We start from the raw sequence: 54498 nt of genomic DNA on the forward strand, positions 1-54498 counted from the left end.
CTGCCGCCACGTCGGAGGGCGTCCCGATGCCACCGGCGGCGACGAGCGGCAGGGCGACCGCGCCGCGGATCCGTGCCACCAGGTCGGGCAGGGCGACGGGGACGATCGGGCGGTCGGGAGTGAGCGTGGCCGAGTGGCCGCCGGCCGCGGGGCCCTGCACGACCAGCGCGTCCACACCGGCCTCCGCCGCCAAGCGGGCCTCCTCGACGGTGGTGACGCTCTGCAGGACCCGGGTGCCCGCTCGCCGCAGGGCCCGTACGACCGTGGAGTCCGGGATGCCGAACGTGAAGGACACCCAGGGCACCGGCGACTCGACGAGCAGGTCGATCTTGGCCGCCCAGTCGTCGTCGTCCTCCTGGGGCACGCTGTCGGTCAGGCTCAGGCCGTAATGGTCGGCCTCGGTCTGCACCGCACGGGCATAGCGCCGGTAGGCGTCGGCCGAGACGGGGACCGGATGGGGTGCGAACACGTTGACGCCGTACGGGACTCCCCGCTCCTGGACGGTTCGCATCTGCTCGGCAAGGAGTCCCGCCGACTTGTATCCGGCGGCCAGAAAGCCCAGGCTTCCGGCACGCGCGGCCGCCACCACCAGGTCGGGCGTGCTTCCCCCACCGGCCATGGGTGCGGCGAGGACCGGCAGTTCCACACCCAGGTCGGACAGCAGTCGGCTCATGGGTCAAAGCTCCTCTCCACTGGGGGTGGGCGGGCGATCTCGCCGCCCTCTCGGCTTCGGAGCGGCCTCACCGGCCCACGGACGCCGGGCCCACACCCACGCTGACAGCGTAGGACGCCGAGCACGCGGGATCGGGCCCGCGACGATGCCGATTACGCTGGGACTATGCATGACGGGCATCGATACGCGAGGGGCTGAGGGATGGAGGTCGAGATCCGTCACTTCCGGGCCTTCGCCGCGGTGGCGCGCCACCGTTCCTTCTCCCGTGCGGCCGACGAGCTGTCGATCACGCAGCCGGCCCTGAGCCGTACGGTCGCCCAGCTCGAGGCGACGCTGGGTGTGCGCCTCCTCGAGCGCACCTCACGACGCGTGGAACCGACCGATGCCGGCGCGGAGTTCCTGCGGGAGGCGGAACGAGTCCTCGCCTCCTTCGACCATGCCCTCACCGCGGCACGCCGGCTCGGTGTGCTGCGGCTCGGATTCAGCTGGCTTCTCCCGGCGCCCTGGGCGCAGCGGACCATCAGGGCCTTCGAGGGAAGCACCGGTGCCTCCGTGACCCTCACCCGCACCGACGATCCACTGGAGGCTCTGCGCCGGCGCACCGTCGACGTCGCCGTCGTGCGCGGCGACACAGCCGCCCCGGAGCCGCTGCGTACCGTCCGGCTGTACGACGAGCCACGCTTCGCCGTGTGCGCCCGGGAGAGTCCGCTCGCCGGACGCGACCACCTGGACTGGGACGACGTGCGGGAGTGGCGTCTGATCGTGAACAGCGTCAGCGGCACCACCGGGCCGTGGTCCTGGCCCGAGGAGTCCCGGCCGCGGGACATCGTCGAGACGGCGAACTACGACGAGTGGGTCGAGACGGTGGCCGCGAACCGCGGCATCGGGATCGTGCCCGAGACCGCCCGGCACCGGTCCCCCCATCCCGCCCTGCGTTTCGTCGCGCTCACCAACGCCCCGCCGGTCCCCGTCCGGCTGGTCCACCTCCCGGACGGCCCCCGCGTCCTCATCCGCCGCTTCGTCGACGCCTCCCTGGCGGCGGTCGCGGGGTGAGGACCGGGCCCGTTGCGATGACCGGGCGCACCTAGACTGTGCCCATGCCAGACGCGACGCCGGTCATCCCCCTCGCCCCGGACGAGGAAGCCTTCCTCCGCGCTCTCGGCACAGTGATGGCCCTGTTGCCGCGGGTGGTCGACGCGGACATGCTCGGCGAGCTTCCGATCTCCGGTGTCGAGTACACGGTCCTGATGCATCTCTCCGAAGTTCCGCACCATCAGCTGCGGATGAGCGAACTGGCCCACGCCTGCGGCCTGTCGCTGAGCGGGATGACGCGTGTGGTGAACCGTCTGGAGTCGCAGTCTCTCGTCACCCGGCAGAAGTGTCCCGAGGACGGCAGGGCGTGGCTCGTCGTGCTCACCGGCCCGGGACGGAAGATGCTGGAGCGGGCGTGGCCCACGAACCTCGCCAGCGTGCGCCGTCACGTCTTCTCCCGCTTGGACGGGTGCGACGTGGCGGCGGCAGCGGAGGTGCTGCGGCGCATAGCGGCACCCTGACCTAGAGCGTCTCGTTTGGATCAGGCCGGATCAGGGAGCGGGCACCGGACCGCTTCCGCCTGGGAGGAGCAGTGCTCCTCGGCTCCGATGGGCCGCCGGCTCCCTCACAGGCCCATGTCCAGGGCGAGGCAGGAGAACTGGTTCCAGGACCTCTCGGGGTTGTAGGCGTCGACCACCGCCCCGTCCGGCGTGGCCGGCTGGGACACGGTCATGTCCTCGACGCGTATGCGCTCCGGCAGCCGCCCGAATCGCTCGAGCCGGGCGGCCGCCGCGGCGTCCATCGCATCTTCAGCGCTCATGGTGTCTTCCTCTTCCGTCGTGCCCGTCGTGCCCGTTCGGGTTCGGGTCCACAGGGAATCGATGGTCAAATGTCGCACCCATCGCGTCACCAGTCAAGGGGGTGACGCGATGGGTGCGAGTGGCGACTGCGCGACGTCTGGCTTGGAGTTGCCCCAGTCGAGGCCCGTCAGGTGGCCGAGGAAGTGACGGCGCTCCCGGGCGGACGACCTCGCGGCGGTGTCAGGCGAAGGTGAGGACCATCCGGAAGCGCGCGGCGCCGGAGAGCATCCTCTGGTAGGCGGAGTCCGCCTCGCTCAGGGGCACGGTCTCCACCGTGGGGCGGATGCCGTGCAGGGCGGCGAACTCCATGGTGTCCTGCACGTCCTTCGCGGTACCGGAGGGGTGGCCCCGCACCACCTTGCCGGGCAGGATGAGCTGGAGCGGTGTGATGCCCAGAGGTTCGGGCGAGACTCCGATGACCACGAGTTCACCGCGGGACGTCAGCCCGTCGACGGTGGCCGTGATGGCTTCGGAGTTGCCGGCCGTCGCCAGCACCACCTTGGCTCCTCCGAGTGCCTGCAGCGCCTCCGCGACCGGGGTCGCCCCGGTGCTGTCGACGTAGTGGTGGGCCCCGAAGCGCTTGGCCAGCTCGGCCTTCTCCGAGCCGCGGGCGACGGCCACCGTCTCGAACCCCATGGACACGGCGAACTGGACGGCCAGATGCCCCAGACCACCCAGTCCCACCACGGCGACCCGGTCGCCCGGTTGTGCGGAGCTGCGGCGCAGTCCGTTGTACGTCGTGACGCCCGCGCAGGCCATGGGTCCGGCGTCCGCCGCCGACAGGGCATCCGGAATCCGCGCCAGCGCGTCGACCGGCGCGATCATGCTCTCCGCGAAGCCTCCGTCGTACGCATAGCCCGGGATCTTGAGGTTCTCGCACACGATGAAGTCACCCCGCCGGCAGGCGGCGCAGTGCCAGCAGCTGCCGCCGAACCAGCCGACCGTCACCCGGTCCCCCACCTTCCAGCCGAAGTCCTCGGCGCCCTCGCCCAGTTCCTCGATCCGCCCGGCGACCTCATGTCCGGGGACCAGGGGGAACCGCGTGTGGGGCATTGTGCCGGTCACGAAGAAGTCGTCGCTGTGGCAGATGCCGCATGCCTCGACGGCCAGGCGGACATGGCGGGGCCCCGGCCGGGGCACTTCGCGCTCGACGACCTCGAACCGCCCACTCGGACTCGTCACCTGAGCGACACGATAGGTATGCATGGGTGTCTCCGTCATCAGGAGGGCCGCCCTCGCGGCACGCCGACCGCACCGATCGACGGCGGGCCGGGGCATACCCCGAGGGCAGCCGGTGCGTCACGCCACGCGCGCCGGCACCAAGGACCCGGGTCCCTGGGCGGCTGAGTCGGTGGCGACCTTTCAACGGGCGGCGGTTGCGCTCACCGGTGGCCGGCCCGGCACCAGCGAGCACATCCATCCCACCACCACCCGGACGCCCCGGCAAAAGATGTGCCCCGGCACCGTCGTGTGCAGCCGCCCGGCCCTCCCCCACCCCGCCAGGACCGGCCGGTCGTCATCCAGCCGACGCAAGTCCGTTCGCGGAGCGGGCCTCGCTGACCGCACGCCCGCGCTCGGACACGGCAAAGCGGTCCGGCATGGCACGCAGTTCGCCCGCGCCGACGGTGGCCCCGAAGGGCTCGGTACCCGGCTGCAGACGCACTCCGTGAGCGAGCGGGCCCGCGTCCACCGGCTCAGAACCGAGGTCGTCGACCAGGTGCATCACGGTGGACAGGGCGTCCGCATCGTCCCCGGCGACGGCGATCGCGGCGATTCCGTCGGGGGCGCCGGAACCCGCGACGAGGACGCGGTACCCGGCGGCCACCGCCAGCCGGGCCAGGACGGTGCCCACCTTCCCGGCGCCCAGAATGCCGATCGTGCGCGTGTGCCGCATGGTCATCTTCGTCTCCGAACCCAAGTCGACCCGCGAGGATGTCGCGGACCATGGGGATCGCCTTCGTGCCGTAGGGCGACGACATCAGTCATGTGTGGCCTCCTTACGGAGGATCTCCCGGACCCGGGGGGCGACTTCGTGGCCCAGCAGCTCGATCGTGCGGGCGCGGGCCTGCCGCGGCAGGTGCATGACGTCGTACTTGAGGTCGAAGCGGCTCAGGCGCAGGTCCCGGGCGACGGTGGCGATCTTGCGAGCGACCGTCTCCGGGGAACCGACGAAGAGCGCGCCGTGCTCCAGCTCGGCCTCGTAGCGCTTGCGGTCCGGTTTGTAGAAGCCGCGCTCCTCGGCAAGTTGACGCACGACCGGCTCCCAGTACCGCCACCAGGTCTCGACCGCCTCCTCGTCGCTGTCGGCGACGAGCCCCAGGGAGTGCTGTCCGATCGGCTGCGGAGCGTGTCCGGCCTGCTGGAGCGCCCGGTGGTAGAGGTCCACGTGGCTGGCGAAGCGCTGGGGCCGGCCGCCGATGACGGCCAGCATGAGGGGCAGACCGTAACGGGCGGCGCGCAGGACGGAATGCGGGCTCCCGCCCACCCCGATCCAGGTGGGGATGCCGCCGGGGCGCATCCGGGGACGCAGTTCCTGCTCGACGAGCGGGGCGCGGGCCGCCCCGCTCCACGTCACCCTCTCCTCCCGCTGCAGGCGCATGAACAGCTCGAGCTTCTCCTCGAAGAGCTGCTCGTACTCGGTGAGGTCGTAGCCGAACAACGGGAAGGACTCGGTGGACGAGGCGCGTCCGAGAATCATCTGGGCGCGGCCGTTCGACACGGCGTCGAGCGTGGAGAACGCGTGATACAGCCGCACCGGGTCGTTGGTGCTCAGCACGGTCACCGAGGTGCCGAGGCGCAGGCGTTTGGTGGCGGTGGCGATGGCGGCGAGCAGGACCGGGACGGCGCTGTCGACGTGTCCCGGCCGGTAGTGCTCGCCGACACTGAAGACGTCCACCCCCGAGGACTCGGCGAGCCGGGCCTCCTCCACGAGGAGACGCACCACCTCGGCGTCGCCGAGCGTGCGGCCGCCGTCCGTGGCGATCTCGCCGAAAGAGTTCAGCCCGATCTCGAAAGCGTCGGCTCTCATGGCCGCTCCTTCCCGGTCCGCTCCCCCGGGGGCCTGTCGCCACGCAGGATGCATTACTTGACACGTCAAGCATGCCGCGACGTGCTTGACCTGTCAAGAAGTACTCAGGCGGCCCGACCCGGATCGTTCGGATGGGACTGCAAGGGCGTGATCACCACGGTCATCCAGGGCCACAGAGGGAGACTGCCGAGCACCTTCGCCCGCAGTTCGGCCTCGTCGTCGGCGAGCCAGACGCCGACGCTGCGCAGCTCCCCGACCGGGCGCCACAGCCGGAAAAGGTGCCCCTGGGCCGTCAGTTCCCTGGCTCGTACGGCTTCGGCGGCGCGACGCTCGTCGACCACCGCCTGATCGGTTCCCTCGGGAACGGTGGTCGTCAGTTCGACCAGGAACTCTTTCATGATCTTTTCCTTCTCGATGGGCGGAGCGGTGAGCGGGCCGGCACAGGGGTCCCGACCCGCTCACCGCGGTGACGGGGCGCCGCCGTCACGGGGGCGGCCTGGGTCAGGCAGCGGCCTTGATCGTGCCGGCGATCCTCACCACGCGTTCGGCCTGGATGCGGGCGGCGGTGCGCGTGGTGTCGTCGACGGGATTGGTGCCCTGACCGTCCGCGTGGGACGTGCCGTAGGGGTTGCCATCGGCGAACTTGGCCGGATCCGTGAAGCCCGGGCTGACGACGAGGCCGCCGAAGTGGTGGACCGAGTTGTACAGGGCGAGCAACGTCGACTCGTGGCCCGCGTGCGCCGTGGCGGTGGACACGAAGCCGCTGTACACCTTGTCGGCGAGCCTGCCCTCGGCCCACAGTCCGCCGAGCGTGTCGATGAACTGCTTGAGCTGCGAGGAGACGTTGCCGAAGCGGGTCGGGGTGCCGAAGATGACCGCGTCCGCCCACTCGATGTCCTGCGGTGTGGCCTCCGGAATGCTCGCGGTGGCCGCGTGGTTCGCGGCCCAGGCCGGGTTGGACTCGATCGCCGCCCGGGGAGCCAGCTCGGCGACCCTCAGCAGGCGGACGTCGGCCCCCGCCTTCACACCGGCGTCGTGGAGCTCCTTGGCGATCTCCGTGATGGTGCCGGTCGAGGAGTAGTAGACGATTGCGAGCTTGACGGGAGTGGACATGGAGAGCCTCCATCGAAAGGGCTGCGGGTGGTTTCCGGCGTCACTAGACGACCGGTCATTTAAACTAGACGACCGGTCGCCTATCGTCAAACGAGGGAGTTCACGCAGGCAGGGGCCCCCGACAGGGCTCAGGTGGCGTCACGCGAGGCGCCGCCCTGGTCGTGCACGCCGGTCAGGGGGGCGCGCAGGGTCACCGTCCTAGCGGAGAACTCGCTCGAAAACGGTCCGGAAGAACGCGTCCACGGGGGCGGCCGACTTGTCGACCCGCACCGCGATCAACGTTCCTTCCCAGGCGCTCAGGATGAAGAGGGCGGTCGCCTCGGTGTCCAGGGAACCGTCGAGGTCACCCGCCTCCTGGGCCTCGGCGAGCACCAGGCTGAGCCGGTGGGCCCAACCGTCGAAGCCCTGCTGGGCCGCGGACCGGATCTCCTCGCTGTGATCGGCGACCTCGGCACCGAGATTGCCCACCAGACAGCCGCGGACGAAACCGTTGTCCACCGTGTCCCTGCTGAGGTACTCGAAGTGCGCTCGCAGCCGGTCCAGCGGAGGGAGGTCCGGCGAGGTGAGCAGGTCGAAGCGCAAGGTGTCCGCGTACCTGCTGAGCGCCTCCAGGGCGCTCTCCTCCTTGCTGGCGAAGTGGTTGTAGAAGGAGCCCTTGGGGACTCCCGCCGCCTTCGTGATGTCGTTGATGCCGGTGGCGTTGAAGCCCCGCGCGTGGAACTGCCGGAAGGCCGCCTCGGCGATCTCCTCGCGCTTGGACGCTCGCCCCATGCCACTCGCCTCCTGTGACCTTGCTCGATTCGCCGGACCCCGCGGCGCCGCCGCCGGAGCGGAGAGGACCACGGCGTACGAGATGACCGACCACCTCATCGTATGCGCCTCCGCCGCAACCCTCGTGGGGACGTGGGTTACGCTCTTTGAGACGACCGGTCATTTTGCTGAGTCACGGCGGCGTGCAACCGCCTGCGCAGGCCATCCTGCGGACCTGCGGACCGGTACGTCGCTTCCCCTCCGAACGACATCCAGGAGCCACCATGTCCACCTACCGGGCCTTCGAGGCCACCGGCGTCCACAACCTGCGGTTGGTCGAACGCGAGCTGACCGATCCCGCCCCGGGACAGGTGCGTCTGCGCGTCGAGGCCTGCGGGATCTGCCACACCGACGTGCTGGCCGTGGAGGGCCTGCGGGCCGACCCCTCGGAACCCGTGGTGCCGGGCCACGAGGTCGTCGGCGTCATCGACGCGGTGGGAGCCGGCGTCACCACCTGGCAGATCGGCGACCGAGTGGGCGTCGGCTTCCTGAACGGACAGTGCGGGGAGTGCGAGCCCTGCCGCCGGGGCGACTTCGTCAACTGCCTCGACCAGGAGCAGACGGGTACGACGGTCGACGGCGGGTACGCCGAGGTGGTCCACGCCCGGGCGAGTGGGCTGGTGCGTATCCCGGAAGGCATCTCCGCGATCGACGCCGCTCCCCTGCTGTGCGCCGGCCTGACCACCTTCATCGCCCTCCAGCAGGGGCCCACCCGGGCGGGCGCCCTTGTCGCGGTGCAGGGCGTCGGCGGCCTGGGCCACCTGGCCCTGCAGTACGCGCGCGCCCTCGGCTACCGTGTGGCCGCCATCGCCCGCGGCCCGGAGAAGGAGGCGTACGCCCGGGAGTTGGGCGCCCACGTCTACATCGACAGCACCGGCACCGACCCCGGGGCCGAACTGGCCGCCCTGGGCGGGGCGTCGATCATCATCGCCACCGCCTCCAGCGGCGCGTCGATGAACCCGCTGGTCCGCGGGCTCGCTCCGAACGGCAAGCTGGTCGTGGTCGGGGCGGCGCCCGACCCGCTGACCATCGCCACCCCGGACCTCATCTTCGGCACCCGCTCGGTCGTGGGCAGCCTGACCGGGACCTCGATCGAGAACGAGGACAACCTGGCGTTCAGCCTGGCCAACGAGATCCGGCCCCGCGTCGAGGTCATGGGCTTCGACCGGGCGATGGAGGCCTACGAGCGGATGCTGTCGGGCCAGGCCCGCTTCCGCGTCGTCCTCGACGTCACGGCGGCCTGATACGGCCGACCTGCCGCGGTCCAGTGGGCCGCGGCAGGTGCAGGTCCCTATCGAGGGCGATACCGCTCGAAGATCTGCCGGCTGTCCGGGGTGAAGGTCCACTCCCGCAAGGCCCGCCGCAGTTCCGGCTCGGTCAGCCATCCGTGCCAGGCCACTTCCCGCGGATCGGGGACGACGGACTCCGGAAGCAGGACGGCATCGCACACGCCCAGCCAGTGAGGGCTGAGCCCGGCCCGGTTGAGGAACGTGAACCGGGAACACACGGTCGCCCGCACCCCCAACTCCTCGCACAGCTCCCGGGCGGCCGCCTGCGCATAGGACTCCCCGACCCCGGCGGCGCCTCCGACACCGAGTTCGTAATGTCCCGGGAAACGGGTCAGCCGCTCGGCGCGTCGATGGACGAGGAAGCGACCTCGCCCATCACGGCACACCACCACGCCGACTCGATGCAGCCAGCTGTTCCGGACCGCTTCCGACCGGCTGACCACTCCCAGCACCCGGTCGTGCGTGTCGACGCGCTCCACAAGTTCGTCCACGTCTCCTACGGTCCCAGGGGCCACTGACATCAGCCCCCGCGTGCTCTGTCCTCGCCCGGGACTCAGCCAGGCGTCCCGTCCGGCCACGCCCTGACGGTGATCCGCGCGTAGTCGTATCCGCCTGGCTGCGGTGAGGAGTTGTACGTGACCGTGAACGTGCGCCGTACGTCGCCGAAGTGGCCACCGAAAGCGCCGACTCTACTGGCCTTGGTGCGGCGGCGGTTGGGCGTGCGGATGGCTCTGCGGTGGTACCTGGTCCGCAGGTGGGCCGTACCCGGGCTGGCGGCCTAGTCCGCCCGTGCGCGAACAGGACAACGGCACTTGCAGATCGCCGGTCTCAGGCGGTGTCGTGCGGCAGCCCCGGTGAGCGGGCGATCTCCTGTTCGGCGGCTTCGATCAGGGTGTGTGCGGCGGTCGCGGCGGCTGTCGGGTCGTGGGCCTCGATGGCTTGCACGATGGCCCGGTGGCCCGGCAGCGAGGACTCCACCGCGCCCGGCGTCTGGGTGCTGATGACGAAGCTGTGTTCCAGCGCGATCTCGACGGCTCGGCCCAGGGAGCCGAGGAGGCGGTTGCCGCCGGCGTCGAGGAGTGCTCGGTGGAAGGCGATGTCGGCCTCGACGTAGCCGGTGCGGTCGGGGGACGCCGCCGCGGTCTCCATGGCGGTCAGGGCGTCGTGGAGGGCGCGTACGTGGTCGGGGTCGGCCCGTCGGGCGGCGAGGCGGGCCGCGGCGGGCTCGACGATGCGGCGCAGTTCGCTCGTGTCGCGCAGCAGGGCCGCCGCGTCCCCGGCCTGCTTCCAGCGCAGGACGTCGGGGTCCAGGTGGTTCCAGTGCTCCGGGGGCCGCACGCGCGTGCCGGTGCGTGGGCGTACGTGCAGCATCCCCTTGGCCACCAGCGACTTGACCGCCTCGCGCAGGGCTCCGCGGCTGACGCCGATCTCGCGTGCGAGGGCGTCCTCGACCGGCAGCGGGGCTCCGGGCTCCCACTCACCGTCCACGATGCGCTGCCCGAGCGTGTCGACCACGCGCTGGTGCGTGGTCGGGAAGTGGCCCATGGTCTGTGTTCGCCCCCTGGACGTCATTCATCGAATCATTTAATGATTGGGGCAGAAGGCTAGGCGCTGAGGGCCTCGGCCGCCAGTGCCGCCTCGCCGAGTGGGACGACGTCTGAGCCACGGGAGTGTGCACATGACCGACCGACAGAGGGCGGACCGCCGCAGCCAGGCGTGGTTCGGCGCGCAGGGGCGCAGCGGGATGCTGTACCGGTCCTGGATGCGCAACCAGGGTTTCGGGCACGAGGTGTTCGACGGACGTCCCGTCATCGGCATCGCGACCAGCGCCTCCGAACTCGCGCCGTGCAACGCCCATCTGACGCGGGTCGCCGAGGCCGTCAAGCGCGGGGTGTGGCAGGCGGGCGGCCTGCCGTTGCAGTTCCCCACCATGGCCACCGGCGAGACGCTGATGCGCCCGACCGCCATGCTGTACCGCAACCTCATGGCCATGGAGGTCGAGGAGCTGATCCGGGCCAATCCGCTCGACGGCGTCGTCCTGCTGTCCGGCTGCGACAAGACCACCCCCGCCATGCTCATGGGCGCCGCCAGCGTCGATCTGCCCGCTGTCATGGTCACCGGCGGGCCGATGCTCAACGGCAAGTTCCGTGGGCAGGACGTGGGTTCCGGCACCCACGTGTGGAAGTTCGAGGAGGATCTGAAGACCGGCCGGATGAGCGAGGAGGAGTGCTTCTTCGCCGAAGGCTGCATGGCCCGCTCCAACGGCCACTGCATGACCATGGGCACCGCCTCGACCATGGCCTGCCTGGCGGAGGCCCTCGGCATGCAGCTGCCGGGTTCGGCGGCCTGGCCCGCCGTCGACTCCCAGCGCATGGAGACCGCCCAGGCGGCGGGGCAGCGCATCGTGGCGATGGTGGAGGAGGAGCTGCGGCCCTCGCGGATTCTGACCCGCGAGGCGTTCGAGAACGCCGTCCGCGTCAACGCGGCCATCGGTGGGTCCACGAACGCGGTCATCCATCTGACCGCCCTCGCCGGACGCGTCGGCGTCGAGCTGGGTCTGCGGGACTTCGACGAGCTGGTCCGTTCGGTCCCGACGCTGGTCAATCTGATGCCCAGCGGCAAGTACCTGATGGAGGACTTCTGTTACGCGGGTGGGCTGCCCGCCGTCATGGCCGAGATGCTCGACGGTGGACTGCTGCACGGCGGCCCGGTCACCGTCACGGGACGTACCGTCGCCGAGAACGTGGAGAACGCCGAACGCTATGACACCGACGTCATCACCCCGCTCGACGCCCCCTTCCAGCCCGCCGGCACCGGCATCGCCGTCCTGAGCGGCAACCTCTGCCCGGACGGCGCCGTCATCAAGCAGTCCGCCGCCTCACCGCACCTGCTGACCCACCGCGGTCCCGCCCGGGTCTTCGACTCCCCCGAGGCGTATCACGAGGTCGCCGACGACCCGGCCCTCGACATCGACGAGAACACCGTGATCGTCATCCGCAACGCCGGCCCCAAGGGCTACCCCGGCATGCCGGAGGTCTCCAACGTGCCGCTTCCCGCGAAGCTGCTGAAGGCCGGTGTCACCGACATGGTGCGCATCTGCGACGGACGGATGAGCGGCACCGGCTACGGGACCGTGGTGCTGCACGTGGCGCCCGAGGCCGCCGTCGGCGGACCCCTCGCCCTGGTCCGCGACGGGGACCCCATCGTCCTCGACGTCCCCCACCGCACCCTGCGCCTGGACGTCGACGACGCCGAACTCGCGCGGCGCCGTCAGGAGTGGACGCCGCCCGCCGAGCAGTACTCCAGCGGCTACACCTGGCTCTACACCCAGCACGTCGAACAGGCCGACCGCGGTGCCGACTTCACCTTCTTGCGCGGCAGCCGCGGACACACGGTCCCCCGCGACTCCCACTGAGCCCCCTGAGTCCATCAGCCCTTACACGTCCCCAGTCAGGAGAGCACCCCTCGTGGAATCGGCAGCAGCGCGCCCCCGTCCGGTTCTCGACCTCGACCCCGGCTCCGTCCTGCCGGACGACTCCGATCGGGCCGCCCTCGTCGCCCGCGTCCACGATCCCGAGGCGGGCGGGCCGTGCGTGGCCGCCGTGCGGGGCGAGGAGGTCGTCGACCTCACGGCCCTCTCCCCCACCGTCTCCGACCTCCTGGAGCGCGACGACGCGGCGGCCCTCGTCCGCGAAGCCGACGGCGGACGCGTCTGGCCTCTGGACGAACTGCTGCAGGCACCGCCGGGCCGCCCCGGCGTGCCGCATCTGCTCGCGCCCATCGACCTCCAGGTGATCAAGGCGGCGGGTGTCACCTTCGCCCGCAGCCTGCTGGAACGGGTCATCGAGGAGCGCACCGGCGGCGATCCGGCGCAGGCCGCGAAGGTGCGGGCCAGGGTCGTGCAAGCCGTGGGTGGTCGCCTCGACGGCATCCGGCCGGGCTCGCCCGAGGCGGTCAAGGCCAAGGAGGCGCTCGTCGCCGAAGGGCTCTGGTCGCAGTACCTGGAGGTCGGGATCGGGCCCGACCCGGAGGTGTTCACCAAGGCCCCCGTGCTGTCCGCCGTCGGCACCGGCGCCGACATCGGCGTACTCGCCGCCTCCGTGTGGAACAACCCCGAGCCGGAGGCCGTCCTCGTCGTGGACTCGCGCGGGCGGGTGCGTGGGGCGACGCTCGGCAACGACGTCAATCTCCGGGACATCGAGGGGCGCAGTGCCCTGCTGCTGTCCCGCGCCAAGGACAACAACGCCTCCTGTGCGATCGGCCCGTTCGTCCGGCTGCTCGACGACGAGTTCGGCGTCGAGGACGTGCGCGGCCTCGACGTCGACCTGCGGGTCGACGGTCCGGACGGTCACGTCCTGCGGGGCAGCAGCTCTCTCCGCGAGATCAGCCGCGACATCCTCGATCTGGTGGCGGCCACGCACGGCGCACACCATCAATACCCGGACGGCTTCGTGCTGTTCACGGGCACGTTGTTCGCGCCGACGGAGGACCGGCACGCGCCCGGCGCCGGGTTCACCCATGAGTACGGCGACGTCGTCACCATCTCCAGTCCGAGGCTCGGCGCGCTGGTCAACACCGTCGTCCGCAGCGAGGACGCCGCGCCGTGGACGTATGGCGTGGGGGCTCTCATGCGCAACCTCGCCCGGCGCGGGCTGCTGTAGGGCTCCCGAGGGAGTGCGCGGTGCTCCTGGCCCGCGCCGCGCACCCCCGGTTCAGGTGGTCGGCGGCTCCTGGAGGATCGTGGCGTGCAGCCGCCGCGTGTGGTCCAGCGGGCGCTCGGCTCCGGTCAGCGTGACCCGGGCCGTCAGACGCGGGTCCGCGCTGGAGGCGGCGAGCCGCAGTTCCAGGTCGCCCGGTTCGACGATGCGCCGGCCGTCGCGTCCGGTGAAGGAGGCCAGGTCGGCCGGGACCGTGACGCTCAGGCGCCGGGCCTCTCCCGGCTCCAGCGCGACCCGGGTGTAGCCGATGAGGCGCTGCACCGGCTGCACGACGGAGGCGACCGGGTCGTGCAGGTAGAGCTGGACCACCTCGGTCCCTGGCCGCTCCCCCGTGTTGCGGACGGTGAAGGAGAGCGCGAACTCCCCGGCCGTCGAGGCCTCTTCGGCCTCCACGCTCAGGTCCGCCCAGTCGAACCGCGTGTACGACAGGCCGTGGCCGAAGGCGAACGCCGGGGTCGGGTCGATGTTGGACACCGCGCTGGCCTGTGCGAGCCGCGCCCCGAGGTAGGTGCCCGGCTGAGAACCCGGTCCGCGCGGCACGCCGACCGGGAGACGTCCGGAGGGGTTGACCCGGCCGGCGATCACCCCGGCGATCGCGTGCGTACCCTCCTCGCCGGGGAAGAAGGACTGCACGATCGCCGCGGACTCCTCCACGGCACGCCCGAGGGCGTAGGGCCGTCCGGCCAGCAGGACGGTGACGACGGGGGTGTCGAGGTCGAGCATCGTGTCGAGCAGGTGCTGTTGCGCGCCTGGCAGGGCCAGTGACTCGGCGTCGCAGCCCTCGCCGCTGGTGCCCCTGCCGAAGAGTCCGGCCCGGTCGCCGAGCACCACCACGGTGACGTCGGCCTCGCGCGCCACCCGCGCCGCCTCGTCGAGGCCGGTGAGGTCCCCGTCGTCGACGCCGGTGCCGCGGGCGTACGTGATCTCGGCGTCGGGGAACTCGGCGGCGAGTGTCGTGCGCAGAGTGGGCAGGTCGATGCCGAGGGGCGTGTCGGGGTGGCGGACGCCGATGTGCTGGGGGAAGGAGTAGCAGCCCAGTACGGCCACGGGTTCGTCGGCGTTGGGACCGATCAGGGCGATGCGGCGCGGGCGCTCCAGCGGCAGGGTGCCGTCGTTGCTGAGCAGCACGACCGCCTCCTCGGCGAGGGTGCGGGCCAGGGCGCGGTTGTCGGGGCTGTCCAGGTCGATCCGGCCGCGCAGGGCCTCCGGGTCGTCCGGGTCCGTGCCGTCGAGGGCCGCCGGTACGGGGTTCCAGTCCGGGTCGAGGAGGCCGAGTTCCACCTTCTGGGTGAGGACGCGGCGTACGGCGCGGTCGACCAGCTTCTCCGGGACGCGGCCGTCGGCGACGGCCTCGGTCAGAGGTGCGCCGTACGTCTTGACGTTGGGCAGTTCGACGTCGATGCCCGCGCGCAGGGCGGTGCCGGCGGCGCTCGCCCAGTCGGACGCCACGCCGTGCAGCGTCGTGAGGAAGGCGATGGCGAAGTAGTCGGCGACGACGGTGCCGTCGAAGCCCCATGTGTCGCGCAGGAGTCCGGTGAGCAGGGCTTCGTCGGCCGCCGAGGGCACGCCGTCGGTGTCGGTGTAAGCGTTCATGACGGAGCGGGCGCCGCCCTCGCGGATCGCCATCTCGAACGGCGGCAGCAGCACGTCGGCGCGTTCGCGCGGGCCCACTGAGGCGGGGGCGAGGTTGCGGCCGGCGCGGGATGCCGAGTAGCCGGCGAAGTGCTTGAGGGTGGCGACGATCCCGGCGGACTCCAGGCCCTGCACGTAGGCCGTGCCGATGGTGCCGACGAGGTAGGGGTCCTCGCCGATGGTCTCCTCGACGCGGCCCCAGCGCGCGTCGCGCACCACGTCCAGGACGGGCGCGAGGCCCTGGTGGACGCCGACCGAGCGCATGTCCCGGCCGATGGCGGCGGCGATACGCCGGACGGTGTCGGGGTCGAAGGAGGCGCCCCAGGACAGGGGGACGGGGTAGGCCGTCGCTCCCCAGGCGGCGAAGCCGGCCAGGCATTCGTCATGGGCGAGGGCGGGGATGCCGAAGCGGTTGGACGCGGCGATCCTGGCCTGCGTGCGGGCCAGGGAGAGTGCGCCGAGGGCCGGGTCGACGGGGACCGTGCCGAAGGGGCGGGTGAGCTGGCCGAGTCCGGTGGGCAGGAGGGCGTCGAGGTCGACGGGCTCCTCCATCTCGTGCTGATGGGGCGCCACTTCGCCGCCCTCGTCGGAGGCGCCCACCCAGACTCCGTACAGCTGGGCGGTCTTCTCCTCGAGGGTCATCGCGTCGACCAGCGCGTCGACGCGCGCGGCGACGGTGGCGGTGGGGTCGTTCCAGAGGGCTGTCGCGGAGGTGTTCTCTACGGCCACGTCGGCGTTCACTTTCCTCCCACGCCCGTCGGCCCCTCGAGCAGGGCACCGCGGGCGAACCGGTAGACGAGTGGATCGGTGTCCGCGCCGGTCAACGGCTGAACCCCGCGGTCAGCCCGCTCAGCAACTGGCGGCGGCCGAAGGCGTACAGGACCAGGACGGGCAGGGTGGTCAGGACGACGGCGGCGAGCACGGCGGGCACGTTGACGCCGTACTGGCCCTGGAAGGTCCACAGGGCCAGCGGCAGCGTGCGGCGGTCCGGGCTCTGGGTGAGGACCAGGGGCAGCAGGAAGCCGTTCCAGATGGTCAGGGCGTTGAAGATGGAGACGGTGAGGATGGCCGGACGGGTGAGCGGCGCCGCCAGCCGCCACAGCGTCGTCCACTCCTTGGCACCGTCGACGCGCATCGAGTCGAACAGTTCCTTGGGCACGTCCCGGATGAAGTTGGCGAGCACCAGCACCGACAGCGGGATGGCGAAGGCGATCGACGGGAGGATCAGGGCGGGCAGGCTGTCGTAGAGGTGCAGTTTGATGATGATGAGGTAGACGGGGATGATCGTCGCCTGGAGCGGGATGGCCAGGCCCATCAGGAACAGGCCGTTCATGGCGCGCAGGACCCGCATGCGCCAGCCGCGGACGATCGCGTAGGCCGCCATGAAGGAGACCACGACGGCCGGGACGACGGCCCCGACGGTCACGACGACGCTGTTCAGGAAGTACTGGAGGAAGTCGGACTCGATGACGAGCCGGTAGTTCTCCAGGGTGGGGTCGGTGGACGGCACCAGCGGGTTGCCGGCGTAGTAGCGGGTGCGGGCCTTGAAGCTGGTGATGAGGGCCCAGTAGAGGGGTACGGCCACGACGGCGAGCCAGAGCCAGCCGGCCAGGCCCCCGAGCCAGTTGCGTCGGCGGGTGGCCGGGCGGGAGCGGCGCGGACCCTCGTCGTGGGTGACCTTCTGCGGCCGTCGCGTTTTCGTCAGGGTGGTGGTCACGTCAGGCCCCCTCGAGTTGGCTCGCGCCGGCGTCCCGGCCGCCGAGGCGGCGCAGCAGCAGGGCGAGCCCGAGACCGACGAGGACGAGGATGACCGCGATGACGCTGGCCGGTCCCATCAGGCTGGCCTGGAAGCCCCGCTTGTACATGTCCAGGGCGAGGACGCGGGTGGCGTCGCCGGGGCCGCCCTCGGTCAGGATGAAGATGAGGTCGAAGAAGGTCAGCGACCCGACGACCATCAGCGTGGACGAGGTGATGATGGTGTATTTCAGCTGGGGCAGCGTGATGCTGAAGAATTGCCGGATGCGTCCGGCTCCGTCCAGCTGGGCCGCCTCGTAGAGGGACTTGGGGATCTGCTGGACGCCGCCCTGGTAGATCAGGGAGTGGAACGGGATGAACTGCCAGGAGACGACGAAGACGACGACTGCGAACGCGAGGCCGGGCTCTCCCAGCCAGTCCCTGCTCAGCGTCTGGATGTCCAGTCCCGCGCCGAGCCCGAAGTTGGGGTCCAACAGGGCTTTGTAGGCGAGCGCGATGGCGGCGGAGCTGAGCATCAGCGGGATGAAGTAGACGACTCCCAGCACGGCGCGGTAGCGCTGGCGGCCTGCCAGGAACGTGCCGAGCAGGATGCTCAGCGGGGTCTGCACGGCCCAGGACACGGCCATCACCAGGAAGGTCACCCACAGGGCGTGCGGCAGTCCGGGGTCGGTCAGCACCTTGCGCCAGCTCGTCAGCCCTGTGGCGCGGATGGTGCCGATCCCGTCCCAGGTGGTGAAGCTCAGCGCGAAGACGCCGATGAGCGGGACCACGGCGAAGCCGACGAAGAGCACCAGCGCCGGCGTCGCCAGCCACGGCAGGGCACTGCGTGGCCGGCGGCGCTGCGCGGGTCCGGTGACCGCACTCATGCGTTGGTGACCGCGTTGAGGTTGGTGGCGAACTGCTTGGGTGTGATGGACAGTTGGAACAGCTTGACGATGTTGTCGAGCAGGGTCTCGGCGGCCGTCGGGCTCAGGGCCTGGTCCCAGGACTGCACGAACACCTTGGCCTTGCTGGCGATGTCGTACGTGAACTGGAGGAACTCGGCGTTGTCGGAGGCGGCGAGGAGCTTCTCCGTGCCCAGTTTGATCGGCACGGACCCGTTGCCGATCCACTGCTTCACCTCCTCCTCCTGGAGGACGCCCTTCGCGAAGTACTCCTTCGCGACCTTCTTCTCCTCGGCGCCGGCCTTCGAGGAGATGGAGAGGTACTGGGCGGGGTTGCCGACGGTGTCGCTGAGATCGCCCTTGCCGCCTTCGACGGGCGGGAAGGTCATGTAGCCCAGCGAGCCGCTGGAGACGAAGTCCCCGCCGTCGGCCTGCTGGATGCCGTACGACCATGCGCCGTGCAGCATCATGGCGGCCCGGCCGGTGTAGAGGAGCGCCTGGTCGGCGTTGGAGTCGGCGGTGATCGAGGAGAAGCCCTTGACGAACCCGCCGGCCCTGACCAGCTCCTGCAGTTTGGTCAGCGCCTTGATGGCGTCCGGGTGGGACCAGGCGTTCTTCTCGCCCTCGATGGCGGCCTGGAAGACCTCGGAGCCTCCGATGCGGTCGAAGAGGAACTCCAGCCACATCATGTTCGTCCACCGGGACTGCCCGCCGAGGGAGAACGGCGCTATGCCCTTGTTCTTGAACTTGGGCACCAGCGCCATGATGTCGTCCCAGGACTCCGGCGGCTTCGCACCGACCTGGTCGAACACCTTCCTGTTGTAGTAGAGGATGATCGGCTGCACGGTCTCGCACGGCATCGCGTAGATCTTGCCGTCGACGGTCGCCGCGCCGAACGAGGACGGGAACAGGCTCTTCTTGAGGTCGGCGTGCTCGCCGAACCACGAGGTGAGGTCCTCGACCTGGCCGGCCTCCGCGTAGGCGCGCAGCGTCCCGCCGCCCCAGCCCCAGATGATCGTGGGGGCCTCACCGGCGCCGATCGCGGTCTTGATCTTCGTCTTGTAGGCGTCGTTCTGGAAGGTCGTGTCCTTGATCTGGGTGTCGGGGTGGGCCTTGTTGAACGCCTTCACGGCGCCGGACCTGACGCCTTCCTGGGGTTGTCCGTTCAGGTACCAGTACGAGGCACCGCCGCTCTTGCCGGGTCCTGACGAGCCGCCGCAGGCCGTCAGCGCTGCGGAGACCGGCACGGCGGCCGCCAGGCCGAGGAGGGTACGTCGAGAGAGCGCCATGATTCTTCTCCGCACTCGAGAGCCGTCGGCATCCCGTGAGTCCTGGTGAAAGGTTTTCGAAAGTTCGCTCTGCAAGCTCTGTGCGAGCAAGCTAGGTTTCGGGCTGAGGCGCTGTCAATACGTCTGCAGCGAAGCGGTAACGCGGACGAAACCCTTGCAGATACTGGCCTTCAGCGGTTCCCGAGAGCCGTCTACGGATTCCGAAAGTGTTTCGAAACTGGCTGACCTGGGAGGAGGGAGACACAAGGGCTCAGGTACGGTTGACAGGTTCCGCCCGCGTGGCCGGCCCGACCGGCGGGTCATGGACACCGGTGGACCTGGAGCTGAGAGGAACCGATGCGACCGAACGCCAGGCGCACCACTTTGGCGGACATCGCCCAGGCAGCTGGGGTCTCCGTGGCGACCGTGTCGAAAGTGGTCAACGGTCGCGGTGACGTGGCGCCGCACACCCGGGTCCGCGTGCAGGAACTCCTGCACCAGCACGACTATCTCGCGCCCGTGTTCCGGCACACCGAGGGCGTCGAGAGCCCGACCATCGAGGTGCAGTTCCAGGGTGGCCTCAAGTCCTATGTGGCCGAGGCACTGGAAGGCATCGTCGACGCGGCCGCCGCTTCAGGGGCGTCGGTGGTGGTCAGCAAGGCGTCCAGTGCCCCGCACTGGGCCCGGGACCTGGTCTCGGCCGGGCGCCGTGCCGTCATCGCGGTGACCAGCGTGTACACCACGGCGCACCTGAACGAACTGGCGCGCTCGGGGCTGCCGTTGGTCGTGCTGGACCCGCTGCACCTGCCGGACGCGCGGGTCACCAGCGTCGGGGCGACCAACTTCGCGGGCGGTCTGGCCGCGACCCGCCACCTGCTGTCCCTGGGGCACCGCCGCATCGCCTACCTCGGCGGACCGGCGATGGCCGTGTGCAATCAGGCCCGTATGCACGGCTACCGGGCCGCCATGGAGGCCGAGGGCGCGCGGGTGCCGGACGCCTACATCCGGCCCGGCGAGTTCACCTACGAGACTGGCCTGCTCGGCGCTGCGGCCCTGCTGGACCTGGACGAGCCGCCTACGGCGGTCTTCGCGGGCAACGACGAGATCGCCCTCGGCGCCGTCGAGACCGCGCGCACCCGAGGGCTGCGGGTCCCCGAGGACCTGAGCGTGGTCGGCTTCGACGACACGAGCCTCGCCGAGATGGCGTCACCGCCCCTGACCACGGTCCGCCAACCGCTCCGGGAGATGGGCGCCACCGCGCTACGCACCGCCCTGCGACTGGCCAACGGCGAGAAGGTCGAGTCCCACCACATCGAACTCGCCACCGAACTCGTCGTACGAGCCTCGACGGCGGCGCCGCGTGAGGAGGCGTCGGGGGGCGGGTGAGCGTCACGGGTCCTCGGCACGTAGGTCGAGGTCCTGACCTCGGCCGGCGCGGCGGTGGCCACGGCGGTCGGCGGCATGGCACCCGCACCCACGCATCACCGGCGCCGACGCCACCACCGGCCCCGGCGCGGTGGCTTCTTCAACCACCTCGACATACTGCCAAGCTCGCCGACCCGATGCGCTCCCGATTCTCTTGACCAGGGACTTCCAGGTACCGCTCCGGCGCTCCGTCACACGCTCAGGGCCTCCCGCACCCTCTGCTCGGACTCCGCTCCCCCCTCCCCCGACGACGTGACGCGGCCCGCCTCCAGCACGTAGTAGCGCTGGGCGGCCCGCATGGCGAAGCCGACGTGTTGTTCGACGAGGAGGACGGACAGGCCGCCCCGGCGGGTCAGGGCGAGGATCGTCTCCTCGATCTCGGCGACGACGGACGGCTGGATGCCCTCCGTCGGTTCGTCCAGGAGCAGCAGCCGGGGCCGGGTGATCAGGGCCCGGGCGATGGCGAGTTGCTGGCGCTGGCCGCCGGAGAGCAGGCCGGCGCGGCGGCCGGACAGCTCCCGCAGGGCAGGGAAGAGGTCCAGTGCCTCGGCGGCGGCCTCCTTACCGTCCCGGCGTCCGTCGGCGACGAGTTGGAGGTTCTCGGCGGTGGTGAGGTGCGGGAAGGACTGCTGGCCCTGCGGGACGTACGCCATTGCTCGCGCGACCCGTTGGTGCGGGGCCAGGCGGGTGATGTCCTCGCCGTCCAGCAGGACCGTGCCGCCGGTCGGCACGATCAGTCCCATCACCGCTCGCAGCAGCGTGCTCTTGCCGGCGCCGTTGTGGCCGAGGACCGCCGCGACGCCGTCTGTCGGTACGTCGACGGTCACGCCGTGCAGCACGGTGGTGCGGTCGTAGCCGGCCTGGATCGACTTGATCCGGAGCATGGGTTCACGCCTCCTCGGGGACGGGGACGGCGGCGGGCCGGGGCACCGGCTCCGGTGACGGCTCGGTGGCGCGGCCGAGGTAGACCTCCTGGACCTTCGCGTCGGCCTGGACCTCGGTGACGGAGCCCTCGCTGAGCACTTTGCCGGCGTGCAGGACGCTGACGCTGCGGGCGAAGGCGCGCATGAAGTCCATGTCGTGCTCGATGACGACGACCGTACGGTCCTCGCTGACCCGTTGCAGCAGCCGGCCCGTGGCGTCGCGTTCGTCGTGGCTCATGCCCGCGACCGGCTCGTCCAGCAGAAGCAGTTCCACGTCCTTCACGAGCAGCATGCCGATCTCCAGCCACTGCTTCTGTCCGTGGGCGAGCACGCCCGCAGGGCGGTCGCGCAGGTCGGTGAGGCCGGTGGTCTCCAGCGCCCGCGTCACCTCCTCGGGCACGCCCTTGCAGCGCCGCAGCATCGTCAGCGGGCCACGTCCGGCCCCGGCGGCGATGTCGAGGTTCTGCAGGACGGTCAGCTCCTCGAAGACCGCGGCGGTCTGGAAGGTACGGCCGATGCCGAGGCGCGCGATGCGGTGCACGGGTTTGCGCAGCAGTTCCTCGCCGCCGAAGCGGACGGAGCCGGTGGCCTTCACCAGGCCGGTGACCGCGTCGACCAGGGTCGTCTTGCCGGCGCCGTTGGGGCCGATGAGAAAGCGCAGGTCACCGGGGCGGATGTCCAGGTCCACGCCGTCGACGGCCGTGAAGCCGTCGAACGTGACCCGCAGGTCGCGGACGGTCAGTCCTTCGCCGCTCATGGTGTCCCTCCGGTCGTCGGGGCGGGGTTGCGGCGCCTGCGCCGCAGGACGGTCGTCAGTGAGGCGAGTCCGCCGGGCAGGAATCCGACCGCCAGCACGAACAGCAGGCCCTGGAGGTAGGTCCAGGCGGCCGGGTAGGCGTCGGACAGCGTGCTCTGCGTCCAGGCGACCGCGATGGCGCCGAGGACCGCGCCCACCAGGCTGGCCCGGCCGCCGACCGCCGCGCCGATGACGAAGCCGATGGACGGCACGATGCCGATCAGCGCCGGGGAGATGATCCCGACGGCGGGGACGAAGAGGGCGCCGGCGAGGCCCGCCATGCCGGCGGCGACGACGTACGCCACCAGTTTCACGTTGGCCGGGTTGTACCCGAGGAAGCGCACCCGCTCCTCGGAGTCCCGCACGGCGATGAGGAGTTCACCGTAGCGGCTGACGAAGAGCTGGCGTGCGGCGGCCATCAGGAGCAGCAGCACGGTCGCGACGATGAGGTACACCATGCGCTGGTTGACCGGGTCGTCGAGGTCGTAGCCGAAGAAGCCCTGGATGTCGGTGAGGCCGTTGGTGCCGCCGGTGGTGGCCTGCTGGCCGACGAGCCAGATGGCGAACGCGGCGGCGAGCGCCTGGCTGAGGATGGCGAAGTAGGCGCCCTTCACCCGGCGGCGGAACACGAAGAAGCCGAGCAGCGCGGCCACCGCCATCGGCAGCAGGACGGTCATGGCGAGGGCGAGGACGGGGTTGGCGAAGGGCCGCCACCACCAGGGCAGCGCGTCACCGGTGCCGTACAGCTGCATGAAGTCGGGCAGGGTCTGGCCGGTGGCGGCGGCGTCGGCGAGCTTGAGGTGCATCGCCATGGCGTAGCCGCCGAGGCCGAAGAAGACGCCCTGCCCGAGGACCAGCAGTCCGCCGCGGCCCCAGGCGAGGCTCACGCCGACGGCGACGATGGCGTAACACAGGTACTTGGCGAGGAGGTTGAGCCGGAAGTCGGAGAGGGCGAGCGGGGCGGCGCCGAGCAGGAGGACGGCTCCGAGGAGGAAGCCGGCGGGCACGCGGAGGCGTTCGAGGGGCGGTGCTTGCGTGGCGGTGGTGGAGGGTGTCGTGGTCGTCGTCATGCCAGGCTCCGGGTGCGCAGTGTGTACAGGCCCTGGGGTCGCCATTGGAGGAAGACGACGATCGCCACGAGGACGACGACCTTGGCGACGCTGACGGTCGTGGAGTACTCCAGCACCGACTGGAGCACACCGAGGGCGAAGGCGGTGATGACGCTGCCCTTGAGCTGCGCGATGCCGCCGACGACCACGACCAGGAAGGCGTCGACGATGTAGTTCGTGCCCATCGTCGGGCCGATCGGGCCGACCAGGGTGAGCGCGACCCCGGCCACGCCCGCGAGACCCGAGCCGATGAAGAACGTGGTGCGGTCGACGCGGCCGGTGGCGATGCCGGACACCTCGGCGAGGTCGCGGTTCTGGACGACGGCCCGGATACGGCGGCCGAGCGGGGTGAGCCGGAGGATCAGGGTGAGGGCGAGGACGCACACCAGGGCGAGGCCGAGGATGAACAGGCGGTTGGTGGCGAGAGTGATGCCGCCGCCCACGTTGATGTGGCCGGTCAGCAGGTCGGGTGCGGTGGTCTGCACGTTGGGGGCGCCGAAGACGTCCCGGGCGAGCTGCTGGAGCATGAGGGAGACGCCCCAGGTGACGAGGAGGGTGTCCAGGGGCCGGGTGTAGAGGCGCCGGATGAGCAGCCACTCCAGGAGGGCTCCCATGGCTCCGGCGACGAGGAAGGCGAGCGGCAGGGCGACGAGCAGGGAGACGCCGGCGCTGCTGACGGACTGCTGGAGCACGTAGGTGGTGTAGGCGCCGGCCATGATGAACTCGCCGTGCGCCATGTTGATCACCCCCATCTGCCCGAAGGTCAGGGTGAGTCCGAGGGCGATGAGCAGCAGGACGGCACCGATGCTGATGCCGGTGAAGGACTGGTTGAGGACGACCGTCATGAGGCGGCTCCGGATCGGGGACGGGGAGTGCGGGCGCGGGGCGGGCCCGGCCTGGGAGGCGAGGCCGGGTCCCACCGCGGAGAGCCGGACGTGCTCAGGAGAGACCGGAGGCCCAGTCGTACCCCTTGAGGTACGGATCCGGTTTGATCGGCTTCCCCGAGTTCCACACCTCGGTGATCTGGCCGTCCGCGCCCACCTTGCCGATGCGGGCCGTCTTGTGGACGTGCTGGGTGGCGCCGTCGACGGTGACCGTGCCCTCGGGGGCGTCGAAGGTGATGCCGTCCGCGGCGGCCTTCACCTTGGCCACGTCGAAGGAGCCGGCCTTCTCCACCATGGCCTTCCACAGGTACACGGAGGTGTAGGCGGCCTCCATCGGGTCGGACGTCGGCTTGCTCTTGCCGTAGGCGGCCTGGTACGCCTTCACGAACTTCGCGTTCGCCTCGCCCGGGGTGGTCTGGTAGTAGTTCCAGGCCGTCAACTGCCCCTCCAGGTACTGGGTGCCGATGCTCTTCACCTCCTCCTCGGCGATGGACACCGACAGCACCGGCAGGCTCTTCGCGGTGAGCCCCGCCGACTTGTACTCCTTGAAGAAGGCCACGTTGCTGTCGCCGTTGAGGGTGTTGAACACGGCGTCCGCGCCGGCGTCCTTGACCTTGTTGACGATGGTGCTGAACTCGGTGGAGCCGAGCGGCGCGTAGTCCTCGCCGACCACCTCCATGCCGTGGGCCTTCGCGTAGGCCCTGATCTCCTTGTTGGCGGTGCGCGGGAAGACGTAGTCGCTGCCGACGAGGTAGAGCTTGGTGAGCCCCTGCTTCTTGAGGTAGTCCAGCCCGGGGACGATCTGCTGGTTGGTGGTGGCGCCGACGTAGAAGATGTACGGGGACTGTTCCAGGCCCTCGTACTGCACGGGGTAGAACAGCAGCGACTTGTTGCGCTCGAAGACCGGCTTGACGGCTTTGCGGCTGGCGGAGGTCCAGCAGCCGAAGGTGGCGACGACCTTGGAGTCCGTGATGAGGGTCTGCGCCTTCTCGGCGAAGGTGGGCCAGTCGGAGGCGCCGTCCTGGCTGACCGGGTCGAGTTTCTTGCCGAGAACGCCACCGGCGGCGTTGATTTCCTTGACGGCGAGCAGCAGGGCGTTGTGAACGGTGACCTCGCTGATGGCCATGGTGCCCGAAAGCGAGTTCAGCAGACCCACCTTCACGGTGTCACCCGAGGTGTCGGCCTTCGCGCCGGCGGCGGACGAGGTGTCGCTGCCGGTCTTGGCGCCGCAGGCGCTGAGGGCGGCGGACGTACCGAGGACGGTGAAACCGGTCAGAAGACCGCGCCTGCTGATGCTGGGGCCTGGCATGCAGAACCTCCTTGCCCGAAGGGCTGTCGAGGAACGGATGGAGGGCGGGGCGGAAACACTCTTCAGAGCGGCGGGCGGCGATGACGCGCGGGCCACCAGCCGTTGCGGGGTGGCCTCCGGGCTGGTCGCTGAAGTGCGTCCACAGCCTGCGGCGAGACTGTTTCCACGGTGTTTCCGCGGAATTGAGGACCAGTATCCAACGGCCTTATCGGCCGCATTTATTGCTTCCCAGGGAAAGGATCAGATTGCCGCAATGCCTTGTCATGGTCGAGGCGTTGAGAGGTACGCTCGTCCCGCCCCACACGGTGGGGGCATACCCCGGACGCATGCTGAGGAGTGCGATGGCGAGGCGGCCCCGGCGGCCCCAGGAACTGCTTCACCTGCTGACACGGGCCGAGCGCCTTTCGGTGGGCCGGATCCGGTCCGTGCTCGACGCGTTCGACTGCTCCGTCGAGGCGTGGCGGGTGCTCGACCTGCTCTCCGACGGCCAGGGGCACAGCATGACGGCCCTCGCCGACCACGCCTTTCTGCCGGCGCCGACCCTGACCAAGCTCATGGATCAACTTGTCGACCAGAACCTGGTGTTCCGTCGCGTCGACCCGACCGACCGGCGCCGGGTGCTGGCGCAACTCACCCCGCGCGGTACGCAGCGCTGGCAGCAGGTGTCGCGAGCGGTCCGGGCGGACTGGGACGAGGCGGGCCTCCCGGCAGGGGAAGGCGAGGAGGAGGAACTGAAGATCCTCCTCGACCAGCTCGCCAGGGCACTGGAGGCAGGGGACAGTCCCGTCACGCCAACTCGTGCGGAGCGCGGAGTTGGGCGAGAACGGTGAAGTCGAGCCCGTCCGCCTGCGCCAGGTAGATCCGCTGGCGCACATGCCGTCCGTCCAGGCTCAGCAGGCCGCGCGGACCTTCGTAGGCGACGTTCTCGGCGGCGGCGCCGATGGCGGACACGTCCAGGGTGCGGGCTCGTTCGATGAGCGCCGCGAGCAGCAGTACGCCCTCGTAGCAGGACTCGCCGAGGCTGCCGGGCACCGGTGCCTCCACGCCGAAACGACCGGCGTAACGGCCGTGGAAGTCCAGGGTGTTGTGGTCGGCCAGTGAGGCGAAGTAGCCGGCCGTGCTGTAGAGGTCGACGGTCGCCTCGGGGCCGCTCGCCAGCAGCATGCTCTCGTCCATGAGCGTGCTCAGCCTCAGGCAGCGCTGGTCGAGTCCGGCGGCGGCGAAGGCGCGGTTGAAGCGGACCGCGTCACTGCCCACCAGGAGCATCAGCACCCCGTCGGCGTCCGCCCGCTCGACGCGTCGCAGGAGGCTGCTGAAGTCGTCGGTCCCCAGCGGCAGATACGCCTCGCCGCAGACCCGGCCCTGGCTCGCGCGCGCGTAGCGGCGGGCGGCGCGGGCGGTGCGCCGGGGCCACACGTAGTCGTTGCCGACGACGAACCAGCGGCGCACTCCCCGCTCGTCGGCGAGCAGCCGGATGGCGGGCCAGAGTTGCCAGGCCGGCGTCTCACTGGTCAGGAAGACGCCGTCGGTGCGCTCGCCGCCCTCGTACAGGGCGGTGTAGACGTACGGCACCCGGTGCGCGATGCGTGGCGCGACGGCCTGCCGTACCGAGGAGATGTGCCAGCCGGTGACCCCTTGCACCGCGCCCGTCGCCACCAGCGCCTCGACCTCGTCCGCGACCCGCCGGGGCTCGGCACCGCCGTCTACTTCCAGCAGCCGCAGCTCCTTGCCGAGCACACCGCCCGCGCGGTTGACCTCCTCGACGGCCAGCCGCGCGCACGCCTCACAGGTGGGACCGAAGATACCGGCGGGCCCCTGCATCGGATACACGAGCGCGACGTTCAGGGTCGACTCGTCGGCCGTGAACCACTCGGGGGCGGGGAGACGGAGGGGCGGCCGGTGCATGGGCCCATGATGGCGGCCCGCCCTGCCGGGCCCAAGCGGCCGTTCGCTCCATGAGACCGGCGCGTTGGTGCGGCACACGGCCTGCTCTCTTCGTCCCTCCGCCCCCGGGTGGGTCTCCTCGTCCCGTCTGCGGAATGGCGGCCGCGGGACTCCCTACGGTCCGGCGGGGAGCCTGGGACCCGGCGTCACTTCAGGTGCCGGGTGAAGAAGTGGGCCGCGGCGTCTCCCGCGAACTGTGGGACACCGGTGTGTCCGCCCATGTTGGCCTGCAGGGTCTTCTCCTTGGAGGCGAAGGCGTCGAACAGGTCCAGGGACGCCTGCCGGTCGTTGCCTTCGTCGTCCCACTGCAGCAGGACGTGCAGCGGGATGGTGACCCGGCGTGCCTCTTCGAGGATCGCGCGGGGCACGAAGCTGCCGGCGAAGAGACCGGCGGCCGCGATACGGGCGTCGACCGCCGCGAGACGCACGCCGATGGAGATGATTCCTCCCGAGTACCCGACGGGGCCGTCGATCTCGGGCAGTGCCAGGAGGGCGTCCAGTGCGGACTGCCACTCCGGGACCGCCTTGTCGACGAGCGGGAGGATCAGGGCGTCGATGATCTCGTCACCGACCGGCTCGCCGGCCTGCTTGACCCGACGCAGTTCGGAGCGGGCCTCTTCGAGGGTGTCCCAACGGGGTCGGTCGCCGCTGCCCGGGAGCTCGATGGTGGCCGTGGCGAAACCGTCGGCCGCGGCGTGCCGGGCCCGTGCCACCAGCCGCGGGTACATCCTGTCCAGACCGAGCGGGGGGTGGCCGAGGAGGATCGGTGGCACCGGCGCGGAGGCGGTGGCGGATGCCGGGGTCCAGAGGATTCCGGGGATGTCACCCAAGGTGAAGGCGCGTTCGACGACGCCGTCGTCAAAATGCCGTTCGGAGGAAGTGAAGTGAAGGTGCACGGTCGTGCCTTTCGGGAGTGCGCTGCAACGGCGCTCCCGGACGACGACCTATCGCCCGACCGTGACCCTGGAGGAGAGCACCCACGTCGATACGTTCACGGGTACCACCTCCTCGTCATCTCGCACGGCCACGGCGAACCTAGCAAGGCCTGTCGTCGTACGCCAAGCGATTTTCCGCGCCGTTCGGGCAGGTCGGTCGCCGCGGACCGAGATCCGTACGCGTGTCTGACCGGGTCCGCCGGCGTCAGGCGACGGTGAGGACGATCTTGCCCTGGATGTGGCCTCGGGCGGCCCGTTCGTGCGCGGCCCGGGCGTCGGCGAGGGGGTACGTGCTGTCGACGGCGACGCGGAGCGCGCCCGCGTCGACCAGGCGTGACAGTTCGGCGAGCTGGGTGCCGTTCGCGCGGACCTGGGTGCCGGTCACCGTGACGCCCAGTTCCGCGTTCTCCTCGTCGTCGAACTCGCCGAAGTACACCGGGAAGAGGGCGCCTCCCCGCTTGAGCGTGCGCAGGAAGCGCCGGCTGGTGGGACCGCCGACGGCGTCCAGGACCAGGTCGGCGCCGCGGACGGCGTCCTCGGGGCGCTGCCTCGTGTAGTCGATGAACTCGTCGGCGCCGAGTTCGCGCAGGAACGTCTCGTGGGCGCCGGACGCCACGGCGATGACGTGGGCTCCCTTCGCCTTCGCCAGCTGCAGGGCGAGGTGGCCTACGCCGCCGGCGGCGCCGTTGACGACTGCGGTCGTGTCGCTGCCCAGCCGCACGGGTCGGTGCGCGGCCTCCTGGAAGGGCGAGGGGTGGTCGTGCCCGACCTCGATCAGGTACTGCCATGCCGTGAGCCCCGACATGGGCAGTCCGGCGGCGTGCACGTGGTCGACGGAGGCCGGCTTTGGGGCGAGGTCGGACGCCGGGGCCGTGACGTACTCGGCGTAGCCGCCGCTCTGCATCAGGACGGGGAAACGCAGCATGCCGATCACCTCGTCCCCTGGCGCGACATCGTGGACGTCGGCCCCGGTGGCCTCCACGACGCCGGAGATGTCGGTCCCGGGGATCAGCGGCAGGTCGAACGGCGGCCTGAACTCCGCAGGGATGCCGGGCATGCCGTCGCGCACGTACCAGTCGGGCGGATTGAGCCCGGCCGCGTGCACGCGGACGAGAACCTCGCCCGGCGCCGGTTCGGGGATCGGCACGCGCTCATGGCGCAGCACCTCGGGGCCGCCGAAGTCGTGCAGGCGGATGGCGTTCATCGTGGGCGTCGGCATCGGTTTCTCCTGCTCAGGGCGCAGCGTAGACTTATATGGATCAGCGATCCATATAAACGGTTCACTGATCCGAATATATGGACCACTGATCCGCTTAGTCAAACGAGGGGACCCATGCGAGCCGACGCCAAGAAGAACCGCGACCATCTGCTCACGGTCGCGGGCACCGCCGTCGCCGAGCAGGGCGTGGAGGCGTCCATGCGTGACATCGCACGCAGGGCCGGTGTCGGGCTCGCGACGCTGCTGCGTCACTTTCCGACCCGCGAGGCCCTGCTGGAGGCTCTGCTCCACGCGAGCTTCGAGGAACTCACCGCGAAGGCGGCCGAGTTCGAGTCGTCGGACTCCCCCGGGGACGCACTGGTCGCGTGGACCCGTGACTGCGTCGCCTGGACGACCACGTATCGGGGCGTCACCGTGCTGATGGCGGCCGCCATCGAGGACGAGGCGTCCGCACTGCACGCCTCCTGCGTCACGCTGCGCGCGGCGGGCACCCGGCTGCTCACGCGGGCCCAGGACGCCGGTGTGGCCCGGACGGACATCGACGGAGACGACCTGTTCGCCCTGATCGCCATGCTGGCCTGGCTCGGCGACCAGCCCTCGCTCGCACCGCGCGCCGACCACCTCATCGACGTGGTGGCGCGCGCGGTGCTGCACGAGGCAGCGAGCGCTTCTCGGTGACGGGGCCGCCTGCCGGGACAGCTGTCACACGTACGTGGGCTCGAAGTCAGCGCATGTACGTCGCGAACCACTCCAGCATCTGCTCGGGCTCCCGCTGGAAGTGGAGGTAGCCGTCCCAGCGTGCCGTCGTGCCGTGGATCCAGAGGAGCTTCTTCTCCTCGATCGGGATGTTGTCGAACATGGCCCGCACATCGCTCGGCCGGGTCATCGGGTCGTCGTGGACCTGGTACAGGAACGTCGGAACGGTGACGCTCTTCGCCGCCTCGACGGGCGACATCTCGTCGAAGCCGAAACTCACCCTGAGCCGGATCCTCTGCTCCAGCTCGTCGATGCGGTCGCCGAGCCCCAGCAGGTCGAGCGTGGACCGCATGGCCACGCCGACGGACAGCGGCTGCGGGGAGACCACACAGCGGACGTCCTCGAAGTGCTCGGGGTACCGCCGCATCGCGAACATGGTCGCGTTCGAGCCCTGGCAGCGGCTGAACAGCCCGATGGTCATGTCCGCGAGCCGCTCGTCGCCGCGCGCGTACAGGAGTGAACCGACCACGTCGCGCGCCTCGAAGCGGCCTCCGCTGCCGATTCCCCCGTTGCCGGAGCCGCTGTGCCCGGAGTTGCGCATGTCGTAGGTGAGGACGTTGTACCCGGCCTCGTGGAGGATCCGGTAGTCGGGGACGAAGTCGACCTCGAAGTCGTTGCCCGCCAGGGCGCCGATCGACTTCCAGGGCTCCAGATGGGCTGGGAGACCGTAGCGGTTGAACCACAGGGGATGGTTCGCGATGACCAGCTTGGTCGAGCCCTCGCGCGGGATGTACCAGGCCTCCAGCGGGACCCCGTCCAGAGAGGGGAAGGTCACCTCCTCGTACGCCAGGCCGTAGTCGGCCGGGGTCTTCAGGATCGGGGAACGGATCGGGTGCGCGAAGCCTTCCGCGACCCCGTCGAGGATGTGCTGGATCTCCTCTTCGCTCCTGGTCTGGGTGTGCGGCTGTTCCTGAGTGGTGGTCATGTCCGTGTCCCTCCAGGGTGTTTCGCGTCTCGGCGCCGGGTGCGGCGAGGAGCCAGTACGGCTCGGTCAGTCGGCGAGCTCGGCGAGCCACTCGTGCAGCAGGGCCGTCTCCGAGGCCCGCAATGTGGCGACCGGGCCGTGCGGCAGCTGGGCGCTCAACCGCGCCGCGGCCTGTCGGAGCTGTGGTGTCGTGGGTGAGGTCGTGTAGGTGCGGGCCGGGGCGATGACGGCCTCGGCGACGGTGTCGCGTACGAGCGCGCACACGGGATCGTCGGCAGTTCCGCCGGTGCGGATCAGCTGGAAGGTCGCGCCCACCGCGGCCGCCTCCACGACGCCGGCTGCCACTTCGGCGGGCAGCCGGAGCCGCCCCGCGTCGTCGAGTTCACGCATCATCGCGACAAGGTCGGCATGGGCCGTCTCGGCCGCCGGCGTCGAACGTCCCTTCCCCGGCTGTCCGTACATGACGTGGTAGAGCGCGGGGTTGGTCACGCCGAACTCCACATGCATGTCCCAACCGCGCCGGAAGTCGTTGGCGAGGTCGCCGGTCGTTCCCAGAGACCGCTTGCGGGCGAGGTAGCGCTCGAATCCGTCGGAGACCACGGCCTGCAACAGTCCGTCCTTGTCGCCGAAGTGGTGGTAGAGCGTCGGGGGTCTCACGCCGGCGCCCTCGCACACTTCGCGCGTCGAGATCTGTCCGCTCGCCGAAGCCGCCAGCAGTTCGGCGGCCACCTCGATGATCCGGTCCCGGGTCTGCTTGATCTCCGTGGTCATATATCAACGGTACACCATTGCCATGAAAACCTATAGTGACGCTATACAGCGGTGAGATCATCGACGAGATGGACGGCATGGGAAGATGACGCCCATGTCAGGCGAGGTCTGGGTGTCCCTCATATCGCTGGGCGGCGTGGTCCTCGGCGGTTCGTTGTCGTACCTCGTCCAGCACAGGACGCAGCTCTCGGCCGAACGCGCCGAACAGCAGAGGCAGCGGATCGCCCTGTCGGAGGCCCGGCGCGGGGAACGGCTGGCGCTGCTGGAGCGGTTCATCGAGGTGTCGGCGGAGGCCGAACGCTGCGCCTACACCCGGCCACCCGAATGGGACGAGACCCACGCCTGGTACCTCACGACCCGGGACATCATGGGGAGGTTCTGGGTCGCGGACCGACTGATCCGTGTCCAGTTCCCCCTGCCCGTGCACGACGCCGCGCACGCGCACTTCCTCGACCTCAACCGGGCGGTGTGGGAAGGCCTGCCGGAGGGCGAGAGCGTGCGGGACTTCCTGGAGGACAGGCGACTGGCGTTTCTGGACGCGGCCCGTGGGGTCATGGGGTAGACCACCCAGCGCGGGCGCCCTGGGCGTCGGCGGCCGACTGGCCGGTCAGGCCTGGTCGAGGGCGTCCTCCGGCAGGCGGTACACGGCCAAGGCGGCGATGTCGTCGTCGAGGTGGCCGCCGGAGAAGGTGACCAGGTCCTGGTGGAGGCGATTCAGCAGGTCGGGCGGGGACAGGGCGGCCCACGGCCGGATGCGCTCGTCCAAGGGATAGAAGGATCCGGTCGCATCACGGGTCTCGGTCACACCGTCGGTGTAGAGCAGGAGCAGGTCGCCGGGGCGGAACGGCACCACGTCCACGCAGTAGTCGACGCCCAGCAGAACGCCCAGGTTCAGGGGCAGTCCCGGATCGGAGGGGTGCAGCTCGGTCACGCCGTCGGGGCCCAGGCGCAGTGGGGGCGGGTGACCGCAGTTGACCAGGCGGACCACCGGCTCGGCATCGGGCACCTCCGCGAACACCGCCGTGACGAAGCGCTCCGCCATGTCGCTGCCCGGCAACTGCGCGGCTCTGCGGCTCATGCTCCGCTCGACACGGAGCGCCACTCCGGCGAGGTCGGGCTCCTCATAGGCGGCCTCGCGGAAGGCACTCAGCATCGCCGCGGCCGTCTCCACCGCCCGCAGCCCCTTGCCCCGTACGTCGCCGATGAGGAGGCGGATCCCTTGCGCGGTGGAGACGGCCTCGTACAGGTCACCACCGATGCGCGCCTCTGCCGCGGCGGAGAGGTAGAGCGCCTCCATCGAGACCCGGCCCAGCCGGCGGGGTACGGGGCGCAGCAGCACACGCTGCGCCGCCTCGGCCACCGAGCGCAGGGTCGCGAGGGTGCGCTCACGGCGTATCCGGTGGGAGGCCAGAATGGCGCCGAGCACACCCAGGAGGGCCGTACAGACGTAGGCGCCGACATAGTTGCGGTCCCAGAGATAGCCCACCATGCGTCCGGCGCAGCACGGCGTACCGGCCAGCACGCCCTCCAGCACGACGGCGAAGACGGTGACCGCCAGGACGACAGCGGGGCCGTGCGCGTAGGCGGCGACCACCGGCAGTGCGATGAGCAGGAAGCTCACCGGCCACTGCACCGGTGTGATCGGTTCGAGCGCCAGCACACCGGCCACGTACAACGCCGGCAGCCAGCGCATCCAGGCGGACGGCGTGGGCACCCGCGGGCTCGTGTCGTCCTGCGGTGCCGCACGGCGACGGGTGTCGTCGACGCCGTTCCGTCGGTCCGGCCGTCTCATCACCGACTCCCGCTCCGGCTCCGGCCACGGCCCTGATCACGGATCGGCCATCGCGTGCCGTGCATGCGAACCCCTGTCACAGACGGATCATCATCGCCAGGGTCCGCATCCTAATGGGTGGACATTCCGGATATGTGATGCCGGGCAGACCGGCAGACCGGTACGCCGGGGAAGACGCCGGCCCTTCCGCCAACGGCACCCGCACCTCCCGGTCACCCGGTCCGGCCTCCGGGTGCAGCGGACGGCCCGTCACCCTGACCCAGAAGCGCGCCAGTTCGTAGGCGTCCGCGCAGTCGATCGCCGCGTTCCGCAGTACCAAGACCATGCACGCCGGCCTTCCAGATCGGCTACCGACCGGAATCCTTGCCGGCCGCCGTGGCCAGGAGGCGGTACAGGACCGGGACGGGGATCGCCGCGTTGCCGGCCGCCTCGTATGCCGTGTCGCGGTCGTGCAGCAGCCCGGACAGGACGCGCGCCGGAAGCCGGGGACTGCGGATCGCCGCCGCCCGGACATAGTCCTTCGGATCGTTCAGCAGCCGTACGGCGTCGGCCGGGGCCAGCCTGGGGTCCACGGCGGCTCGGCGACGCACCTCGGGCTCGGGGTCGCGGGCCATGCGTGCGACGTCGGCGGGGGTGGACCGCGGATCGTCCAGGGCCAGCCGGCGCATCCGCCCGTCGGGATCGTCGGCGTGACGCAGCAGGCCGGTGCGGGGGAAGTCGGGGTGGTCGTGGGGGCGGCCGGGGTGGCTGAAGCTGCCGTCCCACCAGCGCCAGACCTCCAGCAGCATCTCCGCCGGTGCGTCGTCGCAGGACTCGGCGAGGAACAGCTGGACCACGCGGTCCTCGTCCCGGGACAGCCGCTCCACGACGTCCTGCGGGAGCTTCCGGGCCCGCGCCACGCTGCGGCGGACGAGCGGGTGGGACGAGGCGGCCAGGCGGCGCATCGCGTCGGCGTCCCCGTGCAGACTCTCGACCCAGGGCAGGGTGGACGACCTCGACGCCAGGTCGAAGTCGTGGCGCACCGCGGCCCGCTGTTCCTCGGTCAGGTCAGGGCGCACCGACACGGCCGAGCGGACGTCGTCGCAGGCGTCCCCCGCCAGGACGGCGACACCCGACGGGCTGAGCCGCGGGTTCGCCGCCAGCGCCCGGCGTTCGTCCGTATCCCCGTCCCGGACCAGTTCCGCCTCCAGCACGGGCTCCAGGCGGCACTGTTCGAGCGCGCGCCGGGGCTCGGGCAAGGCGGTGAGGACCTCGGACGGCATCGGCACGGTGACGTGGTGGGCGAGCAGGGCGGCCGCACGGACGGTGTCGTCGGGGTCGGACAGCAGCCGCTCCCGTGCTGGTGCGGCGAGGTCGTCCCACCGGCCGCAGGCGGCCGTACGCACGCCGGGATCGGCGTCGGCCGCGAGTGCGGGCAGGAGCCGTGCGGGGATGCCCGGGAGCTCGGCGGCCTCGGCACGGGCCGGGCCGGTGAGGAGGTCGTCGTACAGGTCCTCGGGGAGGTGCACGCCTCGGGCGCGGGCGTGCGTGGCCCAGAGGACGCGGCGGCTCGGTGACGGTTCGGCTCGGATCAGGCGGAGCCATTGCTCCGCGGTGAGCTTCGGCCGGAACGTGTCGGCGGTACGGCCGCGCACCTCCGGATCGGGGTGGGCCAGCGCGGCGTCGAGGACGGCGGGGCGGTCGCAGCTGTGCAGGAAGCCCGGTGCCACGTCGAGCAGTTCGATGAGCAACGCGTCCGGGGCGGCGGGGTTGAGCCCGATCCCTTCGGTCCAGTGCGCGGGCCGTGCCGGTGTTCCGGGTACGGCCGCCCACACCTCGTCGCGCTCGGCGTCGGTCTCGCTCCCGGCGGTCTCCGCGGCCTCCTCCAACCGATCGGGCAGCCGGTCGAGCGCTGTGACGCGGGGCCCCTCCGCTTCAGGTACGTCCGCCAGCAGCACCTGCCCGTCCAGGGACAGGGCCACGAATCCGGGGCCGCCCGAGAGCCCTTGCGGGCCGTCGGCGGAGCGGACCCGGGTCCACCAGGCGTCGTTGCCGCCGATCCGATGGCCACGGACGGCCACCAGGAACTCGCCGTCGTCATCGACAAGGCGCTGCCACCATGTGTCGTCGAGTGGCGCGTCCCGGACGGCGCCGTCCGGAGCCGCGATGCCCCGGGCGATACGCCAGCCGGCCTCGGGCGGGAGCAGGCGGCCGGGGCGCACCTCCGCCAGGACGGTGAGTCCGGCGCGGACGAGCAGTTCGGTGAGGCCTTCTCGCGGTGACACGCGATCATGGTCCTCTGCCGGCCACGGGCGGACAAGGGCAACGGCTGTCCCGTGTCAGCCCTCCTGGTGCACGGTGTGTCAGCCCTCCTGGTGCACGGTCAGGACGTACCCCTCGGGGCCGGCGAAGGAGAACGTCGGACCGAACGGGGTCGGCACGATCGGCGTGAGGATCTCGACGCCGTTCGCGCTGAGTCGGTCGTGGAACGCCTGGGTGTCGGGAGTCGCGAACCACAGGGCGACGCCCAGGCCGGGGCGGCCGGCGTCCAGGTCGGTGCCGGGCAGCGGGTCGCGTACGGCCAGCGCGACGGGCTTGGTGTCGAAGACGACCGCACCGGGGGGCGATGCGGGGGCCCGACGCAGACCGAGGTTCTTCTCGCAGAACTCGGCCGCCGCCTCCAGGTCGCGGACCTGCAGGGCGATGAAGTCGGGGCCGTTGATGCCGACGGTCATGACGCGTTCTCCTCGAGTCGATGTCAGGACTTTGACATACCTCACGATAGGCCGGACCCTCCCCCATGTCAAAATGTTGACATGGAGGAGATCTCGCATCCGGAGCTGCCGCATCCCGCCGACGACGTGCTCGATCACGTGGGATACCGCCTCAAGCGCGCCCACGCCGCCCTGCGCGGCGCCATGGACCAGGTGCTGCGCGAGCACGGCCTGACCGTGCCGCAGTACGCCTGCCTGGAGGTCCTCGCCGCACGGCCAGGCATGTCCAACGCGGACCTCGCCCGCGCCACCTTCGTCACCCGGCAGTCCATGAACGTCGTCCTGCGCGGCCTGCAGGACCAGGGACTGCTCACCCGGCCCGCCACCGTCGAGACCGGCCGCGCCCGCCCCGCGAGTCTCACCGACGAAGGCGTGCGCCGCCTGAAAGGAGCGCAGAAGGCCGTCTACGCCATCGAGACCCGCATGATCCACGCGATCCCCGCTGAACGGCTCACCGCACTTCTCGAAGACCTCGACCGGCTGACGCAGGCTCTCACGGACTGAGACCGCGCCACCGCAGTCACCGCATCTAGATCACCGAGCAGCCCATTCCCTCCGGTACGTCGCCGATCAGCGGCTCGGCGCCGCTGGGCGGGAACGACGTGCGCAGGGTGAAGGCGTACGGACCTGGGCCGTGGGTGCGCAGGTGCAGCAGTCGGGATTCGGCCTCCGCGACGGTGGGCCGGTGCCCCTCCGGCACCCACCAGAGCGCCGTCATGGCTTCCTCGACGCGCTCGAACCACTCGCGTCGGCGGCTGAGCATCTCCCGGTGGCGGCCCTGGTACGTGAACGCGGTCAGCGCGCCGGTGTCCCGCCACACCGACATGTTGATGATCAGCCACGGGTCACCGAAGACCGGGATGGCCGTCGCGTCACCCTCCTCGCTCTGCAGGCGCCACACGAACCCGTCGGCGGCGTCGGCGTCGGCGTTGACCGGGTCGAGATGATCGACGAAGTCCTTCAACCGGGGCGTGTCCAGCGGCGCTTTGAGCCGGGCGATGTTCACCTGGGCGAGTTCGTACGCGGTGTCGGTCATGTACCGAACGTTAGGTCGGGACGCGCCTGCCGAGGTAGCCCTGTCTCATCAACTGGGCACAAGTCGAGGGGAGTTCACGCCTCGGCGAGGCGCTTCGTCTCGTACCTGGCCATGACCACACCGCCGGGAAACGTGCGCGTCTCGACCAGTTCCAGGTTCACCCAGCCGTCCAGCGCGGCGAAGAACGGTGTGCCGCCTCCGACCAGGACCGGATGGGTGACGACCACGTACTCGTCGACCAGCCCGGCGCGCATCGCCGCCCCGGCGAGCGTGGCGCCGCCGATGTGCATCGGGTCGCCGTCCTCCGCCTTGAGCCGGGTGATCTCGGCGACCGCGTCCCCGGTCACCAGCCGGGTGTTCCAGTCGACCTTGTCGATCGTCGAGGAGAACACCACCTTCGGTGTGTCCCGCCAGTTCCGCGCGAACTCGATCTCCGCCGGGGTGGCCCCGGGCTGCTGGTCGCCGGTCGGCCAGTAGGAGCTCATGGTCTCCCACAGCTTGCGCCCGTACAGCGCCAGCCCGCACACCTTCTCGAGGTCGAGCCAGAACTGGAACAGTTCGGGGCTCGGCAGCCCGCTCCAGCCGATGTCGTCACCGGCGGCGGCGATGTAGCCGTCGAGGCTCAGGTTCATGCCGTAGATCAGTTTTCGCATGGCGCAGCCTTCCGATCGTGGACGTCCGGCATGCAGACCAGCCGGGAGCGGGAAACTCATCGGTGCGCGGCCCGAGGCCGCCGGCGACCCTCGTTCGCGAAGCTCAGCGTGGTGCACGCGGCCGGCAGCGGCAAGCCGCCACCCCCCTTGCTCGTAGGTCTCGGCCCACCGGGATACGGCTGACAAGTGGACCACGGAAAGGGGGTGTGAATGGCCCAGACGCCTGGGCCGCCCGGCTCGTAGAGTCGGAAGTGTGATCACCACGGACATCGGTCGGCCGTGCCGCATCCCGCGCCTTGTGCGATAACGGGTGAAGGGGTGCCGGGACCGGTCACGGCGGGCGACCGGCCCACACGGGACGTCCGCGTCGTCCGGCGCCGGCGCGATGTCCGCTCCCGAACGTCTCCCCTACGCCGAGGACCGCTCATGCAAGCCATCACCGTTCAGGACCGTGACGCCGGTGTCGCCGGCCTGACCCTGTCCGAACTGCCCCCTCCGCAGGCCGCCGAGAACGACGTGATCGTGGAGGTCCACGCCGCCGGGTTCACCCCCGGTGAGCTGGACTGGCCCGCCACCTGGACGGACCGGGCCGGTCGGGACCGCACCCCGAGCGTGCCCGGCCACGAGTTGTCCGGCGTGGTCACCGAGCTCGGTTACGGCACCACCGGCCTGACCGTGGGCCAGCGTGTCTTCGGGCTGGCCGACTGGGCCCGCAACGGCTCACTGGCCCAGTACACGGCCGTCGAGGCGCGCAACCTCGCCCCGCTCCCGGCCGACGTCGACCACATCACGGCCGCCGCCCTGCCGATCTCCGGACTCACCGCCTGGCAGGCCCTGTTCGACCATGCGCACCTGACCACCGGGCAGACGGTGCTCATCCATGGCGCGGCGGGCGGCGTCGGTTCCCTCGCCGTCCAGATGGCGCGCGAGGCCGGCGCGCGGGTGATCGGCACCGGGCGGGCGTCCGGCCGCCAGACCGCCCGTGACCTGGGTGCGGACGCGTTCGTCGACCTCGAGAACGAGAAGCTGGAGGAGGTCGGCGAGGTGGACGTCGTGCTGGACGTGATCGGCGGCGAGATCCTCGAACGCTCGGCCGCCGTCGTCCGCCCCGGCGGCACCTTGGTCACCATCGCCGAACCGGTCACCGTCCACCCCCGCGGCGGACGCGGCGTCTTCTTCGTCGTCGAGCCCGACCGGACCCGTCTGGCGGACCTCGCGCAACGGGTGCGGGCGGGCCGCCTCAAGCCGATCGTCGGCGAGGTCCGCCCGCTTGCGGAGGCGGCTTCCGCGTTCGCTCCCGCCCAGCGGGTGCACGGCAAGACGATCATCCGCGTCGCCGACAACGGAGGCTGAGGCAACCGGCATTCAGGCGTCCGATCCGGTGCGCTGCTGGCAACAGGGTGTTTCCGCCGACAGGTGGACAACGGGCGCCTGCCTAGCGTGGAGGGACGGACTCAGCCCCACCCCGGCCACCGCAGTCGGAGAACTCCGGGCGCCCGGTCTTCGAAGGCTTCACGCAGCCACGCGAAGGCCGTGGTTCCGTGTTTTCCCCGCGCCTCGGTCAGTTCGGTGCCGACAGCGGCCCGGTTCGTGGGATGGCACCGCGCCAGACGAATCGCCGGCCGCCGAGTTGTCTTTGCGGAGCCCGGAGGCTCGCGAGACACCTCGGCATCGCCTCATGGCCCGAGGTCGATGACCCCTCCTAGGGCCGCCCGCGTCCAGGCCGACGTGCACTCCCGCGCGGGGCAGCTCCAGGCAATCGCCGCACGCCATTTGACGCCGCGTATGCCGCGCGGTTCCCGGGGCACACGGCCAGCGAGGCACGGCAGGGATGTCACCCCGTGAACCACGGAGCAGCGAGGACTCAGATGACGTATCAGACACCGAACACGTACTCCTCCGAGCCGTCCGGCGAGCCGCAGGCTCCTCGGAACAATGGTCTGGCGATCGCGGCGCTGGTGCTGGGCATCACCGCGTGCGTTCTCTTCTGGTCGGTCTTCGGCGGCGTCATCCTGGGCCTGCTCGGTCTCGTCCTCGGGATCGTCGCCGCTCGGCGTGCCCGTGGAGGACGTGCGCGGCACCGGGGCATGGCCATCGCCGGTGCGATCCTCGGCGGGCTGGGGCTCGTCGCGTCGTCGGTGATCGTCGCGGTCGGGGTCTCCTTCCTCACCTCCGACGAGTTCAAGGACTACAACGACTGCGTCAAGCACGCCGACAGCCGGGCCGAACGCGACCAGTGCGCCCAGGACTTCGAACGCGACGTCAACGGCCAGTGAGCCCCCGCCCGAGGACTCACCCGGGTGCCGGTCCGTCGACCGCCGCTCTCAACTCGTGCAGCCTCAGCGCCAGATGGAGCCGCAGCGCCGAGTCGGCCGAGCGCCAGTCCTCGCCGAGCAGGACACCGATCCTGTCCAGCCGTTTCAGCAGCGTGTTCAGGTGCACGTGGAGGACGCGGGCCGTCTGACTCAGGTTCCCCGAGTGGGCGAAGTACGCGGCCGCCGTCGCCACCAGGCACGTGGACCGGCGGCGGTCGTACTCCAGGAGCGGGCCGAGGCTGTCGGTGAGGAAGCGGTCGAGGTCGTCGGCGCGGTCGGGGTCGAAGACGAGCGCGTACATCGCGTACTGCCGTGTGCTCACCCCGCGGTCCGTCTCACCGAGTGCGCGCATGACCTTGAGGCAGCGCAGCGCCAGCGCGTGGGAGCGGGACCGTTCCTGGCCGGCGATCCGGTCGCAGACCACGAGGGCGGGCGCGCCGAGGGCTCGGCGCAGGGAGTGGTGCAGGGTGCCGGCCAGGTCGTTCTCGTCGTCGGCGCGGAGCAGCATCGTGGCGCGGCCGAGGTACTCGCCCGCGAGCCCCGACCATGCGGAGGAGAGGGGCTTGAGCTGCCGGATGACTTCGGTGGCGGATCGTCCGGGGCACTCGACCACGACGAGGGTGTCCAGGTGGTCGACGTCGACCCCGCGGGCCAGGGCCCTGTCGCGCTGGGCTGGATGGAGCGGGGCGGGGGACATCAGCTCCATGAGCAGTTCCCCCCGGACCCGTTCCTCGGCCTCGACCCGCGCGTCCCGCATGAGGATGAGCAACCCCATGATCTGGGCGGAGCGTTCGAGCATCCGCACCTCCGCCGCTTGCGGGGCGGCGCGGCGGGCCAGGGACAGGAAGCCGAAGTGACTGCCGCCGGCCCGCGCGGCGATCACACTGCGGAAGATGCCGTCCTGGCCCTGTGCCGAAGCACACCGCCCGGTGGTGCGCGCCTCCTCGCGCAGCCGGCGGCCCAGGTCCTCATCGCCGTCCTCCCCCGGTTCTCCAGGGGGCCTGACCGCCAGGACCCTGTCGTCGCGGTCCTGGATGGTGACGGTGCCCTGGAGTTGTTCGACCAGGAGCTGGGCGATGTCGCCGGGTCCGCCGCCGGTCAGCACCACATGGGTCAGCGCCTCGTGCACGGCGGCGGCGCGTTCCAGCGTGGTGACCTGCTCCTCGATCGTCCGGTAGGCGTCCTCGAGGCGCCGTAGCGAGACCCGGGTCTGCTCGTAGAGACGGGCGTTGTTCAGGGCGACCGCGGCATGGCTGGCGAAGGCGCTGAAGAGGGCCACCTCGTCCTTCTCGAAGGGCCGCTCCGTGCGGTCGGCGGCGAAGAGCGCGCCGATGGCCTGCTCCCCCACGAGGAGCGGGACGCCCAGGAGCGCCGTGAGCCCTTCGCGGGGGACGAGCAGGTCGAAGGTGGGGTCGTGCGGCAGGGCTTGCGCCTTGCGGTAGTCACTCACCCAGAACGGGGCCTTGTGTTCCAGCACGCGCCCGCCCAGGCCCCGCCCCCGGGGGACGCGCGCGGACGAGAACTCCGACGAAATGGTGCCGGCGGACGCCTTGAGCGTGAGGTATCCCTCCGCGTCCAGCAGGGACAAGTAGACGAAGTCACTGCCGATGAGTTCATGGGCGTGCCGGACGATGGATCGCAGCACCTCGTCGACCTCGCCCAACGCGGTCAGGGACCGGGCGGTCTGGTACAGGCTGCTCAGCTCGCGCTCGCGACGGAGCCGGTAGGAGGTCAGTTCGCCGTCGCCGACGGGACCGGCCGGGCCGGAATCGGTCTGTTCCATCCCTGCCATCCTTCACGGCCACCACTCGCGCCACCAGGTGGTGAATTCTTACACCATCACCGGGTCAGCAGTGTAGGTACGTTCCATCTCCGGTCGGGCGCACGGCGCTCTACTGTCGCCCCACGCGCTTCGTTGTCATGCACGACGCAGTCGGATGTCCCCGCATCCGAGTGATCCGCGGGTCGGCCGCCCGGCCGCACGACCGCGCGCGATCCCCCGTCCCCGAGCCCGGCTTCCTGGGAGTGACCAGCATGTCGATCCCCGCTGTCGGCGGTCCGCACGCCGCCGCGACCCGCAAGGCGATGCTGCGGCTGCTGCCGCTCCTCTGCCTCACCTATTTCATGTCCTACGTCGACCGGACGAACATCGCCCTGGCCAAGACCCACCTCCAGGCGGACGTCGGCATCAGCGCGGCCGCGTTCGGTCTGGGCGCCGGCCTCTTCTTCCTGACGTACGCGCTGTTCGAGGTGCCCAGCAATCTCGTCATGTACCGCGTGGGCCCGCGGCGCTGGATCGCCCGGATCGCCCTGTCCTGGGGCGCGGTCACGTCCCTGATGATGTTCATCGCGGACGACGTCACCTTCTACATCGGGCGGATCGCCCTCGGCGCCGCCGAGGCAGGTCTGTACCCGGCGATGATGTTCATGATGACGCGCTGGTTCGCGCAGAAGGACCGGGCCACCGCGATCGGCTTCATCTACCTGGCGCCCACGCTCGGTCTGCTCCTGGGCGGGCCGCTCGGCGGCGCGCTGATGGAGCTCGACGACGTCGCCGGGTTCCACGGCTGGCAGTGGATGTTCCTCATCGAGGGCCTGATCACCATGGGCATCGGGCTGGTCGTCCTGGCCCTCCTCCCCGAGGTGCCGGCCGACGCGAAGTGGCTGACCGCGCGGGAGGCGGCCGTATTGAGCGAGCGGGCCGAAGACACCGCGCGGGACGGCGAGGCCAGCGGCGGGCACAGCCTGGACGGCGGGAGCGCGCACAGTCTGAAGGGCAATGTGCGGCAGGCGTTCGGACGGCCGTTCATCCTGCTCGTCGGCGTCATCTACTTCCTGAACCAGCTCACGATGAACGGCGTGACGTTCAACGTGCCGTCGATCATCGAGTCGCTGGACGTGAGCGGTTCCTTCCTCGTCGGCCTGCTCAGCGGGGTGACCGGGATCGGCGGAACGATCGGCGTGCTCGTGATACCGGCGCTCTACCGGCGCTTCCCCCGCGAGTCCCTGACCATCGGCGTCCTGGCGGTGTCCCCCGCGCTGGTCGCCGCGGTGTTCCTGGCGGTCTCCTCCCCCTCCGTGCGCATCGTCCTGATCGGCGTCATGTCGATGCTGCTGTTCGGCACCCTGCCCGTCTTCTGGTCGGTCGCCATGGCCCGGATGGCGGGGATCGTGGCGGCCGCGGGCCTGGCCTTCATCAACACGGTCGGTCTGACCGGCGGTTTCGTCGGGCCGTATTTGTTCGGTCTGGCCGAGTCCGACTCCGGGGACCCCACCTCCGGCTTCCCCATCATCATCGTCGCGTCCCTCGTCGCGGGCGGACTCGCGGTGGCCCTGCGCTGGGCACTACGGCGGGAGGACCGCACGACCGACGGGAACGCACCGTCCCCCGTCGAGCGCGACCCGGAGGTCCTGGCGTGACGTTCCTGCCCCCAGAGGGATTCCCCCTGTCCGGGATCCCCGGCGCCTTCGCCGCCGAGAACGGGGACACCGTGGTGGTGCGCGCCGGCACCGACACGCTGACCTGGGCGGAACTGCACCGGGGCAGCAACCGCGTCGCGCGGGGCCTGCTGGACGCCGGGGCGGCCATCGGCCGGATCGTGACCCTGATACTGCCCAACTCCACCGATCTCGTGCTCGCCGTCTTCGCCTGCTACAAGGCCGGCGCCACCCCGCAGGTCCTGTCACCGAGGATGCGGGCGGCCGAGCTCGACGCCATCCTCGAACTCGGCGAGCCCGCCGTGGTGGTCACCGAGCCGGACGGCGCGCTCGTCGACCGTACGAGGGCCGTGACCGTCGAGGAACTGGCAGCCGGGCGGAGCGACCGCGACCTCGCACCGGCGACCGCGACGTCGTGGAAGGCCCCGACCTCCGGGGGATCGACCGGCCGCCCGAAGATCATCCTGTCGGGCCGGCCGGCGGTCACCTCCCCGTTCGACTCGGACATGTGGCGGATCGGCGCCGGGGAACAGGCGCTGATCACGGCCCCGCTCCACCACAACGCCCCGTTCGTCACCGCCCTGACGACGATCTTCCTCGGCGGCTCGGTGACCCTGCTGACCAGGTTCGACGCGGAACGGACGCTGGCCGCGATCGACGAGCACGCGGTGACCTGGGTGTACCTGGTCCCCACGATGATGCGGCGCATCACGGCGCTCCCGGACGAGGTCCGCGAGCGTTACGCGCTCACCTCGCTGCGTTCGGTCTGGCACTGCGCGGAACCCTGCCCCGTCTGGCTGAAGCGGACGTGGATCGAGTGGCTGGGAGCCGAACGGGTCTGGGAGCTGTACGGCGGCACGGAGGCGGAGGCCGGATGCACGCTGCGCGGCGACGAGTGGCTCCGGCACGAGGGCTCGGTGGGCAGGGTGACATGGGGTCGGATGAAGCTGCTGGACGCCGACGGCGTCGAGGTCACCGAACCCGGCGTCGAGGGCGAGATCTACATGCGGGTCGCTCCGGGAACCCCTGCCACCTATCGCTACATCGGCTCCGAACCCATCTCACGCGACGGCTGGTCGTCCCTCGGGGACATGGGACGGTTCGACGCCGACGGCTATCTGTATCTGCACGACCGCCGCTCGGACATGATCACCGTCGGAGGCGTCAACGTGTACCCGGCGGAGATCGAGGCCGCCCTCGTCGAACACGAACAGGTCCTGACCGCCGTCGTCATCGGCCTGCCCGACGCCGACACCGGCAACCGGCTGCACGCCATCGTCCACACGCCCCGCCAGGCCGACGTCACCGCCGACGACATCCACGCCTTCCTCGACGGCCGGCTGTCGCGCCACAAGCTGCCCCGGTCGATCGAACTGGTCCACGACTCCCTGCGGGACGCGGCGGGCAAGGTCCGCCGGTCCGAGCTGCGCGCCCAGCGCATGCCCGAGCCGAGCCGGTGACCCCGCCTTCACGCACCGCTTCCCTCCGGAGGAAGGAACCCGTATGAACCCCAGGACGCTGACGGGGATCGCGCTGGCCACGGCCGGCGCCCTCCTGGCCGTCCCCGCGCAGGCGCGTCCGTCGGAGGCATCGGCCCGCAGCGCTCAGGCTCAGTGCGCATCGCTGACCGGGACGGCCATTCCGGCGGCCGTCGTCTCCCTGCCCACGCGCGGCGGCCGTGTCGCCGCCTCGTCCCCGGTCACGGAGACCGTGAGCGGAGTGAGCCTCACCTACTGCCGGGTCGACGCGGCCCTCTCCCCCGTCGACCACTCCGCTCCCGACATCACCCTGCGCGTCGCCCTCCCCCTCGACTGGAACCGCAGATCCATGATGTTCGGGGGCGGCGGCTACAACGGCACGGTTCCCGACGTCCGGGGCGACGTCCCCTTCGCCCCGAGGGGCGGGACCACACCGCTGGCACGCGGCTACGCGACGTACGCCAGTGACTCCGGGCACCAGGCGGACCCGGCCAAGCACCCCGTCCTCTCCCTGGACGGTTCCTTCGCCGTCAACGACGAAGCGCTGCGGAACTTCGCCGCCGGCGACGCGCTCAAGAAGACACACGACGCCGCCCAGTTCCTGATCCGCGCGTTCTACGGCGCGAAGCCCCGGTACACATACTTCGCGGGCGGCTCCACAGGTGGCCGGGAGGCGCTGGCGATGGTCCAGCGCTGGCCCACCGCCATGGACGGCGTGATCTCCGCCTACCCGGCCTGGAACAACCTCGCCGAAGCGCTCTACCTGGGCCACGCCACACAAGTGCTGGCGCGGCCAGGGGCGTTCCCGGGCCCGGAGAAGCAGACGCTGCTGTACGAGAGCGTGCTGCGCGCGTGCGACGGGCTGGACGGACTGACCGACCGGGTCGTCTCCCACCCGGACGCCTGCCGGTTCGACCCCGCGACCCTGCGCTGTCCGGCCGGCGCCGACACGGGTCCCTCCTGCCTCTCGGACCGCCAGATCGCCGCGGTCCGGGCCATCTCCTCGCCGTGGAAGTGGCCGTACCGGGTCGCCAGCGGCGAGCGCGGCTACCCCGGCTTCCCCTTCCTCTCCGGCGCCGACCTGCGCACACCGATCCTGGGCTTCGGCACGACGGCGCCGTCCCATCCGATGCCGCTCACGAGCGGGTACGGCATGCAGTACTGGGACCAGTGGGTGAGGTACGCCCTCACCAGGGACCCCGGCCACGACTCCCTGGCCGTCGACCCGGACCGCCCCGGCAAGTGGCTCCAGCGCATCAGCCGCCTGTCCGAACTGCAGGACATCAACGACGCGGACCTCTCCCCCTTCGCCCGGGCCGGTGGCAAGCTCCTGCTTCTCCATGGCGCGGCCGACGAGTTGGTCTCGCACCGGGCGACGAACGACTACTACGAGCGGGTCGCCGACACGGTGGGGCCGCACAGGACACGGGAGTTCATGCGGTACTACCTCGTGCCGGGCGCCAACCACGCGAACTTCGGCAGCCCCGCCTTCGCCGCCGCCTGGGACTCCCTCACCGCCGTCGAGCGGTGGACCGAGCAGGACAGGCAACCTGTCGCCCCGGTCGTCACCGACGCGAACGACGGCAGGACACGCCCCCTGTGCGAGTACCCCAGCTGGCCGAAGTACCGGGCCGGTGACCCGGACAGCGCGGCCGGCTTCAGGTGTGTCCGAAGCTGAACCGGCGACAGGTTGAGGATCTTGAGGCAGGAGCCCGTCCATGGCAGGCTCCTGCCGCATGATCGACGACTTGGCGAAGGACGTCCTGCACGGCAGGCTGCGGCGGGATCGTGAGGCGCTGCTCTGGAAGCTCGACGGCCTGTCCGAATACGACGCGCGGCGCCCTCTGACGGCGACCGGGACGAATCTCCTCGGCCTGGTGAAACACATGGCCGAGGTCGAGGCCAGGTACTTCGGCGAGGTCTTCGACCGGCCTTCACCGGAAGGGCTGCCCCGCTGGCAGGACCACGACGGCAGCGATCACTGGGCGGCCGAGGACGAGACCCGCGAACAGATCGTCGGGTTCTACCGGCGCACGTGGAAGCACGCGGACGCGACGATCAGCGAGCTTCCGCTCGACACCGCCGGCCATGTTCCGTGGTGGCCGGACCCCCGCCCCAACACGACCCTGTTCGCCGTCCTGGTCCACGTCCTCGGCGAGATCAACCGGCACACCGGGCACGCCGACATCCTGCGCGAGGGCGTCGACGGCCGGACCGGGATGCGCTCCCAGTACGAGCAGGAAGTCGACGAGGAGGCGCGGGCGGCCCACCGCGCGAAGCTCGAACGGGCCGCCAGGTCGGCCGTGTTCGGGTCGTCTCACTCGGCCTGATCGCCGGCCCTGGTCGCGGCTCCCTCCGGCGTGAACGCGCGGTGGAAGGTGAAGGCGTGCGGCGCGGGACTGTGGTCGTGGAGGGATTCCAGCCTGCCGACGCCGTCCTGCCAGGTGGGTACCGTGCCCTCGGGGATCCACCAGAGCACATGGCTGGGGTGCCGCGTCCTCTCGAACCAGTCCAGACGCCTGTTCAGTGCCGCGCGGTGCAGCCCGGCGTAGACGGCGTCGAAGGCGGGGCGCAGGCCGGTCCAGAGGGAGAGGGTCGCGGCGAGGGCGGTGGTGTCCGCCGTACGGCCCTTGTCGTACCACGCGGGGACGGCGAACTCTCCCCACGCACCCCAGTCCGCCCCGAAGAGCACGCCTCGATCGCCCTGGGCCGGTTCGGCGCGGGCGAGGTACCCCGGGTGCTGACCGATCGTCCTGTAGACGGCCTCTCCGGCGGCGTAGAACTCGCGTGTGAGCGGGGAGGGTTCGGCGAGCGGTGACTTCAGGACTCCGAAGGTGTACAGCGCGAGATGGGGCATGCGTCTCTCCGTGGGGTCATGTTCCTGGTGCGGGGCCGCCCCACTTCGCGCGCGGGGCGGGTGACCCGGTATCGCTTCGGCGCGCTGTCTAGCCCGGCACGGTCGATGGCTGCCACTCCCGCTTGAGCAGGCCGTACACCCATGAGTCGGACACCACGCCGTTGACGACGCAGTCCTCCCGCAACGTCCCCTCGCGGACGAAGCCCAGCTTCTCGAGGACCCGGGCCGACGCCTCGTTGCGGGTGTCCGCCTCGGCCTGGACGCGGTTCAGGTCCAGGGTGTCGAACGCCCACCGCAGCAGAGCGTGCGTGGCCTCGGTCGCGTAGCCGTGACCCCACATGGCATCGCCGAGGACGTAGCCCAGCGAGGCGCTGCGGTACTCGGGGTTCCAGCCGGAGAGGCCGCACCAGCCGACGAACGCCCCGTCGGAGACGCGGTCGATGGCCACTCGGGCCCCGGTGCCTTCGTCCTCCAGGGTCCGGCAGTTGGCGAGGAACCGCTGGGCGCGGGCCGGGTCGGTCCACGGCGGGGAGTCCCAGTAGCGCAGCACGTGGGAGCTGCTGTGCAGCGCGAACAGGGAGTCCGCGTCGGCGTCGGTGAAGGGACGCAGCCGTAGGCGCTCGGTGTGCAGGACGGGAGTGGGCAGAGTCATGCGCACCATCTTGTGACGCGGACGGCGGCCAGGACACCGGTTATCTGTTCAGTGGGGCGCCATGACCGGTTTCCGGTCACAGTCAGACCGGCTCGGGCTGCTCGGGGTCGTGGAGCCGTAGATACGCACATGCCAGGACTCTGGGCGAGTCCCTGGGCTCATGCGATGCGACAGCAGACTTTCAGTTCGCACTTGCGGCATTATCATCGACGCATGCCTGTCCGACGGACGCAGACCGTCGAGGAGCCGAGGGAGTGGACCCGTGATGACCCGTTCCGAGCGCCGGCCGCGTCGGACACTGCAGATGACCGGCGTGGGCGCCGCCGCCCTGCTGACTCTGGGCGCCTGCTCGTCCGACGGCTCCGGCTCGTCGGCGTCCGCCTCGGGCAAGCCGTCCGGTGAGGTGACCGTCTTCGCCGCCGCCTCACTGAAGGAGAGCTTCGAGGAACTGGGCAGGACGTTCGAGAGGGATCACCCCGGCACGAAGGTCACTTTCAGTTTCGGCGGCAGTGACGCCCTGGCCGCGAGCATCACCGGCGGCGCCCCGGCGGACGTGTTCGCCTCGGCCAGCCCCAAGACGATGAAGATCGTGACCGATGCGGGTGACGACAGCGGCGCCCCGGCCACCTTCGTACGCAACCAGCTGCAGATCGCCACCCTGCCGGGCAACCCGCACAAGATCGCCTCCCTCAAGGACCTCACCGGCTCGGGCCTGAAGGTCGTGCTGTGCGACAGGACGGTGCCGTGCGGTGCCGCCGCACAGAAGGCCCTCGACGCCGGCAGGCTGAAGCTCACGCCTGTCTCCTGGGAGCAGGACGTCAAGTCCGCCCTCAGCAAGGTCGCCCTGAAGGAGGCTGACGCGGCCCTCGTCTACAGGACCGATGTGAAGGCCGCGGGCGCCAAGGTGGAGGGCGTGGACTTCCCCGAGTCCGCCGACGCCGTCAACGACTACCCGATCACCCTGCTCAAGCGGTCGAGGAACCCCGGGACGGCGAAGGCGTTCATCGAGCTCGTGAAGTCCCCCCAGGGGCAGCGGGTGCTGAGCGAGTCCGGATTCCTCACCCGGTGACCTCGTCGGGACGCCCACGACATCACCGCCGGAACTCACCACTCTCACTACAGCGCGCACACACATGAGCACATCCTGCGACCATGCCTGATTCTTACCCGGCCCACCTCGCAATGAACAGACAGGTCTGTCTACTATCGGGGAGTCCGCTTCCCCCTCCTGCCGAAAGTGACCCATGAGTCGCGCAACGACCACCTCCCGCTCGGCCCCTCCGACCGCCGCGATCGAGCAGCACCCGGCGCACGCGGTCCCCCGGCGCGGGTTCCTGCCCCTGGGACCGAGGACCTCGATGGCCGTGTACGCCTCGATCCTCATGTCGCTGCTGGGCTCGTCCAGCGCGCCGACGCCCCTCTACGCCATCTACCAGCAGCACTGGGGGTTCTCCCCCATCACCGTCACCGTCGTCTTCGGCGTGTACGCGGTGGCCGTCCTCTCCTCGCTCCTGCTGTTCGGCAAGCTCTCCGACCACGTGGGCCGGCGGCCGGTCATCGTGACGGCCCTGGTCGTCCAGCTGGTGGCCATGGCCATCTTCATCACCGCCGGTGACGTGGGCGCGCTGATGATCGGCCGGGTCCTCCAGGGTCTGAGCGTGGGTGCGGCCGCCGGGGCCCTCGGCGCCGGCATGCTCGACATCCACCCGCGCCGCGGCGGGTTCCTGAACTCGTTCGCGCCCATGCTGGGAACCGCGTCCGGGGCCCTGGTCTCCGGGCTGATCGTGCAGTACCTCCCGGCGCCCACGCGCCTGGTCTACACGGTGCTGCTCGGCGTCTTCGCCCTGCAGGCGCTGGCCGTCCTCGCCATGCCGGAGACGGTGACCCGCAAGTCGGGCGCGCTGGCCAGCATGGTTCCCGAGTTCAAGCTGCCCAGGTCGGCCCGCGCGTCCGTGGCCGTCGCCGCGCCCGTGATGTTCGCCGTGTGGTCCATGAGCGGGCTCTACGGCGCCCTGGGGCCGTCCCTCATGCGGACCCTGGAGCACTCCTCGTCCGTGGTGTGGGGAGGGCTGCCGCTGTTCGTCCTCGCCGTTTCCGCGGCGCTGACCACGATCACCCTGCGAGGCACCGCCGCCCGGACCGTCATGCTGCTCAGCATCGGCACCCTGGTGGCCGGCGCCGCGATCACCCTGCTGTCGATCGGCTCGGGCCAGGGCGGCACCTGGTCGGTGGCCGGGTTCTTCGTGGGCACCGTGATAGCCGGTGTCGGGTTCGGCAGCGGGTTCCAGGGCGGGATCAGGCTCGTCATCCCGCAGGTCGAGGCGCACGAACGCGCCGGCGCCCTGTCGCTGCTGTACGTCGTGTGCTACGTCGGTCTCGGCATCCCCGCCGTCATCGCCGGTGTGCTGGTCGTGCACGGCGGCGGCTTGATCACGACCTCCAAGGAGTACAGCATCGCCCTCATGGTGCTGGCGCTCGCCGCCCTCGCCGGGCTCCTGCGCAGCGGTCGCCGGGAGAGGCGTGAGCAGCTGTCGGCCCAGATGTCCGAGGCGTGACCGCGGACCCCGCAGGGTCTAGAATGAACTGCTCTGTCTAGAGAGAGGTGGGCGCCATGGCTGCCAAGACCCCGACCCGCGTGTCCGCGCGTGAGCGTCTCCTCATGGCGGCCGACGAGCTCTTCTACGGCGAAGGCGTGCAGACCGTCGGCATCGACCGGGTGATCGAGCACGCCGGAGTGGCCAAGGCGTCCCTGTACAACAGCTTCGGGAGCAAGGAGGGCCTGGTCTGCGCCTATCTGGAGCTCCGCTTCGAGCGCCGCAAGGAGCACATCACCCGCACGCTGACGCGCTTCCGCACTCCGCGTGAGCAACTGCTCGGCGTGTTCGACGCGCTCGGTGAGGCGTTCACCGAGCCGGGGTACAACGGCTGCTCGTTCGCCCGGGCCACCTCCGAGGCGGCCGACGACAGCGCCGCCCGCAAGGTCGCCGACGACTATCGCGCCTGGCTGCGCGGCCTGTTCGCCGAACTGGCCGCAGCCGCCGGGTACGCCGACCCGGACACCGTCGCCCGGCAGTTCCTTCTGCTGTACGACGGTGCGGGCCAGTCCGCGAAGATGGACCGCGACCCGTCGGCCGCCACCAGCGCCCGCGCCGCCGCGGCCCTCCTGCTGGACGCGTCCCCGCTCGCACCCGCCGTTCCCGACCCCGCCCGGTAGATCAGCCGGTGCCGTCGCCGTCTTCGGTGCGGTCCGAACGGACCGCCCGGAACGCGGAGTCGAGGTGGTCGAGGAGCGCCGCCGTGCAGGGGTGGGGGTCCCGGCGCGGCGTGAGCGCGTAGATGCCGCGGGTCGGAGGATCGACGAGGGTCACCGTGGTGACGTCCGCGCGCACGGCTCGCCTCAGCACGCCCGGGATCAGGGCGATCGCGTGCCCGGTCGCGACGAGGGCGAGCTTGCCCGGCAGGTCGGCGGCCGTGATGTCGATGGCGATGTCCACCCCGGTACGCGCGGCGTGCTGGCGTAGGAGGGCCGCCGAACCGTCGTTGTCCTCCGTCCAGGTCGCGCCCGCGAACGCCCGCAGGGGGACCGGCCCCCGCCCGGCCTGCGGGTGACCGGCCGGCACCGCCACGACCATGTCGTCCAGTCCCAGGAAGTGGCGTTCGACCCGCGAGTCCTGCGGCAGGCCGGGCGGTGCGTCGGTGACGGCCGCGATGTCCAGGTCGCCGGAGATCAGCCGCTGGTGGAGGGATGCGCTCAGGCCGGGGAGCAGCGTCCAGCGGAGGGGGCCGCTCCCCCGAAGCAGGGCCCGCAGCGCCTCGGGGACGATCCCCGCCGCCAGAGAAGGCGTCGCACCGACCGCCAGTGGTCTGCCGTACGTCCCGTCCGCGGCGTCCCGCACCGCACGCACGGCACGGTCGGCCTCGTTCAGCGTGGTCAGCGCGTGCCGTCGGAACACCTCTCCCGCCGGGGTCGCGCGCACACCACGCGCGTGCCGTTCCACCAGCGCCACCCCGAGCTCGCGCTCCAGCCCGGCGATCTGCCGCGACACGGCCGACTGCGTGTGATGCAGCTCCGCCGCCGCCGCCGACAGTGAGCCGAGCCGGCACACCGTCACAAAGGTCCGCCATACGTCGAGTTCCACCGGGACAGTATGGCGGACAGGTATGCGAGGGACGCAGGTCAGCCATGCGAGATATGCGCTTGTCGCAGTGATCCGTCTGTACGACCGTTTCCCGCATGACCACACTTCGCACGATCGCCGTCCTCGGACTGGGACGCATGGGCGGCGCCATGGCCACGCGCCTCGCCGAGCAGGGCGGGAACGTCATCGGCTGGACCCGCTCGGGGCGCACACCGGACACCGTCACGTCGGCGGCCGACGCGCGCGAGGCCGTCGCCGAGGCCGATGTCGTCCTGCTGTCGCTGTTCGACGGACCCGCCTGCCGGCAGGTCGTCGACGGCATGGACGACTCACTGCGGCCGGACACCGTCGTCGTGAACACCAGCACCATCGCCCCCGCCGAGGCCGCCGGGCTGGCCCGGCGCCTGGGCCCGGCCTACCTCCACGCCCCCGTCCTCGGCTCGGTGCCCGCGGTCGCCGCCGGGACCCTCACCCTCCTCGCCGCAGGTCACCAGGACGCCCTGGACCGGGCCCGTCCCGTCCTGGAGGCGCTCGGCACCGTACGCCGCGTCGAGGACCCCGCCACCGCCGCCGCCCTCAAGCTGGTCGCCAACCACAGCCTCGCCGGCGCCGTCGTCGCCCTGCGCGACGCACTGCACCAGGCCGACGCGCTCCGCCTGCCCCGTGCCCAGGTCCTGGACGTCCTCGCACTCGGCCGGCTCGGCGCCCTCGTGTCCGGCAAACGGCCCTTCCTCACCGACCCGCCCAGCGCCTGCGTGACGACGGCCGAGTTCACCATCGGGGCTCTCGGCAAGGACATGGCCGTACTGGCCGCGGCCTCCGGCACACCGGTCCGCGGCGCGGCGGCACTGTTCCACTCCCCCGCCGGTTCCACCGCCGACATCGCCGCCGTCGCCACCGTGCCGCCCGTCGAGGACGCCGTACTCGAACCGCTCCGCGCCTACATCCGCGGGCACGCCACCGGCGATGCCGCCCACTTCCGTGACGCGTTCCTGCCCAGCGCGCACATCGAAGGAGTCCGCGACGGTCAGTTCGTCTCGTGGGACCTCGAGGAGTACTGCTCCCTCTTCTCCGGCCGGCCCGCTCCCGACGAGGCCACGCGGGCCCGGCGCATCGAGGCCGTCGACGTCCACGGCACGGTCGCGACCGCCACCATGACCCTCGTCCACGGTGATCAGACGTTCACCGACGTCTTTCTCCTCGTCCGCGCGGACGGTCGCTGGCGTATCGCCAACAAGGTCTACCACCGGCGGCTGGGCAGCCCCGCTCCGTCGGTCTGACTCAGTCCCGCGCCTCCAGGGCCGTCAGCCCGTCTTCCCAGCGCCGT

At 70.9% G+C, this 54498-nt stretch carries 54 protein-coding genes and 1 pseudogene (2 of these 55 running past the window's edge); 20 read left to right on the top strand and 35 right to left on the bottom strand.

Annotated elements, in window-relative coordinates; translation table 11 throughout:
* Positions 1-673: the 5' portion of an NAD(P)H-dependent flavin oxidoreductase gene (locus ACFV46_RS13620; protein WP_385498227.1), read on the bottom strand. Its footprint begins 359 nt before the window's first position; 673 of the gene's 1032 nt are visible here — the first part of the coding sequence; the start codon lies at positions 671-673; its stop codon lies beyond the left edge, outside the window.
* Between the two features lie 201 nt (positions 674-874).
* Between ACFV46_RS13620 and ACFV46_RS13625 the strand changes: the two genes are divergently transcribed.
* Entirely contained in the window at positions 875-1726 is an 852-nt protein-coding gene (locus ACFV46_RS13625; RefSeq protein ID WP_385498228.1) for a LysR family transcriptional regulator, read from the top strand.
* Between the two features lie 44 nt (positions 1727-1770).
* Positions 1771-2226, top strand: coding sequence for a MarR family winged helix-turn-helix transcriptional regulator (locus ACFV46_RS13630; protein ID WP_385498229.1), 456 nt, complete (start codon positions 1771-1773; stop codon positions 2224-2226).
* 104 nt (positions 2227-2330) lie between these two features.
* Here ACFV46_RS13630 and ACFV46_RS13635 read toward each other — a convergent pair whose 3' ends face one another.
* The 7 genes from ACFV46_RS13635 to ACFV46_RS13665 all read right to left on the bottom strand — a co-directional run bounded on the left by ACFV46_RS13635 (position 2331) and on the right by ACFV46_RS13665 (position 7477).
* Positions 2331-2525: a hypothetical protein gene (locus ACFV46_RS13635; protein ID WP_361934164.1), complete on the bottom strand. Its 195-nt coding sequence runs from the start codon at positions 2523-2525 to the stop codon at positions 2331-2333.
* Positions 2526-2745: 220 nt separating this feature from the next.
* On the bottom strand, positions 2746-3771 hold the full coding sequence (locus tag ACFV46_RS13640) for an alcohol dehydrogenase (RefSeq protein WP_385498230.1): 1026 nt from the start codon (positions 3769-3771) through the stop codon (positions 2746-2748).
* 310 nt (positions 3772-4081) lie between these two features.
* Positions 4082-4465, bottom strand: a complete 384-nt coding sequence (locus ACFV46_RS13645; RefSeq protein ID WP_385498231.1) for an NAD(P)-binding domain-containing protein — start codon at positions 4463-4465, stop codon at positions 4082-4084.
* A 78-nt stretch (positions 4466-4543) separates the two neighbouring features.
* Positions 4544-5593, bottom strand: a complete 1050-nt coding sequence (locus tag ACFV46_RS13650) for an LLM class flavin-dependent oxidoreductase (protein ID WP_385498232.1) — start codon at positions 5591-5593, stop codon at positions 4544-4546.
* Between the two features lie 104 nt (positions 5594-5697).
* Positions 5698-5991, bottom strand: a complete 294-nt coding sequence (locus ACFV46_RS13655; protein WP_385498233.1) for a muconolactone Delta-isomerase family protein — start codon at positions 5989-5991, stop codon at positions 5698-5700.
* Positions 5992-6094: 103 nt separating this feature from the next.
* Complete coding sequence (wrbA, locus tag ACFV46_RS13660; protein ID WP_385498235.1) at positions 6095-6706, bottom strand: NAD(P)H:quinone oxidoreductase; 612 nt, start codon at positions 6704-6706, stop codon at positions 6095-6097.
* A gap of 198 nt (positions 6707-6904) precedes the next feature.
* The gene (locus tag ACFV46_RS13665; RefSeq protein WP_385498236.1) at positions 6905-7477 is read right to left on the bottom strand and encodes a TetR family transcriptional regulator C-terminal domain-containing protein; all 573 of its coding nucleotides are present in this window, start codon (positions 7475-7477) and stop codon (positions 6905-6907) included.
* Between the two features lie 263 nt (positions 7478-7740).
* On the opposite strand from ACFV46_RS13665, the gene ACFV46_RS13670 reads away from it, so the two are divergent.
* Positions 7741-8760 (top strand): alcohol dehydrogenase catalytic domain-containing protein, encoded by a 1020-nt coding sequence (locus ACFV46_RS13670; RefSeq protein WP_385498237.1) that lies wholly within the window; start codon positions 7741-7743, stop codon positions 8758-8760.
* A gap of 47 nt (positions 8761-8807) precedes the next feature.
* Here the strand turns inward: ACFV46_RS13670 and ACFV46_RS13675 are convergent, their stop codons facing one another.
* Positions 8808-9326 carry an NUDIX domain-containing protein gene (locus ACFV46_RS13675; RefSeq protein WP_385498298.1) on the bottom strand — a complete coding sequence of 173 codons (519 nt, stop codon included), beginning with the start codon at positions 9324-9326 and terminating at the stop codon, positions 8808-8810.
* A 307-nt stretch (positions 9327-9633) separates the two neighbouring features.
* Positions 9634-10377 (bottom strand): FadR/GntR family transcriptional regulator, encoded by a 744-nt coding sequence (locus ACFV46_RS13680; protein ID WP_385498238.1) that lies wholly within the window; start codon positions 10375-10377, stop codon positions 9634-9636.
* 106 nt (positions 10378-10483) lie between these two features.
* Here ACFV46_RS13680 and ACFV46_RS13685 point away from each other — a divergent pair, with 106 nt between their 5' ends.
* Together ACFV46_RS13685 and ACFV46_RS13690 are read left to right on the top strand one after the other, a co-directional pair.
* Positions 10484-12220, top strand: coding sequence for an IlvD/Edd family dehydratase (locus tag ACFV46_RS13685; protein ID WP_385498239.1), 1737 nt, complete (start codon positions 10484-10486; stop codon positions 12218-12220).
* Between the two features lie 52 nt (positions 12221-12272).
* A complete protein-coding gene (locus ACFV46_RS13690; protein ID WP_385498240.1) occupies positions 12273-13466 on the top strand; it encodes a fumarylacetoacetate hydrolase family protein in 1194 nt (397 codons plus the stop codon).
* Between the two features lie 51 nt (positions 13467-13517).
* On the opposite strand, the gene ACFV46_RS13695 is transcribed toward ACFV46_RS13690, so the two are convergent.
* The 4 genes from ACFV46_RS13695 to ACFV46_RS13710 all read right to left on the bottom strand — a co-directional run bounded on the left by ACFV46_RS13695 (position 13518) and on the right by ACFV46_RS13710 (position 19083).
* Positions 13518-15896 carry a glycoside hydrolase family 3 N-terminal domain-containing protein gene (locus ACFV46_RS13695; protein WP_385498241.1) on the bottom strand — a complete coding sequence of 793 codons (2379 nt, stop codon included), beginning with the start codon at positions 15894-15896 and terminating at the stop codon, positions 13518-13520.
* Positions 15897-15975: 79 nt separating this feature from the next.
* The gene (locus ACFV46_RS13700; RefSeq protein ID WP_385498242.1) at positions 15976-16872 is read right to left on the bottom strand and encodes a carbohydrate ABC transporter permease; all 897 of its coding nucleotides are present in this window, start codon (positions 16870-16872) and stop codon (positions 15976-15978) included.
* 1 nt (position 16873) lies between these two features.
* Positions 16874-17776: a carbohydrate ABC transporter permease gene (locus ACFV46_RS13705; RefSeq protein WP_385498243.1), complete on the bottom strand. Its 903-nt coding sequence runs from the start codon at positions 17774-17776 to the stop codon at positions 16874-16876.
* Entirely contained in the window at positions 17773-19083 is a 1311-nt protein-coding gene (locus ACFV46_RS13710; protein ID WP_361934119.1) for an extracellular solute-binding protein, read from the bottom strand. The genes ACFV46_RS13705 and ACFV46_RS13710 overlap by 4 nt, the downstream gene beginning before the upstream one ends.
* A 336-nt stretch (positions 19084-19419) precedes the next feature.
* On the opposite strand from ACFV46_RS13710, the gene ACFV46_RS13715 reads away from it, so the two are divergent.
* A complete protein-coding gene (locus ACFV46_RS13715; RefSeq protein ID WP_385498245.1) occupies positions 19420-20448 on the top strand; it encodes a LacI family DNA-binding transcriptional regulator in 1029 nt (342 codons plus the stop codon).
* Positions 20449-20678: 230 nt separating this feature from the next.
* Here ACFV46_RS13715 and urtE read toward each other — a convergent pair whose 3' ends face one another.
* The 5 genes from urtE to urtA all read right to left on the bottom strand — a co-directional run bounded on the left by urtE (position 20679) and on the right by urtA (position 25508).
* Entirely contained in the window at positions 20679-21371 is a 693-nt protein-coding gene (gene urtE / locus ACFV46_RS13720; RefSeq protein ID WP_385498247.1) for an urea ABC transporter ATP-binding subunit UrtE, read from the bottom strand.
* A gap of 4 nt (positions 21372-21375) precedes the next feature.
* On the bottom strand, positions 21376-22167 hold the full coding sequence (gene urtD, locus ACFV46_RS13725; RefSeq protein ID WP_385498248.1) for an urea ABC transporter ATP-binding protein UrtD: 792 nt from the start codon (positions 22165-22167) through the stop codon (positions 21376-21378).
* Positions 22164-23276: an urea ABC transporter permease subunit UrtC gene (urtC, locus tag ACFV46_RS13730; RefSeq protein ID WP_361934101.1), complete on the bottom strand. Its 1113-nt coding sequence runs from the start codon at positions 23274-23276 to the stop codon at positions 22164-22166. The genes urtD and urtC overlap by 4 nt, the downstream gene beginning before the upstream one ends.
* Positions 23273-24160 carry an urea ABC transporter permease subunit UrtB gene (gene urtB / locus ACFV46_RS13735; RefSeq protein WP_385498249.1) on the bottom strand — a complete coding sequence of 296 codons (888 nt, stop codon included), beginning with the start codon at positions 24158-24160 and terminating at the stop codon, positions 23273-23275. The genes urtC and urtB overlap by 4 nt, the downstream gene beginning before the upstream one ends.
* 94 nt (positions 24161-24254) lie before the next feature.
* A complete protein-coding gene (urtA, locus tag ACFV46_RS13740; protein ID WP_385498250.1) occupies positions 24255-25508 on the bottom strand; it encodes an urea ABC transporter substrate-binding protein in 1254 nt (417 codons plus the stop codon).
* Positions 25509-25849: 341 nt separating this feature from the next.
* Here urtA and ACFV46_RS13745 point away from each other — a divergent pair, with 341 nt between their 5' ends.
* On the top strand, positions 25850-26338 hold the full coding sequence (locus ACFV46_RS13745) for a MarR family winged helix-turn-helix transcriptional regulator (RefSeq protein WP_385498252.1): 489 nt from the start codon (positions 25850-25852) through the stop codon (positions 26336-26338).
* On the opposite strand, the gene ACFV46_RS13750 is transcribed toward ACFV46_RS13745, so the two are convergent.
* From ACFV46_RS13750 to ACFV46_RS13760, 3 genes are all read right to left on the bottom strand, one after another.
* On the bottom strand, positions 26295-27413 hold the full coding sequence (locus ACFV46_RS13750) for a substrate-binding domain-containing protein (RefSeq protein ID WP_385498253.1): 1119 nt from the start codon (positions 27411-27413) through the stop codon (positions 26295-26297). The two genes, ACFV46_RS13745 and ACFV46_RS13750, sit on opposite strands and share 44 nt — an antisense overlap.
* A gap of 185 nt (positions 27414-27598) precedes the next feature.
* Entirely contained in the window at positions 27599-28348 is a 750-nt protein-coding gene (locus tag ACFV46_RS13755) for an alpha/beta hydrolase (RefSeq protein ID WP_376726247.1), read from the bottom strand.
* A 244-nt stretch (positions 28349-28592) separates the two neighbouring features.
* Positions 28593-29606, bottom strand: coding sequence for an NADP-dependent oxidoreductase (locus tag ACFV46_RS13760; RefSeq protein WP_385498254.1), 1014 nt, complete (start codon positions 29604-29606; stop codon positions 28593-28595).
* A 114-nt stretch (positions 29607-29720) separates the two neighbouring features.
* Here ACFV46_RS13760 and ACFV46_RS13765 point away from each other — a divergent pair, with 114 nt between their 5' ends.
* Positions 29721-30284 (top strand): TetR/AcrR family transcriptional regulator, encoded by a 564-nt coding sequence (locus ACFV46_RS13765; RefSeq protein WP_385498256.1) that lies wholly within the window; start codon positions 29721-29723, stop codon positions 30282-30284.
* 46 nt (positions 30285-30330) lie between these two features.
* Here the strand turns inward: ACFV46_RS13765 and ACFV46_RS13770 are convergent, their stop codons facing one another.
* Positions 30331-31287 carry an alpha/beta hydrolase family protein gene (locus ACFV46_RS13770; protein ID WP_385498258.1) on the bottom strand — a complete coding sequence of 319 codons (957 nt, stop codon included), beginning with the start codon at positions 31285-31287 and terminating at the stop codon, positions 30331-30333.
* A 66-nt stretch (positions 31288-31353) separates the two neighbouring features.
* Positions 31354-32058 (bottom strand): TetR/AcrR family transcriptional regulator, encoded by a 705-nt coding sequence (locus ACFV46_RS13775; RefSeq protein WP_385498260.1) that lies wholly within the window; start codon positions 32056-32058, stop codon positions 31354-31356.
* A gap of 85 nt (positions 32059-32143) precedes the next feature.
* Between ACFV46_RS13775 and ACFV46_RS13780 the strand changes: the two genes are divergently transcribed.
* Entirely contained in the window at positions 32144-32620 is a 477-nt protein-coding gene (locus ACFV46_RS13780; RefSeq protein ID WP_385498261.1) for a hypothetical protein, read from the top strand.
* Positions 32621-32665: 45 nt separating this feature from the next.
* Here the strand turns inward: ACFV46_RS13780 and ACFV46_RS13785 are convergent, their stop codons facing one another.
* The 4 genes and pseudogenes from ACFV46_RS13785 to ACFV46_RS13800 all read right to left on the bottom strand — a co-directional run bounded on the left by ACFV46_RS13785 (position 32666) and on the right by ACFV46_RS13800 (position 36564).
* On the bottom strand, positions 32666-33850 hold the full coding sequence (locus ACFV46_RS13785; RefSeq protein ID WP_376726241.1) for a PP2C family protein-serine/threonine phosphatase: 1185 nt from the start codon (positions 33848-33850) through the stop codon (positions 32666-32668).
* A gap of 178 nt (positions 33851-34028) precedes the next feature.
* Positions 34029-34175: pseudogene (locus ACFV46_RS13790) on the bottom strand (VOC family protein); the annotation flags it as partial.
* A gap of 22 nt (positions 34176-34197) precedes the next feature.
* Positions 34198-36114 (bottom strand): hypothetical protein, encoded by a 1917-nt coding sequence (locus tag ACFV46_RS13795; RefSeq protein WP_385498262.1) that lies wholly within the window; start codon positions 36112-36114, stop codon positions 34198-34200.
* 78 nt (positions 36115-36192) lie between these two features.
* The gene (locus ACFV46_RS13800; protein ID WP_376726239.1) at positions 36193-36564 is read right to left on the bottom strand and encodes a VOC family protein; all 372 of its coding nucleotides are present in this window, start codon (positions 36562-36564) and stop codon (positions 36193-36195) included.
* A gap of 81 nt (positions 36565-36645) precedes the next feature.
* Here ACFV46_RS13800 and ACFV46_RS13805 point away from each other — a divergent pair, with 81 nt between their 5' ends.
* On the top strand, positions 36646-37107 hold the full coding sequence (locus ACFV46_RS13805; RefSeq protein WP_385498263.1) for a MarR family winged helix-turn-helix transcriptional regulator: 462 nt from the start codon (positions 36646-36648) through the stop codon (positions 37105-37107).
* A gap of 25 nt (positions 37108-37132) precedes the next feature.
* On the opposite strand, the gene ACFV46_RS13810 is transcribed toward ACFV46_RS13805, so the two are convergent.
* Complete coding sequence (locus ACFV46_RS13810) at positions 37133-37639, bottom strand: DUF3291 domain-containing protein (RefSeq protein ID WP_385498264.1); 507 nt, start codon at positions 37637-37639, stop codon at positions 37133-37135.
* 74 nt (positions 37640-37713) lie between these two features.
* The gene (locus ACFV46_RS13815) at positions 37714-38292 is read right to left on the bottom strand and encodes a dihydrofolate reductase family protein (protein ID WP_376726236.1); all 579 of its coding nucleotides are present in this window, start codon (positions 38290-38292) and stop codon (positions 37714-37716) included.
* Between the two features lie 426 nt (positions 38293-38718).
* On the opposite strand from ACFV46_RS13815, the gene ACFV46_RS13820 reads away from it, so the two are divergent.
* Positions 38719-39645: an NADP-dependent oxidoreductase gene (locus tag ACFV46_RS13820; RefSeq protein WP_385498265.1), complete on the top strand. Its 927-nt coding sequence runs from the start codon at positions 38719-38721 to the stop codon at positions 39643-39645.
* A gap of 515 nt (positions 39646-40160) precedes the next feature.
* On the top strand, positions 40161-40568 hold the full coding sequence (locus ACFV46_RS13825; RefSeq protein WP_385498266.1) for a DUF4190 domain-containing protein: 408 nt from the start codon (positions 40161-40163) through the stop codon (positions 40566-40568).
* 16 nt (positions 40569-40584) lie between these two features.
* On the opposite strand, the gene ACFV46_RS13830 is transcribed toward ACFV46_RS13825, so the two are convergent.
* Positions 40585-42390: a helix-turn-helix domain-containing protein gene (locus ACFV46_RS13830; RefSeq protein ID WP_385498267.1), complete on the bottom strand. Its 1806-nt coding sequence runs from the start codon at positions 42388-42390 to the stop codon at positions 40585-40587.
* Between the two features lie 251 nt (positions 42391-42641).
* Here ACFV46_RS13830 and ACFV46_RS13835 point away from each other — a divergent pair, with 251 nt between their 5' ends.
* Genes ACFV46_RS13835 through ACFV46_RS13850 form a run of 4 tightly spaced genes read left to right on the top strand, consistent with a single transcriptional unit; the run spans position 42642 to position 47853 of the window.
* Positions 42642-44027 carry an MFS transporter gene (locus ACFV46_RS13835; RefSeq protein ID WP_385498268.1) on the top strand — a complete coding sequence of 462 codons (1386 nt, stop codon included), beginning with the start codon at positions 42642-42644 and terminating at the stop codon, positions 44025-44027.
* The gene (locus ACFV46_RS13840) at positions 44024-45505 is read left to right on the top strand and encodes an AMP-binding protein (RefSeq protein ID WP_385498269.1); all 1482 of its coding nucleotides are present in this window, start codon (positions 44024-44026) and stop codon (positions 45503-45505) included. Before ACFV46_RS13835 ends, ACFV46_RS13840 begins: the two co-directional genes overlap by 4 nt.
* Positions 45506-45548: 43 nt before the next feature.
* A complete protein-coding gene (locus ACFV46_RS13845; RefSeq protein ID WP_385498270.1) occupies positions 45549-47201 on the top strand; it encodes a tannase/feruloyl esterase family alpha/beta hydrolase in 1653 nt (550 codons plus the stop codon).
* Positions 47202-47259: 58 nt separating this feature from the next.
* Positions 47260-47853, top strand: coding sequence for a DinB family protein (locus ACFV46_RS13850; protein WP_385498299.1), 594 nt, complete (start codon positions 47260-47262; stop codon positions 47851-47853).
* On the opposite strand, the gene ACFV46_RS13855 is transcribed toward ACFV46_RS13850, so the two are convergent.
* Positions 47841-48380 carry a DUF3291 domain-containing protein gene (locus ACFV46_RS13855; protein WP_385498271.1) on the bottom strand — a complete coding sequence of 180 codons (540 nt, stop codon included), beginning with the start codon at positions 48378-48380 and terminating at the stop codon, positions 47841-47843. The two genes, ACFV46_RS13850 and ACFV46_RS13855, sit on opposite strands and share 13 nt — an antisense overlap.
* An 88-nt stretch (positions 48381-48468) precedes the next feature.
* Positions 48469-49032 carry a GNAT family N-acetyltransferase gene (locus ACFV46_RS13860; protein WP_385498272.1) on the bottom strand — a complete coding sequence of 188 codons (564 nt, stop codon included), beginning with the start codon at positions 49030-49032 and terminating at the stop codon, positions 48469-48471.
* Positions 49033-49297: 265 nt separating this feature from the next.
* On the opposite strand from ACFV46_RS13860, the gene modA reads away from it, so the two are divergent.
* The 3 genes from modA to ACFV46_RS13875 all read left to right on the top strand — a co-directional run bounded on the left by modA (position 49298) and on the right by ACFV46_RS13875 (position 52246).
* On the top strand, positions 49298-50101 hold the full coding sequence (gene modA / locus ACFV46_RS13865; RefSeq protein WP_385498273.1) for a molybdate ABC transporter substrate-binding protein: 804 nt from the start codon (positions 49298-49300) through the stop codon (positions 50099-50101).
* A gap of 175 nt (positions 50102-50276) precedes the next feature.
* Positions 50277-51587, top strand: coding sequence for an MFS transporter (locus tag ACFV46_RS13870; RefSeq protein WP_385498275.1), 1311 nt, complete (start codon positions 50277-50279; stop codon positions 51585-51587).
* Between the two features lie 56 nt (positions 51588-51643).
* Positions 51644-52246, top strand: a complete 603-nt coding sequence (locus tag ACFV46_RS13875; protein ID WP_385498276.1) for a TetR/AcrR family transcriptional regulator — start codon at positions 51644-51646, stop codon at positions 52244-52246.
* A gap of 1 nt (position 52247) precedes the next feature.
* Here ACFV46_RS13875 and ACFV46_RS13880 read toward each other — a convergent pair whose 3' ends face one another.
* The gene (locus tag ACFV46_RS13880) at positions 52248-53171 is read right to left on the bottom strand and encodes a LysR family transcriptional regulator (RefSeq protein WP_385498277.1); all 924 of its coding nucleotides are present in this window, start codon (positions 53169-53171) and stop codon (positions 52248-52250) included.
* A 95-nt stretch (positions 53172-53266) separates the two neighbouring features.
* Between ACFV46_RS13880 and ACFV46_RS13885 the strand changes: the two genes are divergently transcribed.
* Positions 53267-54451: a nuclear transport factor 2 family protein gene (locus tag ACFV46_RS13885; protein WP_385498279.1), complete on the top strand. Its 1185-nt coding sequence runs from the start codon at positions 53267-53269 to the stop codon at positions 54449-54451.
* Position 54452: 1 nt separating this feature from the next.
* Here the strand turns inward: ACFV46_RS13885 and ACFV46_RS13890 are convergent, their stop codons facing one another.
* Positions 54453-54498, bottom strand: the 3' portion of a protein-coding gene (locus tag ACFV46_RS13890) for a hypothetical protein (protein WP_385498280.1). 272 nt of this gene lie beyond the right edge of the window; the window shows 46 of its 318 coding nt (coding positions 273-318); its start codon lies off the right edge, out of view; the stop codon is at positions 54453-54455.

The organism is Streptomyces sp. NPDC059852 (assembly GCF_042731455.1).
Lineage (GTDB): Bacteria > Actinomycetota > Actinomycetes > Streptomycetales > Streptomycetaceae > Streptomyces.

Bases quoted from the DNA above. Each gene is read 5' to 3' on its own strand.
- ACFV46_RS13625 (WP_385498228.1), top strand. From the start codon at position 875: ATGGAGGTCGAGATCCGTCACTTCCGGGCCTTCGCCGCGGTGGCGCGC.
- ACFV46_RS13630 (WP_385498229.1), top strand. From the start codon at position 1,771: ATGCCAGACGCGACGCCGGTCATCCCCCTCGCCCCGGACGAGGAAGCC.
- ACFV46_RS13635 (WP_361934164.1), bottom strand. From the start codon at position 2,525: ATGAGCGCTGAAGATGCGATGGACGCCGCGGCGGCCGCCCGGCTCGAG.
- ACFV46_RS13640 (WP_385498230.1), bottom strand. From the start codon at position 3,771: ATGCATACCTATCGTGTCGCTCAGGTGACGAGTCCGAGTGGGCGGTTC.
- ACFV46_RS13645 (WP_385498231.1), bottom strand. From the start codon at position 4,465: ATGACCATGCGGCACACGCGCACGATCGGCATTCTGGGCGCCGGGAAG.
- ACFV46_RS13650 (WP_385498232.1), bottom strand. From the start codon at position 5,593: ATGAGAGCCGACGCTTTCGAGATCGGGCTGAACTCTTTCGGCGAGATC.
- ACFV46_RS13655 (WP_385498233.1), bottom strand. From the start codon at position 5,991: ATGAAAGAGTTCCTGGTCGAACTGACGACCACCGTTCCCGAGGGAACC.
- wrbA (WP_385498235.1), bottom strand. From the start codon at position 6,706: ATGTCCACTCCCGTCAAGCTCGCAATCGTCTACTACTCCTCGACCGGC.
- ACFV46_RS13665 (WP_385498236.1), bottom strand. From the start codon at position 7,477: ATGGGGCGAGCGTCCAAGCGCGAGGAGATCGCCGAGGCGGCCTTCCGG.
- ACFV46_RS13670 (WP_385498237.1), top strand. From the start codon at position 7,741: ATGTCCACCTACCGGGCCTTCGAGGCCACCGGCGTCCACAACCTGCGG.
- ACFV46_RS13675 (WP_385498298.1), bottom strand. From the start codon at position 9,326: ATGTCAGTGGCCCCTGGGACCGTAGGAGACGTGGACGAACTTGTGGAG.
- ACFV46_RS13680 (WP_385498238.1), bottom strand. From the start codon at position 10,377: ATGACGTCCAGGGGGCGAACACAGACCATGGGCCACTTCCCGACCACG.
- ACFV46_RS13685 (WP_385498239.1), top strand. From the start codon at position 10,484: ATGACCGACCGACAGAGGGCGGACCGCCGCAGCCAGGCGTGGTTCGGC.
- ACFV46_RS13705 (WP_385498243.1), bottom strand. From the start codon at position 17,776: ATGAGTGCGGTCACCGGACCCGCGCAGCGCCGCCGGCCACGCAGTGCC.
- ACFV46_RS13710 (WP_361934119.1), bottom strand. From the start codon at position 19,083: ATGGCGCTCTCTCGACGTACCCTCCTCGGCCTGGCGGCCGCCGTGCCG.
- ACFV46_RS13715 (WP_385498245.1), top strand. From the start codon at position 19,420: ATGCGACCGAACGCCAGGCGCACCACTTTGGCGGACATCGCCCAGGCA.
- urtE (WP_385498247.1), bottom strand. From the start codon at position 21,371: ATGCTCCGGATCAAGTCGATCCAGGCCGGCTACGACCGCACCACCGTG.
- urtD (WP_385498248.1), bottom strand. From the start codon at position 22,167: ATGAGCGGCGAAGGACTGACCGTCCGCGACCTGCGGGTCACGTTCGAC.
- urtC (WP_361934101.1), bottom strand. From the start codon at position 23,276: ATGACGACGACCACGACACCCTCCACCACCGCCACGCAAGCACCGCCC.
- urtB (WP_385498249.1), bottom strand. From the start codon at position 24,160: ATGACGGTCGTCCTCAACCAGTCCTTCACCGGCATCAGCATCGGTGCC.
- urtA (WP_385498250.1), bottom strand. From the start codon at position 25,508: ATGCCAGGCCCCAGCATCAGCAGGCGCGGTCTTCTGACCGGTTTCACC.
- ACFV46_RS13745 (WP_385498252.1), top strand. From the start codon at position 25,850: ATGGCGAGGCGGCCCCGGCGGCCCCAGGAACTGCTTCACCTGCTGACA.
- ACFV46_RS13750 (WP_385498253.1), bottom strand. From the start codon at position 27,413: ATGCACCGGCCGCCCCTCCGTCTCCCCGCCCCCGAGTGGTTCACGGCC.
- ACFV46_RS13760 (WP_385498254.1), bottom strand. From the start codon at position 29,606: ATGCCGACGCCCACGATGAACGCCATCCGCCTGCACGACTTCGGCGGC.
- ACFV46_RS13765 (WP_385498256.1), top strand. From the start codon at position 29,721: ATGCGAGCCGACGCCAAGAAGAACCGCGACCATCTGCTCACGGTCGCG.
- ACFV46_RS13770 (WP_385498258.1), bottom strand. From the start codon at position 31,287: ATGACCACCACTCAGGAACAGCCGCACACCCAGACCAGGAGCGAAGAG.
- ACFV46_RS13775 (WP_385498260.1), bottom strand. From the start codon at position 32,058: ATGACCACGGAGATCAAGCAGACCCGGGACCGGATCATCGAGGTGGCC.
- ACFV46_RS13780 (WP_385498261.1), top strand. From the start codon at position 32,144: ATGACGCCCATGTCAGGCGAGGTCTGGGTGTCCCTCATATCGCTGGGC.
- ACFV46_RS13785 (WP_376726241.1), bottom strand. From the start codon at position 33,850: ATGAGACGGCCGGACCGACGGAACGGCGTCGACGACACCCGTCGCCGT.
- ACFV46_RS13800 (WP_376726239.1), bottom strand. From the start codon at position 36,564: ATGACCGTCGGCATCAACGGCCCCGACTTCATCGCCCTGCAGGTCCGC.
- ACFV46_RS13805 (WP_385498263.1), top strand. From the start codon at position 36,646: ATGGAGGAGATCTCGCATCCGGAGCTGCCGCATCCCGCCGACGACGTG.
- ACFV46_RS13810 (WP_385498264.1), bottom strand. From the start codon at position 37,639: ATGACCGACACCGCGTACGAACTCGCCCAGGTGAACATCGCCCGGCTC.
- ACFV46_RS13815 (WP_376726236.1), bottom strand. From the start codon at position 38,292: ATGCGAAAACTGATCTACGGCATGAACCTGAGCCTCGACGGCTACATC.
- ACFV46_RS13820 (WP_385498265.1), top strand. From the start codon at position 38,719: ATGCAAGCCATCACCGTTCAGGACCGTGACGCCGGTGTCGCCGGCCTG.
- ACFV46_RS13825 (WP_385498266.1), top strand. From the start codon at position 40,161: ATGACGTATCAGACACCGAACACGTACTCCTCCGAGCCGTCCGGCGAG.
- ACFV46_RS13830 (WP_385498267.1), bottom strand. From the start codon at position 42,390: ATGGAACAGACCGATTCCGGCCCGGCCGGTCCCGTCGGCGACGGCGAA.
- ACFV46_RS13835 (WP_385498268.1), top strand. From the start codon at position 42,642: ATGTCGATCCCCGCTGTCGGCGGTCCGCACGCCGCCGCGACCCGCAAG.
- ACFV46_RS13845 (WP_385498270.1), top strand. From the start codon at position 45,549: ATGAACCCCAGGACGCTGACGGGGATCGCGCTGGCCACGGCCGGCGCC.
- ACFV46_RS13850 (WP_385498299.1), top strand. From the start codon at position 47,260: ATGATCGACGACTTGGCGAAGGACGTCCTGCACGGCAGGCTGCGGCGG.
- ACFV46_RS13855 (WP_385498271.1), bottom strand. From the start codon at position 48,380: ATGCCCCATCTCGCGCTGTACACCTTCGGAGTCCTGAAGTCACCGCTC.
- ACFV46_RS13860 (WP_385498272.1), bottom strand. From the start codon at position 49,032: ATGACTCTGCCCACTCCCGTCCTGCACACCGAGCGCCTACGGCTGCGT.
- modA (WP_385498273.1), top strand. From the start codon at position 49,298: ATGACCCGTTCCGAGCGCCGGCCGCGTCGGACACTGCAGATGACCGGC.
- ACFV46_RS13870 (WP_385498275.1), top strand. From the start codon at position 50,277: ATGAGTCGCGCAACGACCACCTCCCGCTCGGCCCCTCCGACCGCCGCG.
- ACFV46_RS13875 (WP_385498276.1), top strand. From the start codon at position 51,644: ATGGCTGCCAAGACCCCGACCCGCGTGTCCGCGCGTGAGCGTCTCCTC.
- ACFV46_RS13885 (WP_385498279.1), top strand. From the start codon at position 53,267: ATGACCACACTTCGCACGATCGCCGTCCTCGGACTGGGACGCATGGGC.